The following is a 57,671-nucleotide window of genomic DNA, read 5'->3' as shown; positions in this document are numbered from 1 at the left end:
AAATAGCTTTCTGCTACACGGGAACCTCCGATTAAATAGGCCTCATCTGCCATTTTTACATGGGGAGCATCCGCATCAGCCTCTGAGTAAACTCCAATTGTGGTAATCCCTAATGCTTTGCATGTACGGATTACACGGACAGCAATTTCGCCACGATTAGCAATTAAAACTTTTTTGAACATGCCTTTCCACCCTTTCTATCTTCTATCTAAGAAGGTTCAAAACTCGTCATCATCATTACAAAGCTTAAACTTTGATGATTAAGGAGCTATGTAAAAGTCTAATTATTCATTTTGCAACATTCTTTACGTTTATCTTTAACTCTTAATCTAGTAATATGGAACCAGTCATTTGCCGGTGATTTTCCTGACAAATGACTGTCTCTAATTAATAACTATTTAACTGATGACTTTTCAGCAACTATTTTTTGGATTTGTGCAACCGTTGTCGGGTCTTCTAGTCCTGTAATGTCGCCGGAAACCTTTCCTGATACAACAATTTCCTTTAATAAGCGGCGCATGATTTTACCACTAACTGTTTTCGGCAACATATCTGTAAAAATAATTGATTTTGGGGTTGCAATCTTACCAATTTGTTGAATAATGCGATTATTTATTTGTTGTTTTAATTCCTCTGTTCCTTCATAGCCATCGGCCAAACGGACAAATGCGAGCGGAACTTCTCCTTTAATTTCATCTGGGATCCCAATGATTGCGCTTTCAGAAACACCCTCACATTCAAGTACAGCACTCTCCATCTCCATTGTACTTAAGCGGTGTCCGGCTACATTAAACGCGTCATCTGAACGGCCAACTACCCATAAATATCCATCATCATCTATTAATGCCAGGTCGCTGGCATAATAGCAACCATCCACTTGGCTATAATAGGATGCGTAATATCGTTCCGGTTCTTTCCAAAGTGTCCGGCATAGCATAGGAAATGGTTTTCTAATAACCAGATTTCCTAAGACACCATGTTTAACTGGATTGCCTTCTACATCAACGATATCCATAACCGCCCCTAAAAAGGCAGTACCTGAGGAACCCGGTTTCATTGGCGTCAGCCAAGCTGCTCCAGCTATAGGCGATCCCGCGGTTTCTGTTTGACCCCAAGTATTATTGATATATACCTTCTTCTTTCCTAAAACTTCATATGTCCAATGCCAGGTTTCCGGATCGAAAGGTTCTCCAACAAGGGAAATGACATCGAGGCACGATAAATCAAATTTCTCTAATGCCTTTTCTCCCATACTTTTTAACATTCTTAATGCTGTTGGGGCAGTAAACAGTTTATTCACCCTGTATTTTTCAATGATTTGATAAAAACGATCTTTTGTTGGATAATCAACAGCCCCTTCAAAGACAACGGTTGTTACACCATTCGCTAAGGCACCTGTAATTCCCCAAATATGCATGGTTAACCAGCCGATATCCGCGGTACACCAGAAAACATCGTCTTGATGGTGATCCATATGATACTTGGCATATGTGTAATTCTGTGTGACAAAAGCCATGCCGGAATGCACGACGCCTTTTGGTTTACCTGTCGTACCACTTGTATAAAACACAATACCGCTCTCATTAGCTTCAATTCTCTCTGGTTCACAAACGATACTTGCCGCTTTTGTCTGCTCATGCCACCAGTAATCCCGGCCATCTTTCATTTTAACCTCTGAACCTAATCGGTCAACAACAATGACTGCTTCAATCGATGGAATAAATGGTACAACATGATCAACTTTTTCTTTTAAAGGAATGAATTTACCCCGACGTTCAGTTGCATCCGCAGTGATTAATACTTTTGGCTCAAAATTGATGAGACGGTCTGTCAATGATTTTTCCGAATATCCTGAGAAAATTGTATTGTAAATAGCACCAATTCGAAAACAAGCTAAAACGGAAATAAAGGCTTCTGCCAGATTGGGAAGAAAAATAGCAACACAATCACCTTTTTTTACACCAAATGATTTAAGAACATTCGCAAAACGATTTACTTCAGCAAGAAGCATATTATACGTGTAAAATTTGGCGTCCCCGTTTTCACCCTCCCAAATGAGAGCGGTCCGGTTTCCTGCCCCATTTTCTATATGCCGATCAAGTAAATTTACACTTGGGTTACTAATGCCGCCGGCAAAAAAGCGAAAATCGGGGAGCTGTCCACTAATGGTTTCATCCCATGGTTCATACCAAACAAGTTCACGGGCTGCACGATCCCAAAATTTAGCAGGATCTTCATGGGATTGTTTAAGCAGTTCATTAAATGCTTCGCTGCTCCCAATGGAGGTTGAACGGACTTTTTCTTCTTCTGGATAAATGAGTTTGCTATTTGAAACTACTTGTAAAATTCCACTGATATCCATGTAATGGCTCCTTTAACAATTTTTATTTAATCACTATGTCTCTACTAGGCTGTTGATTTCCACTCCAGGCGCTTCGCTTTCCGCGGGCGTGCCGGGGAGCCTCCTCGTCGCTCGCTCCAATCAACGTAGTCTTTAAGATCAACCATCACCTTTAACACAGCCAATCCTATAAAAAATTCATTAACATCCAATTTGTTTGGCAATAACCATTCGTTGAACTTCAGATGTTCCTTCACCAATTTCCAAGAGTTTCGCATCACGGAAGAATCGCTCCACTTGATATTCCTTCATATATCCATATCCGCCATGAATTTGAACGGCTTGATCACATGCTCGCATGCATATTTCCGAAGCAAATAATTTCGCAAATGCCGCTTCCTTTTTAAAGGCTTTTCCTTGATCCTTTAACCAAGCTGCTTTAAAAACCATATTCCGGGCTAATTCAATATTCATTGCCATGTCAGCTAATTTAAATTGGATTGCCTGGAAGTTGGCTAAACTCTTTCCAAACTGTTTTCTTTCTTTTGCATATTGAAGAGCTTTTTCATAGGCTCCTTGAGCAATACCTACAGCCATGGCACCGATTCCAATTCTTCCGCCATCAAGGGTAGCTAAAAATTGCTTGTAACCGTTTCCATCTGTTCCCAGCAGATTTTCTTTTGGAACCCTTACATTCTCTAAGATAAGTTCTGTGGTATTTGAGGCATGCAGACCCATTTTTTCGTAGTTGTCGATTACAGTGAATCCTGGAGCATTTGTAGGAACAATAAATGCGCTGATTCCGTTGATTCCTTTTGAGCGGTCTGTTACCGCTGTCACTGCAAGGTGATTAGCATAGCTTGCATTTGTAATAAAACATTTTGAGCCGTTAATGACCCACTCATCTCCATCAAGAACTGCTGTTGTTTGGGTTCCCCCTGCATCGGAGCCTGCATTCGGCTCAGTCAATCCAAATGCTCCAAAAGACTCTCCCGTACAAATTGGTGTTAAGTATTTCTCTTTTTGCTCATGTGTACCAAATAAATTAAGAGGAGCTCCTCCCAATGAAATATGTGCTGAATATGTAATTCCTGTTGATGCACAAACACGACTAAGTTCTTCAACGACAATGGCAAAGCTGATCGTGTCAGCCTCACCTCCACCGTATTGTTCAGGAAAAGGCAGACCCATGATCCCTAACTCTGCTAATTTTGCAAAAATTTCCTTAGGGAATTCCCCCGTTCGATCACGTTCATCTGCACCAGGTGCAACTTCTGCATCAGCAAAATCTCGAATTAACTTGCGTATCATCTCTTGTTCTTTCGTTAAATCAAAATTCATTTATCTACAACCCCTTTCTAAATATTCTGATTGTTTTAAGCGAAAAAAATTAAGCCACCACTACATATCTTTACGCTGAACTCCTTTCATTATTTTCAAAACTTTCTTATAATAAGAATATAATCATTATGAATATTATGCTATGTACATTTTCATGAATATTATTATGAAAAATTTGTGTCTTTTACACAAAAACACGAAAATGGATGAAATGTAAAAAATCTTAGAGAAAGGATGATGACAGATGCAAGATACCTTAACTCATCGGCAACTAAAGTCCTTAATCCATGTGTCCAACGTTATCAATTCCAAATTAGATATTGATACGATCTTTGATTCAATCATGAATGAAACGATATCTGTCGTTGAAGCGGCAGGAGGAGGCTCTATATGGATTTTTGACAAAAGCCAGAATCGACTCATCGCAAAATCAGCTCAAGGATTATTTTATCCACATATATTTAGGCAAATTAAACTAGTTAGCGGTGAATCCATGACTGGGATGTCTTTTGCTGCAAAAAAATGTCTCATTTTTTGGGATGAGGTAGAAATTAAACAGGCGCTGTCAACATTAACGCCATATAACAGAGATTTATTGGATCAGTCTATTCCGAGTAATTTTCATTTTACATCTGTCATTTCTTCACCTATTTTACAAAACGGAAAATGTATTGGCGTGATTACATTGGACTCTTTTGAACAATCTTTGCAGTTTAAGCAAGAGGATATTAATCTATTGGAAGCGATTGGCCACCAAGCAGCAGTTGCCTTGGAAAAATCCAGTCTTTATTATGAGAAGGAAAAAATGGTTCAGAAGCTTTCCCATTCAATCGAAATACATAGGAACCTGGCCAATCTCGTTGTAAATGGAGAAGGAATTCAGTCGATTATGAATTTTATACATAAAACAATAGGACAACATATGTTTCTCTTTGATGAAATAGGTGAACTTAGGGCTTCTGCCTGCTATTCTTCCTTATCAATTGAAATGACCGAGTATATGAAAGCGTATGCAAAACAAATTATCCTAACACTTGAAAACTCACATACCGTTTCCGAAATAACATTAAATGATGAAACGTATCAATTAGTTGTATTGCCACTTGGGTCCAAATTAAAGTCTCTAGGCGGGCTAATCATCCTTTCAAAACAAAAAATGAATGAGGTGGATATCGCTGCTCTTGAACATGCTTGTACAGTCATTTCACTTGAACTGGGAAAAGAGCAAGCCGTTTTTGAAACACAGCAGCGTTTAAGAGGGGAATTCGTGACCAAGCTTTTTTCAGGACAAATCGATGAAGCACTTATTCAGAAAGCAAAAAATTTAAATTTTGACCCTAACCGAAACTATGTTGCCATACTTATTAATTTTGAGGATAAGTTAAACGAGCAAAAGGTAATCGGCGACCACTTCATAAGGAATTTACTCCATATGGCCAATACATTACTTGGGAGGAACTCGCAAGTAATGGCAGTAAGGGATGAAAATCAAATCGTTGCCCTTCTATCCTTGCATTCAAGAGTTTCTTCGTCCAATATTATTGCTGAATTAAAAGAACATGCAAAAATTTTACAGCATGAGATTAAAAATAAATATAGAGAGATAGACGTATCAATTGGGATTGGAAGAATTAAGCAAGGGCTTATTTTTGTCCACGAGTCATTTGTAGAAGCGACAAAGTGCATAAAGTTTCTCAAAAACTATCGTTTTGATCATAGAGTTCTTAGTTATACAGACCTTGGCGTTCAGAGGTTTATTTTACAAAATTCAAAGGAAGAATTGATTGATTTTATCCATGAAGTATTAGGTCCCCTCATTGAATATGAACAATCTAGAAAAGGCGAACTGTTAAGCACTCTGATTGTTTATTTAGACCAAAATCAAAACATAAAGAAAACGGCTGATTCTTTACATATTCACACAAATACCTTAAGCTATCGTTTAAAACGAATTGAGGAAATTCTATTAACGGACTTGAATGAAAGTCAACCATTATTTAATATTCATTTAGCAATCAATATATATCAATATATAAAAGATAACACTAGTGTTGCCTTAATTTAATTTCAAACTAAGGGTTAACTTACTGATAACGTAAAAAACCGATTTCCTAATGGAAGTCGTTTTTTTGTACTCACTGATTACTTAATTATCAAAACAGGACCATGCGAAAGCTGGGAAACTTTCTGACTAACACTACCGAGCATTAATGCTTTTATATTTCCCAACCCACTGCTTATCCTCTAATTCTTTTTGGGAGATTACTTCTTCTAAATTTTCAAAGCCTTATTATTAAATCTTTATAGAATAATTAGTCTGTATTTCCATCGGTAAGCCAACATAATTTTCTGAAAGACTGGCCGCCGCTGTTTGTGAGGAAGTCACATAATCTAACTCGGCTAGTTGAATGTGATATTCAAATGAGCTATGTTCATAGTTTCGGTGCAGCATTGTAGTCATCTAATAGGAGAATCTTTGGGCTTTCCAAATGCGGCGGAGACAAATTTGCGAATAGCGGTTAAGGATATCTTCCTCTCCCGAATGATAATATTCACTCAAGCCACGTAAAATAGACACAGAGAATCACCCCTACATCTATTTTACTTTTTATCAAAATTGTTTCTACCATAATTTTTGTACAATTTATTACATTTCTCTATATTTTTCCGATAACTGTTAGAACCACCATGCTCAGTCTTTTTCTATTTTTCAACCGGCTCCCCAGCTTTCCCCCAATGTGTTTTAGGAATCTCGGTTACGAGGACTCTTATATTCTCCTTCGGTGAATCCAATGTTTCGGATACGGTGGCCGTGACATTGCGAATTAATTCAGCCACTTTTTCTTTCGGTCTACCTTCCATCATTTGCACATGAATAATAGGCATGAAAATCCCTGCTCTCTACAATTATTAATCTGTCACGGTAAAAGACACTTCGCCAAAACCATCAAATTTCCCGCTTACAACATCGCCAAAGTTCAACTTAACGGCAGCAGTAATGCCGCCAGTTATAATCACGTCACCCTTACGAACCTTTTCACCCTTTCTTGCCAGCATATTGGCAAGCATCGCCACAGAGTGGGCTGGGTGGCCAAGGACAGCAGCCCCTGCACCCAATTCCTTGATTTCACCATTAATAGTAAGCGTAGCTCCGACAAGGTCCAGTTCAAATTGTTCCGGTTTTTTTACGGTGGTGCCCAACACAACACGTGACGTTGAGGCATTATCAGCAATCACATCCGGTAAAGTAAACTGGAAGTTTTCATAACGGCTGTCGATAATTTCCAACGCTGGAAGAACGTATTCCGTTTTTGCGAGAACCTGCGCGCCTGTTATGCCTGGGCCTTCAATATCTTCTCCTATCACAAATGCAATCTCTGCTTCCACTTTCGGATGGATCAAATCACTTAAACGGGCTTTACCGCCATTTTCTATCAACATATAATCAAACACATATCCATAAATAGGCTCTTCAATGCCCATTTGCTTCATTTTGGCAAAGCTTGTTAAGCCCATCTTAGGACCAACAATTCTTCTTCCTTCATTTAATTTACGGTTTACGATTTCTTGTTGAACAAAATACGCTTCCTCTACCGATAAATCTGGCTTCATGTTCACTGTTACCTTTGGAACTTCACGCCGATCCTCCTCCGCTGAAACAAGGTAATTAGCAATATCCTGGTATTGACTCATTTTGGTATCTCCTTTTCTCCGTTTTAAAAATGGACGCTTACCTGCCCAATGTGTGCGAATCTTGCCGTAAATGAATCCCCTGCCCGAGCTTCGACTGCTGCCGATAAGGCCCCAGAGAGAATCACTTCGCCAGCAAGCAGCGGTATATCAAATTCAGACAGCTTATTAGCTAACCATGCGACACAATTAGCAGGGTTTCCCAAGGCCGCAGCCCCTACACCGGTATTAACCAGTTCGCCATTTTTTGAAAAAGCCATCCCGATCAGTTCTAGATCAATGTCGTTTACCTTTGTTGGTTTGCCGCCAAGAACATAAAACCCTGATGAAGCATTATCAGCAATTGTATCCGCCAGTTTAATCTTCCAATCTTTAATTCGGCTATCGACAATCTCGAGTGCAGGAACAACATATTCTGTTGCCTGAAGAACATCAAGCGCTGTTACATTAGGTCCCCGTAATTCCTTTTTTAAAATAAAGGCAATTTCAGCCTCTACCTTTGGCTGGAGGACCTGTTCGACTGGAATACGTCCTCCGTTTTCAACAACCATCGTTTCCAGCAGGTGTCCATAATCGGGTTCATCTACGCCTAACAGCTTCTGCATAGCTAAGGAGGTTAAGCCGATCTTTTTCCCAACGATTTTCTGACCCTGCTGTACTTTGTTGTTGATATTTTCAAGCTGAATATAATAGGCTTCCTTAATGGTCAATTCAGAATCGGTGAACGTTAATGGAGTAATACCAACTCGAGTAGACTCTGCTTCGGCCAAGATGTCAGCATATTCTTTTACTTTATTCGTCACGAGTCTTCCTTCCTTTCTTAGAGTTTAATAGTAATATTCGATAATTCCGAGTAGAAATCGATGCTGTGCATGCCGCCGGTTCTGCCGATTCCGCTGTTTTTCATACCGCCGAATGGTGTGCGTAAATCCCTTAAGAACCAGGTATTGACCCAGATAATTCCTGCTTCAATTTGATGGGCGACACGATGGGCACGTCTTAAATCATTGGTCCAAATGGTTGCACTTAAACCAAAATGGGAATCGTTCGCCTGCATAATCACTTCTTCTTCCATATCAAATGGCATAACAGTCACAACAGGTCCAAATATTTCTTCACGGACACAACGGGAATTCCGGTCCAAACCAGTAATAATGGTTGGCTCTAAATAAAAACCTTTTTCAAGTCCTTCAGGGCGTTTCCCACCAGTTAGAATCATCGCCCCATCCTTTCTTGCGATCTCAATATAACTGTTAACTCGGTCATAGTGTTCCTTGCTAATTAAGGCTCCTACCTTAGTATCTTCGTTTTCCGGCTTGCCTACTTTTAACGTTTTTACTTTTTCAACAAATTTCTTCAAGAACTCTTCATAGGCCGGTCGTTCCACATAAATTCGTGAACCGCACAAGCAAACTTCCCCTTGGTTAATGAAACTTGATTTAATCGTCAAGTGTTCGGAAATTTTCTCCCGACTCCCTTTTTTTAATTATGACTTTTTATTTTTGGTTAATTCTTTATTTAGAGTGTACTTCATTTTTTCAGTGCACTGCTCTGGTGCCATGGAATTTATGCCCCAAGTACTTCTCGTAACTCGAAGACGAAGAAAGCGACTCCACAAAATGAAGTCGCCTTTAATAATTATTGAAATTTTTCAAGTAACTGTTTAGCACTTTTCTATACCGCCATATATCTTTATTATCAACCGGAAGCTCATTTATATCCCAAAAAGCTTGATACTTCCTATGAGCAGTAAGCGTGCCATCAGGATATCGCATAAATGTAACAGTGCCGTTGTTTTGATCATCTTGTAGGGCAATGTAGTGCTTCGAACCATCCCAGATGGCCAAATCACCAAACCTCTCACAAAAGAACTCAACATCGGCTTTACTTCGAATAACCATTTAATTCACTCCTTGATAAAATTATTTGATTACCGCTCTTATACCTTTGTTTCTTGTGAGGAAATGACTATTAGCTGCTTGGGTAATTAATTGAAAAGTGAATTTCAAAATATCTTTGCTAGAAATATATTAAGAAAAAAATTAAAATTCGAGCGCTTATCATTGATTTGATAGTATTATAACATAACTGAAATGGATTTGCCGAAATGAATGTTATGGTAATACTATGAACATGATCCTTTCAAACTTTAAGTATTAAATAGACCCTAGTGCCTCCGCAAACCTTTTAATTCCTTCATGTATTAATTCTTCATTTTCCCTAGCAAATGTAAAACGAACAAAACCTTTTTTGGACCCCATCGTGTAACCTGGGACATAAATAACTCCTCTGTTGATTGATTCCTCCAGTAATTGCATTTCATTAATCTCTTTTTTTATCCTGCACCAAATATGAATTCCTCCCTGAGGGATGGAGAAATCAACTTTATCCTTTAAATAAAATATAAGACTAGTAATAATTTGATCTCTTCTCTTTTCTAATTGTTTGTTTAAATTTTCGATATGAGAATGGAAATTTTCCGATTCTAAAAAATCATTTGCGATCCACTGAGTAAAACTTGCATGACCAAAATCAATTTGCTGCTTCGCATCGGATAATCTCTCAATAACAGGTGTGGGGCCTATAATCCAACCAATTCTTAATCCAGAAGCAACGATCTTTGTTAAAGAGCTAATATATAAGACATTTCCGTTAATATCCATTGATTTTAGAGTAGAAATCTTTTCCCCTGTAAACGAGGTTAAACTATAAGGATCATCCTCAACCACGGGTATACCATGTTCTGAAGAAATTTCTAAGATTGCTTTCCGTTGCTTTTCCTGAAGTAAAGCTCCTGTTGGATTTTGAAAAGCAGGATTCAAAAATATCATTCGGATTCGATGCTTTTTATGTAATGAAAGTAAGTCATCCGGGTTGATTCCATCTTGGTTTACAGGTATGAAATAAGGTCTTAGTCCTGCTGATTTAAAAATCGGAAGATTATAGTTATAAGAGGGATCTTCCAATGCAACTGCATCTCCCTGTTTTAATAGGCATTGAACCACTAAATGTAATGCTTGTTGTGCCCCAGATGTAATTAATATGGATGAAGGATTTGTTTCAATTTTTCTATATTGCTTAACATGTTTTGCAATCGTTTCTCTTAATATTGCGTTTCCTTGCGGATGATCATAACCTAAGCTTCCTATAAACGATCTAGAAGAAGTAATCTCACTTAAGTATTTCACCGGAAAAAGATCCTCTGACAGTTCGCCGCTAGCTAGATTGATTAACTTCTGTTCTACTGCTTCTTTTCTTATCCTCTGTGTTATAGGCAAGTTAGGTAAAAACGATCCTGCTTCAATATACCTGTTCCAGTTCGGTATACGTTTCTTGGTAATTCCCCAGATATCTTTACTTATGGTCGTCCCGCTTCCTCTATTCCTTTGTATTAGTCCATTTGACTCCAATTCATCATATGCTGCAACAACTGTACTTCTATTTATGTTAAGGTCCTTAGCTAAATTTCTTTCAGAAGGTAATGGTTTATCTGGAGGAAAAGTACCATCTGCAATTCCATTTTCGATATAATCAGCAAGTTGTTTGTATATAGCTTTTTTGGCTTGGCGATCTGGTTTCCAATCCATATATTTCAGTCCTTATTATGTAATGTAGTCTAACTATTATGTTTCTTTATTAATATTATTAATCGTTTGTTATGAACTTTTAAAAAAACCTAATGTTCATAATAATTAATTACCATCCAAATTATCATAAATTTAACCATCCACTTTTATTATAACTTACAGCGCGTTGTATTGCGAAAAAGCCATCCAGTCAATACTAGAAGCAGAGAAAAACGAGAAACAGCCTAAAAAGTCAAAAAAGGAATCCCTGTCTATTGGGTGGAACGGCTGATTCATGAAGGGAAAATTATGTTAGAGGAGGAATCGCATTGACCAAGGAAGAGGTAGTCAAACTTTTAATACTTATTGAATCGGTTTATCCCAACTGCATTTTTAAGGACGAGACGGTCCAGCAATGGTTCCAATTTTGTTCTGAAATGGATTATGAAAAGGTAATGGCGAAGGTGAAAAACCACATTCGAAAAAGTCCTTTTCCACCTGCGATTGCTGATATTGCTGTATTCCCTTTTGAAGAAAATGATTTTCCAGAAACATTACAAAAATGGATGAGGATAGGACGGGAGAGAATTGAACACGAACGCAAACCTCACCAACGAAATACATTACCTGAATGGCTTGCCGAATATTCAGCAAGAAAATCTGTTTGAAGCAGAAGGCATCCTAATAGGCGCGGTCTTTCTCGCTCCTGAACTGATTCATGAAACCACATTAGAGCCATGCCATTTTTCGCAAACGGTTGCCGACATTCGTGCTGCAATCCAAAAGACAAAACGAGAGCACCCGAATGGCGGGCACTTGGTGATGATTGATTATTTACAGTACATTATAATACTGATTAGTATCAAACAAATAGTTAAAATAAAAGTCAAGAAACTCTCATCTCAGGGAGAGTTTCATAAAGGCTTCCACTCATGATCTTCAAATACTGTCTCTATGTTTTGTTTATACTAACGATTTGCAGATCAGCTCGCTAAGGCTTTAGCCATCCATCATAATGATGCATAGTTTCTATTCCACCTGTCTCATTTGATTAAGATGATAGACCGCCATCTCCTAGAAAGTGGCGGTCTGAAGTTGAAGAGATTCTAACTTCACTGGATATGGAAAAATAAATATTTTATAGAAATATAGTTTGGCAAGAAAAGTAAATGAAAATAAAAATAACCCGATTAAGGCGTGCATAGCTTTAGTCGGGTTTATTCTTTCTAAAATAACGAACTGTTCTAAGAAAAAATGCCCAGATTACTTCTTCCGATATCTCCTTTCAGGGCGTCCTATGGTTCCGTAAATAACTTCTACTTCCATCTCATTAATTGCAACTAAATACTCAAGATATCTCCTGCCAGTAGAATGACTGGCTCCGATTATTTTTGAAAAATCATCTGCATTTATGTTTTCATTTATATCCTTTACTTGTTTCCTGACTTTTTTTAATGTATGTTTATCAATTCCCTTAGGCAGTATTTCAGGTGGTTCCTCCTGGGCTAAAACCGCTTCCCGTGGTTGTTTTACTCTAAAAAAATCGTTAACATCTTCCTGTTCAACAATTGTTAATTTGACTAGTTTTTCTCTAGTCTCTTTGAACTGTTCCAGCACTTCAAGAAACTTGTTTATCATAATGGGTTTAAGGATGTAACTGTATGCTCCTCCCCTGATTGCTTCGCTTACAGTGCCAACATCATTTGCTGCTGTAATCATAATTACGTCCATACTTCTCAGTTTTCTTCTAATCTCCCATAATAAATCTGTCCCATTCATATCAGGAAGAAAGACATCGAGCAAAATAAGATCGGGAGTAAATACATTCAACATATCCAGTGCCTGCTTCCCCGTATTTGCAATAGCGACTACTTGAAATCCTTCTGCTTTATCAGTAAATTTTTCATAAATTTTAGCCGCTGTTTCATCATCTTCTACAATCATTACTTTGATTAGTTCCTTGGTCATCCTTAATACCTCTCTCTTAGTTGCCTTTTGGTAAAACGATTGTAAATTGAGCTCCGCCTGAATCACTTGTAGAAATAAAAATCTCCCCATCCAGTTTTTTTAAAGCATTTTTAACAATGGCTAGTCCTAGTCCATGATTTTCTCCTTCTTTTGTCGTAAATCCTTGAATAAAAATCATCTCCTGCCATTCTTCAGGGATACCTTTACCGTTGTCTTCTATATCAAAAATGATATCGCTTCCAATATCTGTGAAGGAAACTTTTACATTGGCGCCATTAGAATGAGCCCGAACAGCTGCCTCCATGGCATTATCTATTAAATTACCAAGTATGGATACAAATAATTTAGTATTTAATGTAGAGGGGATATCTTCCAGGTTGCTGTCTTTATCGATTTCAAGTTCTACTTTTAATTCCTTTGATCGATTTATTTTTCCAAGCAGACAAGCCGCAATAAAAGGATCTTTAACTGAAGAAGTTAAAAAAACCACAATATCTTGACGTTCTTTGACTTCTTCTGAAATAAGTTCCCTTGCTTCGTCATACTGTTCAAGGGTAATCAATCCATAAATAGTGTTTAATCTATTTAAATATTCATGATTTTGCGCGCGGATATGGTCAGAAACGTTTTGTACTTTTGAAATCTCATCTATAATTTCCTCTATTTCAGAAACAGGCCGGATGGTTAATACGGCCCCTCGTGTTCGTTGCTTCTCCAGAATCGGTGATGCGTCAACCAAATTTAATTGGTCACCAAAAATTACTTTTTGATTAATAACATTTTGTTGACTGCCCATTACGGATTCTATTAGTGCGTATAGACGGCTATGCTTAATTCTCATCCCCTTCTCGATCTCATCGTGTTTCAACAACTCTCTTGCCCGTTTATTGATGGACGTTACTTCACCGTCTATGTTGACAGCAACGGTGGCATCTCTAATTGATTCTAAGGTAGCTTCTTTTTCTTTAAACAAAAAGGATATTTCTTCTGGCTCAAGGTTAAAAATTAGTTTCTTTACCCTCTTTGAAATAATAACTGCCCCAGTTATCCCAAATAACAAAATAAAAATAGAAAACTGAAGTAACTTAAGGCGGTAGCTATGTACTTTTCCCTCTACTTCAGAGGTTAAGAAACCAACGGACGATACACCAATTATTTCTCCGTCCTTATTATAAATAGGGGTTTTTGCCTTAATTGCCTTTCCTGAAATTCCAGTTCCTTCATATATAATCGAGGCATTATTTTCAAATACCTGTTTGTTGCTTGAACCCATCGGCTTTCCAATATATTTTGGTATCTGGTGAGAGTACCGAATATTTTCTTTATTGCCAATCACTACATAGCCGGCTCCTGTGGATTTCCGTATTCCTTCTGCAATGGGCTGTATAGTTAAAGAAGGATTGGGATCCTTAAATGCATTGATAATGTGTTCCTTTTGAGAAGTCATCTTCGCTACTGCCATAGCCTGGTTACCCAATGAAGTTTTAATCATATCGTCAATCATCATGGAAAAAAGAGCACTTACAGAAACAATAGTAATTAAAATAATAGTGGAAAAAAATACAACCATTTGTGTTAACAGTCGTGGTTTTTTAGTCCTTTTGCCCAATTGGTTTCCCCTCGCTAATATCTCAGAAGATGTGATTGTTCATATTATATATCAATAATAGCACTATTCTAATATTAGGTTCAATTCTATCAATTGTAATGTTAGTTATTATGTGAGTTTGCGGAAGATTAAGATTTTTACGTGAAAAAAATGAAAAAAATGATATTTATGGGGAATATTAAAAATATTTGTTTTATATATTCCTTTGAATATCATCATGTTAATCTTTCTTAGAAAGCGCTATCAATTAGTGAACAGTGGGTACACTCTTCTAGTCTTGTTATTAATTTACTTTACTCTATGAAAAAATTTAAGTAAAAATAATTTGTTATTTACTAAGATTTGTTGAACCCACTATTAATAACAAAGGAGGATTTAACGTATGCTATCTTTTTTGGGTTTTTCTATGGTCACAGTTTTTATGTATTTAATTATGTCTAAACGACTTACTCCCCTTGTCGCACTTATGCTAGTTCCCATTATATTTGGCCTAATTGGGGGGTTTGCTAATGATATGGGTACGATGATGTTTGAGGGTGTAAAAGATATTTCCCCTACAGCCATAATGATCTTTTTTGCAATTTTGTACTTTGGACTGATGATTGATTCAGGTTTATTCGATCCCCTTATTGCCCTAATATTAAAAATAGTCAAAGGTGATCCTTTAAAAATTGTTGTAGGTACAGCTGTTCTATCAATGATGGTTGCTTTAGATGGTGATGGCACGACAACCTATATGATTACGGTTTCTTCTTTACTTCCGCTTTATAAACGTTTAAGAATGAATCCTTTAATACTAGCAGGAGTAGCTATGTTATCGATGGGGGTAATGAATATGACTCCTTGGGGAGGAGCTTCTGCTATGGCCATGAGTTCATTGAATATTGATTCTTCTGAACTGTTTTTGCCACTAGTTCCTGTAATGGGATTTGGCCTTTTATGGGTTCTCGTTGTATCCTTTATTTTCGGAAAAAGAGAGCGTAAGAGACTTGGAGTTTTAGATATTACTGCATTTCAAGAAGTGGCCAGTGCCGCTGATATACATTCAGAAATAAAAGGATTTGAATATCGCCGTCCAAAACTAGTATGGTTTAACTTTACTTTAACCCTCATACTTATGGTTTGTTTAATTATGGATTTCATTCCGCTAATGATTTTATTTATGGTTGCATTTGCCATTGCTTTATTAATTAATTATCCACATATAAAAGAACAACAGGAACGAATCTCTTCCCATGCAAGCAACGCAGTTGCCGTAGTTTCAATCGTTATTGCAGCTGGTATTTTTACTGGTATTATGTCAGGAACTAAAATGATTGATGCGATGGCCAATACTTTAGTATTACTGATTCCAGACTCATTAGGTCCGTATTTACCAGTAATAGTCGCTTTTTTAAGCGCCCCTTTTACATTTTTCATGTCAAATAACGCATTTTATTTTGGTGTACTTCCCATTATTGCTCAAGCCGCTGAGTCTTACGGAATTAGTGCAGCTGATATAGGGCGTGCAGCCATCTTAGGGCAGCCTGTACACGTAATAAGTCCATTAGTGGCAGCCGCACATTTATTAATAGGTATGGTAGGAATTGAATTTAGTGATATACAGAGATTTTTAATTAAATGGGCACTAGGAACCACTACGGTGATGGTAATAGCCGCACTAGTTTTAGGTGTTATTTCTTTATAAAACAGAATTACATTACTGTCGTTGTTACTAGGATATTAATTAATAAGAGGATGCTTTGTATTGTGAACAAAATACGACGACATAGATGTACAAGGCTTAATCTAGGTGTTTATAAAAAATTCACTATTTTTTAATAGGTGAAAATTCATTTTTTAATTGGAGGTTATTTTATGTGGATTATTACTGTATTCAATACCAATTCCAAAGGTAATAAAATTACTATGTTTGAATTTGACACTGAAAAAGAAGCCAAAGAAAATTATGTAAGAATCCAAGGCTGCAAAATTCTTTCCGAGATTAAATATTATCAAGCCCCTTCTTTTTCTTTATCTTAAGAATGAGCTCTTACACAGCAAAAATTCTATAAACAAGCATAAAATCACGAAGGTAATGGAAACAAACCACTATAGGAATCCTTCTAAATTATTAAATTAAAACTTTTATCAAAGTGATAGGAGGTTAATTATTCTTGCTCGCTAGGATCGACGAGAACTGAATTATAACCATAATATGGACACAGCTTAACAAATGGGCCTATGCCGCTAACTGATGACCTCGGTATTACACCGTGGTCTTCTTATTTAATCCCACTGGTAAGGATGATTAATGTATTTTAAAATTGATTAAATATCCTTAATATTAATTTTATTATCCTTATTTTTTACACGTTTCCCTAGTACAAATAAAAATCCCACCTTCTATACAGAAAGTGAGATTTTTCCCCCTAATCCTCGATTCTATCATTGTGTTACCTTATTGAACGACTGCCTCTCCCTCATAAATCCGAAATGCTGGAACAATCGTGTCTGAAACAATTTCTTTTCCTTTTTCACGAATGAAGTCCAATTTATAATAGGCATCAAATCTTTGGCTGATTTCCGTTTTCACCAGTTCAGGCGGGGTGACGACGATGAATTGGAACTTCAGTTTTTCGGCCACGGCGAAGATTGGGTCAAGGACGTGTGCCGATGCAGCTTGTCCGAACGGATTATCACAAACTAAAGGCACCCAGCTTTGATCTGTTTCGCTTTTAACGGATAATAACATCATCATCATTACCATTCGGGCTGATAACTTCTGTCCGCCGCTGCCGTCGGATTTCGTCTTAGAACCTTGATTAATAGTCTGCCAGGTTGAATAATGCTCTCTTTGCGGTTTCCCATACATAAAGGCATTATCCGTTCGCATATTATAGACGAGCAGCTCAGGGTATCGATTTCGGAGTGATACAAATAAAATTTGCTCATCACTTATGAGTTGTTTTATTTCTTCGTCTAATAATCGATTATGGTCATCAATCATATCAAATTGTTTGGTAATTTTGTTAATGGCCGTTACAAAATGCTGCTTCAGAAGTGGTTCGATATCTTCAGCTTTTTTGGGCAAGATGTCTTCTTTGAGCTGAACGAGTGGGAAGGATCCTCGTTCATTTTTTAGCTTCATTTTCGAAACCATGGAACGAATGGCCTCTGAAATACTCATCACTTTCATGCTGGCTCGGCTGGCCCAGAAGTTTTGAGCCTTTTCTGCTCTTTCTTTGTCGCGCTCTAATTGTTCCAATCCACTTTGTGAAAAACGTTTCATATTTTTAACAATCGTCTGGATATGAGTATAATGCCTTGTATCCATATGGTCTAGTGTCGTTAATACTTCATTTTTAAAGCGAATCTCCCAATCTTTTCCTTCAATCGTGAGCTTTAAATTCCTTAATGATTGATCAATTTTCGCATGCTTCTCCTTGCCTTCTTCCTGAATCACTTGATGTCCTTCACACCAGGATAAGATACATGCTTTTCCATGACTCTTAATTTTTTCTAAATCATGATTCGTAAAGGCTGCCGCTTCCTCCTTTAGGATAACGGATAAGGTTAACAAATCCCCTTCGAAACCCGCAATATTCGTTTCTGTTTCTTTTTGGCGTTTCTCAGCCTGCTTTACTTCCTCTTTCGTTAATTTCGTTTGGTCTTTAATTTCTAAAGCCTTTACTTCTAAGTCAAAGCCTTCCCATTCTTCCGGCTGTTTTTCATGCTTTTCAACTTTCTTTCCTGACTTGTCACGCTGTTCGGTCGCATGCTTTAAGGAAGTTTCTGCTACTGTTACAGCCGTTCCTTGTTCCCGTTCTTCTTTTTCCGCTGTCTTCGCTTCCTTCTGTGCGGTTTGCAACATGGTTTCTAATATACTTATAGGTTCATCTGGTTCTGCGGCTTTATTCCAGTCTTGATCATGGTCATGGGCTGTTAGTTTTTTCTCTAATTTCTTTTGCTGCTTTTGTTCTGTTTCTTTTTTTGCTTGAAGAACGAGTAATTCTCTAGCCTGTTCTTCCTTTGATTTCTGGAGCTGTTTTAGCTCTCCAATACTTCCGTTTATCTTTTCTAATAAATGTGATGAAAGATGAGGGACCTCATCACATGGATCTGCTTTTTCATCAGTAGGAAAAACCGCTTCTTCTATAAAGAACCTGATCTCCTTTATAGTTTGTTCGGATGTCAGCTTCCATTCTAAATACGTTTGATTCCACTGGTTTTGCAGTTCAACTGTATTTTGGAGCTCTTTTCCTATTTCTTGCTGCTGAGAACCTAAGGCTTCCTTTTGTTTCTCTTTCTCTAATTTCACTCGTTTATTTTCTTGATGAAGAGTTTTTTCTTGATCAAAATCCTCTAATGTTTCCACATCTTTTGTAAGCTTTTCTATTTTACCTTTTGTATTCTCCAGCTGTTCTTTTAGCTGAAGTTGCAATTCTTTTTCTTTTTCTTCTTGTGCTTGGATTTCCTGTAAATTTTTTTTCTTAGAAAGACGCGCGTTTTGTTCCTGATTGAGAGCTTTTTCGATATCAATAGAAAGATCGCTTGATAAAAATCGATCGATTTCCTTTAAAACACGACGTAAGGAGGTTTCTGTTTTTTCAATTTCAAGGAGTGTATCTTTCTTTTCTTCTATTTGTTTAGCAATCTTTATTTTCCAGTTGGTGAATTGGTTTTTATCCGTTAATAGCTCTTGCTCGGTTCCGTTAATGATCACAAAGGAAGTTTGATGATATTCGCTGTTCATTTCCTCCCGCAAGAAAATCGGAACAGGACTTTTGAACATTCTTCCGGAAAGAACCTGCTGATTTATTTTTTGCCATTGCTGCCCGCTTACGACCAAACCGTATGGAAGGAGTGGATACTTCATAAGGTTATTCGCTAGGTCCTCTGCACGTAAGGATTGGAGAAATTGGGTACCATAAAACACATCAATGCCAGTCTTCTCATCGATCCATTCCTTTAATTCTTTTACATCTTTATTTGCTACCCAAAAGGGCTCATCGTTTAAGGAATGGTCGAGTTGTGTTTCCCATAGTTCTTTTTTAATTTGTTCAGCTTGTTGTCGGTTATTGCTTAGTATTTCTTCTATTTGTATAGAATACTTCGATAAGAGCGAGTGAGTAAACGGTGCTGTGGCATCATCTAATAAACCATGAAGTTTATCTAATAATTTTGCTTCTCTTTGCATTTGCTCTTCATTTGCTAGGTTTAATTCTTCACATTTTTCTTCTGAAAACTGAATCGATTGGACGAGGGTACCATGTGAAGTGGCAAGTTGGTTTTGCCGTTCACTAGATTCTTTATCTTTTGCTTGCACCTCTACTAATCTAGCCTTTTTGTCTTCAATTTGTTTAAAAAGACTTTCGATCAATCCCTTTAAGTCATAGCTTAAGCGGTCGCCAAATGCTTGGATTAGTGCCGCTTCCTTGGACTCAAAGGCATGCATCTGCGTGTAAAGAAAATCAATTTCAGTACTAAGCTGAGCAATCTTTTTTGTCTTTTGTTTATCCTGTTGCGACAGCTCCGTTCCTTTTTTCTTTAAGAACTTTTGATATCCCACATACTGCTTAATCGCTTCTTGTATGGATAAATAGGACTGCTCCCATTGCTTTTTAGCTTCTTGTTTGATTTCTTCCATTCTTTGATTCACTTGCTCTAAGCCACTATTTTGTTCCAATGTGGCTATCTGCTGGGAAAGAGAGCGAATGGTTTGTTCGTTTTCACTCCACTCTTTCAATAAAGCCTGAAATACTAACGCTTCTTTTCGCTCCTGTTTCTCTAGAACGATGGCTTGTAAGGAAGTATGTTTCTTCCTTTCTTCCACTAATTTCTTTTCCCAATCCATAACTTCACTGTGAGCTTTTGCATACTCCAGGTTGTCTTTTTGATAGCGTAGTTCTGCTTGCCTTATGATTAATTTCTCCATGTCTTTTTCTAAAGTAAGCAGCATTTCCTCTTCCGTTTGCTTCAAATGCTCTAAAGCACCAAGCAGTTGTCTTCCTGCCTGTATACTTGCTTGAACAATTTCTTTATGTTCTACACCTTTAGCTAGATGCTCTTCAAATGGGACAATGTCTTCTAAAAACTCTTTATGGGCTTGCTCTCTTTTTAATAGAACAGGCAGGTCCTTAGCGATACTTGCCTGACTCTTGAAAATCTCCACAAGATCGTTTTTTTGATGTTCCGTCCTGTGCAAGACTTGACTAACAGTGGGAACAATTCGTTTTTGGAACAGGGAATGATCATCTTCCGCTCCCTCAAAGTATTTCCCAACGCCGCCCTCATCCTTGTTAATATCCTTCATAATATCCCAGTCTTTACGGTTAATTCCGTATGTATCAAGGATGCGATAGTGCTTCTTAGTATCTCGGTAAACGTCATATCCATTCCATTTTAAATAGTCCTTTAAACTTTCGATTTCAGCAACCTCATCATTATCGTAGAGTGGAATATGCTCAAGCGCTGCCTCTTCTTTCCGTTCAAATTCTCTCGTATAAAAGGTAATAGTAGGGAGGATTTTTGCTTCCTGTTCCAATGTTTTACTTTCATATCCACTTTCTTCACTCATCGAGATCCGTTGTTCGGCTGAGAAGATTCCTCCAGTTATCAGATACCGACGGTCAGCACCATCCAATTCCCATTGAATGAGAACATGAAAGGTATAGGGAATAAATTGTTCTTTATTATTAAAGAAGAACTGTTGATAATAACGATTGTTTTGTTTCCCCCACGAAGTCCCAGGTTTGAGTATTTGGAAGATCGTTTGAAGGAACACACCTTTCCCGCCCCCATTCATCATCGCTATAAGGGCATTGGTTGATGTCTCTTCATTATGGAAATTAAAAGTGGTATCTTTATATTGCTTTTGCATGCCATCATACTTCAAGTTTACAATTCTAATTCGATGGATCTTCGGCATGCTCATCCTCCTCTGTTGTCATTAATTGCTTAAAAACTTCATAACGGTCATAATCGTGATACAGGTATTCAATTCGCTCAAAAAGCTCTTGTTTTGGTATCACCTTAGCTATATCGTCCCGATCAAGAATGACGATCAGCCCCTCCGTCTCTAATAAACGCATAGCTCCGGCAATTAAACCGATTCTTGTTCGTCTATTGCCTTTTTTTACTCCATAATCGTCCGTGTCAACCTCCATGTATTTCCAGGTAGTTACAACTTCCTTCATATCAATTCGTTCGTTTTCCCCGAAGGTCGGTTTAGCTTTAAGAATGCTATCCCATTGAATCATTAGGTCGTTGACTTTCCGTTCTAATGCGTAATAGCTAATCCCTTCCCGCTTCGTGCGAATTTTTGCAGCCTGTTTGCGATCGATGGCAGCTAAAAATGACATAATGACAACACTGATAAGATGAAAATGTTTCTTATTTTCGACTTGTCGATGCTTTTCTTTCATATGGGTAAAATTGGTAGCAAAGACGGAGCCAGTAGGCTGAACAACTAATTGGATGCGTTTTGGCGATTCAATGATATATGTACCAGATTCGTCTGCTAATAAAAGAACTGTCTGTCTCACTTCTGGATCGAAATAAGTCTGGAAGTGTTCACTATTCTCGTCGATTACTTTATCTTTTAATAAAGTAAAATAGACAGCGGATGCTCTTTTGATCGTGTCTGCATTCATCCTTTCTCCTCCTGTACACATAGTTTAAAAGGGGACATTTTCGTTTGATACCATAAAAAAGGCTCCGCTTTATGATCAAACTTGGTAAAGATTTTTGTACCCTCAAAAGTTTGAAATTGAGGATATTCCTTCATTAGTTTATAAAGAAGAATTTCCCTCTCATCACTTAATGTTTCTTCCTTTCGATACAGCACTTGAACCTTCAGTGGCTTTTTATCGAACATCATCCATAAATCAATCGTTTCAGATTCTTCAAACCATAAATCCTGCACTTCTAATGGCAATGTCGCTAAATCAGCTATCGAAAACTCTCCGTTGGTTTGTAAAAATTGAAAAACATAACTCCATGCCTTAATGACAGATTCCCAGTTCGTCACTCGCAGACGAGTAATGCTTTCTTCTGCCTCCTCTTCAATTACGGAATCGGTTAGTTGTTTTTCATCGAATTCTTGCTCACCCCAAATCCAATCGAGCGGCAAAATAAATTCATTCTTCGGTGAAAATAAAGGAGAAAGCACCGTTTCGATTTCCGTAAAAGTTTGAATTCCATTCTTCATGAACCAATTTTCATAAATATGCTCTCGAAAGGAGACCAAACTGTTTTCCCAAAACAAGGAAGGGTTTTCCACTTTTAATTTCATTTCATAGGAAATATTTTGAATAACCAGCTTAGCAAAACGATCGTGCAATTGCCTTGTATGGCCAATTTTTTCTTGGAGAAGAATCAATTCTTTCTGAATATAATCATCTTCTTCATTTCTTTTCGTTTTATCGATCATACTAGTGATGGTACGGAAGTGGTTTTTTTCTTCTTCAAATTGCTTTTCAATTTCCACACGATTGTCAGCCCTTTGCCATTCCTCTTCCATCAATAAGATTTTGGGATTGTTGATCATTTCCTTTTGAAAGGAGAATTCCTTTGCCATTAAGCGGTTTACTCGTGAAATGAGGTGATCGAGGTTTCGAGTAGCTTTTCTAAAATTTCCGTTTTTAATCAGCTGCATACTGTAGAGTTGTTCAATCGTTATCGAGAATTCTTCAGCCATTTCCCTGCTCATAAAAATCATTTCCTGAGCAACATCCGTGAGTTTATAAACAATGGATCCGCCCATCTCTAAATTCGTATATAATTCATCCATTGTGACATATCGGAAGACCTGAGTCTCCCAGGATTGTCTTATTTCATCGTAATATAAGGCTTCAAACGGTTTACTATACTCTTCTTTCCCCTGATACAGGAGCCCGCTTGTCACCCGTTCAATTTGCTTATCGTCTGCTAAAAGCTTCATTTGCTTAATGGAATCTTCTACCATATACTTGATATCTGACTTGCGTCTATGATCATCATCATTTAATTCTCTATAAAAGATGGTCAGTAGCACTTGCATGAGAATGGTTTGGATATGAGGTTTAAGCTCACCCACTTCCATTCCCTTCCCAAGCTCAAACAGTGGATTTAATCGTTGCATTCGCTGGGCGAATCCTTCCCATGATTCGTTCACATCCATCGCCTCCATGTTTCTATGTTTAAGACTTCTTGTGGGATCCGCTTATTTTCTTGCCATAATTGCATTAATAAGACTTGCTCCTCTTCCGTAAACCATTGAAAGAATGCATCACGGTATTTGCTGTTTTGTGTTTGCCCTTGTTTCTGGTCATTCCTTTGTTCTAGACATTGTATCATTTTGCGATAAATTTTTAATGCAGGCTGAATACAGCTATCCGAGTATTTTTCGATAAGCCGAATGAGGATCCCGTATCCTGCGGCATCAAGGTCTCCTGCGTAATAGAAAAGATAGGGTTTGGACGGAAATATTCTGAAGAAAAAGGAAAAGCTCCGTTCGATTTTAGTCCCCTCACCATATATGATTAGTTCAGGTTCATAATCGAGTTGACTGGCTTCCAATAACTTAATGGAAGTATGGAAGAATGATAGATTTTCGACGATCAGAACCCGCTGAATATCTTTAATTTCTTTCCCTTGTTTCATCCAAAATACAAAAGGCTCCCCGTAATTCACCATTTTAAGTTGCTCTTCAGATACTCCAATTCTAGCTAAAAACCCTTTTCCATCCGGAAAGCTATCGTTGTCTAGTAAGAATTTTTCATGACCAAAGAGCTCCAGACTTCTTTCTTCGAATGACACGTTTTCCCGTTCCTGACTGGATTGGAGAAAAGTATAAACATGTTGGATTCGATTCCATTCGTCTTTCGTTTGCCATTCGGGATGCCGTTCATAAAAGGAAAAATCAAACTGATCACCTAATTTCATCATTTCAAGACGATCCCATTTGAGTGTCTGAACTTTTATATTAACCCAGTAATATAAGGCAAGCGCTGGGCTTCTTCCATTATATTGATTATTTGGAATAGGAATCAGTTGTCCTTCCGCTTGCAATGTTTCAATGGCACGATAAAACAACGAATAGCCGTCCATTTCAAAATAATCATCCAAAAGCTTACGCAGCTGAAATTCCAAATCGTTTATATTTATTTTCTTTTTTTGTTTTGGGTGTTGAATATCAGCAATAAAACCTCTTACCCTAGTTTCAATGATATCGATAATAATTCACCTACTTTAATCTCTTAGTGTCATAGAAATAGACTCCTACTATCCAATTTGGACATCCTTTTATTATAAACTAGTTGAGTGATGGTTGGTAAATGAAATTTTCTTGATATAATGTTGTCTGCATAGAGATTTGGAGTCAGTCAACGACAAAAAGGGTCCGTCTCCCAAAGGAGTAATGCTTTACTCGATTGGGGGCCTGACCCTAAAGAACTATTGAATTATCATTGGTAATCTATTCACTTCATCAAAATCTAGATTATGGCTTAACTTATCCCATAGCACTTCAGGATCGGCTACGTTTGCATATTGACAACATTCGATAAATTTCTTCTTAACTTCATCAAAAGATGTTTCAGGGTGAATTAGTTCTATATGTCTTTTTGTACCTTTGGCGGTTACTATCTTAATATCACCTAAAGGAATTCCAGGCGTATCAGCCTGTGTTTGCTCAATTTTTATACGATTAGATAAATCTAACACTTCGGTATCCATAAGGGCCCTCTCCGTCAAATTATTCAAGTGAACACTCCCATGCACAAATGTAAATGCCACAATAAAGGGGATACTAAATTTAGCATCCTGTAATGTTTTAGGATGACAACGATCCTCAAGTGGTTGACATAATATATTCGCTGTTTCATTTACCCCTATCACAATTTGGTCAATTTCATCATGCCTACAATGGGTCCTAAGTACAAGGGCAGAGTTAATAAAGGGATGTGAGTAACGACAGCTAGGATAAAGTTTAATAGATGTATCGGAAAACGCCCATGTTTCAGAGTCCAATAATACGCTTCGTTGTTTTTCATTTAAATTCTTCCCAAAATAATTTAGAAAGAGGCCCGTCTTCCCATCCAGACAACTTGCAGGTGCTGTCACCCCTTCTCGGGCCAAAAATGCTGCTTGAACACCTCCCATTGATGAAAAGGCCGGATAAATGGATCTAGCTTGGGAACCAGTCCCAACACCTGGCTCTTTACCGCCAGCTACTTGCATATATGCCAGTCCCAAGGCATGAACTAACTCATTATCATCTAATCCAAGGACCAGTCCAGCAGTTATGGCGGCACCTAAATAACCAAACAGTTGACTTAAGAACCATTTGGAATCCGTACCAGTACCCCTGGGTTCGATTGCATATCCCAGTCGACACAATAACTCGTTTCCTAGGGCAACTGCAGTAATAAGATCCGTGCTCCTTGAATCCTCAGCGTCAGCAGCTGCTAATGCGGCAGCTAATGTAACAGGGGTTGGATGGATTCTAGCTAAATCATTGATATCATCATAGTCTAAAGCATGTGCTAAAGCCGTATTAGCAAATGCAGCATAGGCGGGAGGTAATCGATGCTCACTTCCTATTACTCGACCTGCCCCACCTTTTACACCAATAGAAAGACCCGCTATAGATTTTAAAGCGATAGGTGCTCCTTTATAAGAAGCTAAGGAAATGGCAATTGTATCGCATAAATGAAGAATCACCTTTTCACGAATTTCCTCTGGCAATCCTCGTTTCTGTCTTTGACGAATGGCATGTACAATCTCATGGCTTAATGACAAAATAGCTCCTCCTAGTGTTAATTGATGTTACTTTAAGTTAGGTCATATGATCATCTAGGTGCGAAAGTTTGGTTATTATCTACAGGTCCGATTAAATATTTATAATTTTCCGAAAATTGAATGTATATTTTTTCAATCCTATGACTATTATACGACAAGGAAGCCTACTTTCGGGTTGTTCTCTGAATTGTTTCAATCCTTAGAATTAAATAGAAAAAAAGCTTCAAGAATCAAGCTTTTTATTTTGGTAAGGCTCCTTGTTTAGAAACTCATATCATAATAAAATATTTTCCCACCATTACAGGTATATCGTTTCCGTTTTAATACCACTTAGATAGTCCCCCTATAAGAAATATCTCCTGTAAGTAGAGCAACAAAAATCATGACTACACAGGTTCCTATTGCCCACTTTAAAAGGAGAAGTACAAGCGCTTTATTAACGACAGATACTTTCTTGATAAAGAACATTCAAGCGAAACTTACATACCTCTAGGTATTCATTAGATTGATTAAATGAATATACATAAGGAAAACTTGGTAAATCAACATTTTGATTAGGCTGGTAAGTCTCTAACCCCCCAAAAAAAGCACCCTTGAAAAAAGGATGCAATCTTATTACTAACGTGCACTTTTAATTCAATGGTTACCCCCAGGGCTTTAAAGCTTTAAGGGCTGGGGGTCAGACCCCAATACCCTTGTTAAAATTTATTAAAAAATCCTCCGCTTGGTTTGCTGGTAAAGCTTGGCTAAAGTAATATCCTTGAACTTGGTCACATTGTTGTAACCGAAGGAAATCTAATTGCTCCTTCGTTTCAACGCCTTCTGCAATTACATATTTGTTTAAACTATGAGCCACTTGAATGATCGCCTTCACAATGTTTTTATTCTGTTCATATTCAGGTAAGACTCTAACAAATGATTGATCAATTTTAACAAAATCAAGGGGCAATTTACTTAAATAACTTAGCGAAGAAAAACCCGTTCCAAAGTCGTCTAATGTTAAATGAATACCCATTGATCTTAATTTATTCAATATTTCTATCGTTTTTTGGACATCAACCATTGCGATCGATTCTGTTATTTCAAGGTTCAAATATTTTGGTTCAAGGTTGGTCTCTTTTAAAATTGTTTTTACCGTATCCAAAAAATCTATATCTAAAAACTGTCGAATAGAGATATTTACACATATAACAACAGGTGGATATCCCGTCTCTTGCCAAAGTTTATTCTGCCTGCAAGCTTCCCAGAGGACCCAATTCCCAATAGGAACAATTAAACCTGTTTCCTCAGCTATCGGAATAAATTCACTAGGCGAAATGAAGCCTTCCTCTAAATCATTCCATCGAATCAAAGCTTCAAAGCCCGTAACTTTATGGATATGGATATTAATTTCAGGCTGGTAATACAACCGAAACGCCTGCTCCTGTAACGCTTTTCTTAACTTATTTTCTAATTGCACCTTTCTAATGTTGGTTTCCGCTTTATTAAGGCTATAAAACTGATAATTGTTTTTACCCTTACTTTTAGCATCATACATCGCCATATCTGCATTTTTAATTAGACCTTCCACCTCAAGTCCATCCGAAGGATAGAAGCTAATTCCAATACTTGGAGTAATAAACACTTCGTTGCCTGATAAAACAAAAGGAGAAGACAATGTTTCATGAATCTTATTTGCTGTTCGTTCTGTTTCCTCTTTAGTGGTGTTATTTAATAAGAGAATAAATTCATCTCCACCCTGACGGCAGATTAAATCATTTTTACTTACAGAACTCATAAGTTTTTCTGCTGTTTGTTTTAATAAAATATCACCTACACTATGCCCAAACGTATCATTGACCACTTTAAATCTGTCTAAATCAATAAATAAGACAGCTAACATTTGCTTAGCCTTTTCAGCACGAGCAATAGATTCTTTAAAACAATCGCGAAAATTATTTCTGTTTAGCAATCCTGTTAATGTATCATGATATGCCAGATGTTTTATTTTTTCTTCGTTCTTTTTTCGTTCTGTTATATCATGGGCCAGCAGCACTATTTGTTCCACTTCCCCATTTTTTTCAGTATTAGGGATACCTTTCGTCTCGACTACTACTATATGACCATCTTTATGTATCAACTTAATTTCAACTTGATCACTAATTTTATTTAGCACTCTAGTATGTAATGTTTTCAGTGTTTTAACGCGATCTTCCCTATGAATAAACTCAAAAACGAATTTCCCTTCGCATTCTTTGGAAGAATAACCAACGATTTTTTGAAAAGAGGGAGAGGCATACATTATTTTTCCATTCCTATCTAGGATAGTGATTAATTCGGATGCATTTTCAACAATCAGCCGATATTGCTGTTGATTTTCTATAGCCGCTTTAATCCCCTTTTGAATTAAGTAGTAATATAGAAATCCACTTAACAATATATAAAAAGAACCCTTTGCATTTTGCAGCCACTTTACTTCTGACTTAAAGAAATATATCAATACCCAATCGGATAACAAAACCCACAAAACGCTAATCGCCATATATATGATAACAATGCGAAATGCAGTTTTCTGGTAGTATGTCCAATTTCTCCACATTACGATTAACCAATTCCCTTCATGTGTCATACTTAAACGCAATCGGTCTTATTTAGAGTCCTTCATAAACTTATCCTCTATTCACCCTTACCATATTAAAAGAAACATACTTCAAAATAATTCAGAGACCGAATCAATGGTAAGTCCCCCCTTACAAGCGGTCTTCCTGCTGGTTCCGGCTTTGTCTTTTTTATATCTTTAATGATTTATGATTTAATTAGGGCTATTGCTCTTATTGATTCTTTAGATAATCTTCAATTAACTCAATAAATAAGTTCATAGTTTTCGTATGTAAGTCGACAGTTTCTGTAATAACGGAAAAATTTCTTTTTATCGGTGTCCCTTTAACATTTAATACTTGAATGGTACCAAGTAGCCTTTCTTTTTTAACCGTAAGTTCAGATAAATAACTAATACCAAGCCCCGCTTCGACTGCTTCTTTAATTAGTTGTGTGCTGCCGAACTCCATTAACCTAGTAGGACGTATTTGCAAAGTTTCAAATAATTTTTCTGTTGCATCTCTTGTTCCAGAACCTTCTTCACGAACAATCCAATTCTCTTGTTCTACCTGTCTTTGTGTAACTTCCTTATTGAAATAAATTGAAATTGGATATTTCCCTCCTGCTACGATATACATTTGGTCCGTTGAAACTGTTTTAATATATATATTTCGATGAGATATCTCACCTTCTACAATTCCTACATCAATCTCATGACTTAAGATTGCTTTTGCTATATCTCTTGTGTTGCCAATCTGTACCGAAGGAATGATATTAGGAAATCGATACTTCATTGTTGCAAGTATATGCGGTAAAACATATTCACCAAAAGTATAGCTGGCACCAATTTTTAATAGTCCTGTTGGCTCATTATTTAATTCATTCACTAACATAGACATTCTTTTATATAAAGCTGTTATTTCTTTAGCATGTAAATAGACAATTTCACCTGCTTTAGTGAGCTGTACATTTTTGTTTGTCCTTAATAGCAGCTTTGCACCTATATATTTTTCTAACTGTTGAATTTGCTGGCTAACGGCAGGCTGCGTCATATGAAGCTCTTCCGCTGCTCTAGAGAAGTTTCTTTTATCCGCTACAGATATAAATACTGATAATAGTTGATCCAATGTGTCCACCTACTCTATATCGTTTTTACTTATTATAACTATAATAATCATTTATTTTCCTTATTGTAAAACATTCGTTAGGATAAATTTAAATAATGCAAATGAGGGGATGAAAACCATTGGAACAGAAAGCATTAATATTCTCCAGTCCTAATGAGCAAAAAAAATCAGAAAAAAAGCTCAATGTTTCTTGGATATTTGGAATTGGTTTTACAATGATTATAGCCATGTGCGGGTTTCTTTTGGCGACATTGCCAGGTCTAAATCATATAGGAGCACTTGCATGTGCCATTTTACTTGCTTTGGTTTATAGACAAGTGTTTGGATACCCAGAGAGATTACGTACTGGTATTCAATTTTCATCCAAAAAACTGCTAAGATTGGCCATCATTCTTTATGGTTTAAAGCTTAACATGATCGGCATATTTCATCAGGGTTTTCCACTATTGCTAAGAGGAGCCGTAACAATCATTTTTTCAATCGTTGTTCTGATGATACTTGCCAAATGGCTCAAAGCAGATCTTAATCTTTCTTTATTATTAAGTGTTGGAACAGGCATATGTGGTGCCGCTGCGATCGCAGCCGTATCGCCAATTATAAAAGCAAAAGATGAAGATACAGCTATGGGGGTCGGCATCATCGCATTAGTAGGAACAGTTTTTTCAATTATCTATACTTTACTATTTCCTTTATTACCTATTAGTCCTATAGACTACGGGAATTGGGTTGGAATCAGCCTTCATGAGATCGGCCACGTTGCTTTAGCAGCTACGCCTGCTGGCCAGGATGCTCTAGCGAACGCTTTACTCGCCAAACTTGCACGTGTGTTTCTATTAATTCCACTTTGTTTTGTCCTAATGTTTTGGATGAAAAAGAAAAGAAAAATAGAGGGTGACGCAAAATTCGAGTTTCCATGGTTTTTAATTGGATTTATCGGTATGAGTTTTGTGGGGAGCTATATTATCGGTAATGAGGTTGTAGTATCAAAAAAACTTATGTCAGATATTGCAGTTTTTACTTCATTTTTATTAACGATGTCTATGACCGGCTTAGGATTAAATATTAGCTTTAAAGAATTACGTTCGAAAGCAATACGTCCACTTCTCGCCATAATCATTACATCTTTTCTTTTATCCTTGCTAACGTTTTATAGTTTTTAACTTAAAAATATGGGTCATTCATTGGACGCGTTCTCCAATCTGAGTACGCTCCCACCCGAGCTATTATTCTTCCGAGTTAAGGATCTGCACGTCGAAATTCGGTTCGATCGACATTTCCGGAAAGTCTTTGCGCCAATTTATAGACTTCCAAATGTTCGGATGGTATGCCTTTATTTGCCTTCCGATGCCCAGAACGTCGCAATTCGCTTTTTGCAAGCTATGAAGAAAAATAAAAAAATCCCACAAATTGTATGGGATAAATTTTATTACCAACTATATACACTAGGAAATTCTTTCGGTTCATAATAAAAATGCTTTTTATATTGCCCTGCAATTGGTTGACTACTAGGAAACCGATGAAAATTTCATTGTGAAAAAGCGATGCCTTCTTTCAGCATCGCATCCTTTATTTAGTTTAAATTAACTGACTGATTTAAATAACTTTCCACTCTTTTATTTGAAACATAGCTATGCAAAACCATACCAAAGATAACGATCAAAATCCCGCCCCAGGATAATGTAGAAGGAAGAGGTATAGATAGAAATATTAGTTCCCCCACTAATGCAAAAACCACTTCCATTGATTGCGTTGCTTCAACAGCAGCTAACTTTTGCATATTTCCTCTTACCATATCTGTAGCCATGAAAAATAAGACAGTCGCAATGACTCCTGAAAAAAGTCCTACCATTAACGATTGAAGACTTTGCCCTCCACTTGGTACTCCAACGGTAAACAAGCCATACAAGGAAAGTAAAAACCAGAATGGAAGACTTGCTAATGTCATACCTAAGACTCGTTGATATGCATCTAAACGCCCTTCACAAACATCCATCATTTTCCGATTCCCTAAAGGATAGGCAAATGATGCGATTAGAATCGGGACAACTCCCAATAATAGATTTTCTAAAGAAAGTAGCTTTGCATGTTCCATTTGCATGAGAACAATGCCTAACAGAATGATCATTGACATGATTAGACCTCTAAAGGAAATCTTCCCTCTTACTTGTAATGGACCATTCTTTGTGTGTTTCGTTTCAAAAAATAACGGTGCAAGTAATGCACCAGAAATAATCGTAATTTGCCATGTACCAGCGATCAGCCAACCAGGTGAATAAGCAGAGGCAAAACATAATGGAGCATAGAATAACCCGAAACCAACAAAGCTCCATAACATCCATTTTCCTGGTTTTTTTCTCATTTCCTTTAAGAGTGACCCTAGATTTTTTCTCACGATTACAATACACAATAGGAATGGAACCATACAAATATATCGGAGCGAGGCACTCCAAATCCAACTACCACCAGACAGCTCCATAGATGCATTAAGAACAAATGTAAATGCAAAAAAGAAAGCTGCACATATACCTATTAATATTGATTTCAACTGAACTCACCTCGGCTCCGTTTGGTGTGTTAATAGTTCGCCAAGACTTAGCCAGTTTTCTTCAACAAGACGGACTACTCTTTCATGTTCTTGATTTTTACAAGATGATATAATTTGATCGTGCTGTTCTACCGATTTTAACCCTTTGAGCGAAATAAATTGTGAGATTTCTAATCGTTGAATTTTAGGTATGATACGTTCCAATGCCAAGGCAATTTCAGGGTTAGCAGCCGCATCTAGGAAAACCTTATGAAAAGCTCGATCTGCTTCAATGGCCTTAATCACATCACCTTTTTCAATGGCTACTCTCAAAGTCTTATTGCTAAATTCTAATTCTTCAATATCCGTTTCCTTCAATAAAGGATTTGCAAGTCGAGCAGCTAAAGCATGTAAAGCTGCTACAACCGTAAAAGCATGTTTCGCCTCCTCTAACTTTAATGGTGCTACGCGAGTAGAAGATCCTGGTAGTGACTCAACAAGTCCTTCGTCTTCAAGTCGTTTTAATGCTTCCCTAACTGGAGTACGACTAATTCCAAACTTCTCTGCTAATTCTTTGTCATTTAGGCGTTCTTCTGGTTGTAATTCCAAGGTAATAATCGACCTTTTTAAAGTTTGATATACTTCATCTCTAAACGACAAACGTTTAATTGGTTTTATCATGTCTTTTTCCATAAAACCAATATATCGCATAATGGTTTTTATTACAATCAATTTGGCATATTTCTGACCAACTAATATAGATTTCTTCAAACCCTTAAATACTCATTTTTTCACATTTTGAATCCCCTTAACATTACTATACAGAACATTTTCTTAACATTATGGTGTCATATAGGTATTAACCTGCATATGGTACACCAAGTAATTGCCAAATGTTTATTGTGGGGAGTTATTTGTACAGGCAATTCCAAGAACAATCATATGGTAACTATACTTATTCTGGAAACGAAGTGTTGCTTGACATGAAGCAAGGTGACGTTACAGGTGACGGTATAATTGATTACATCTATTTATATGGAAGAAAAAACGTTGAAACCGAAATCTTCGCAGATCATATTACACTTGTAATTCAAGATGGGCGTTCTAACCAGATTTCAACAATTAATCTTCAAAATAATGCTGGATACAATGCTAAGCTCTTCCTTGGGGATTTTTCTAAAGATAATATATTGGAAATTCTGGTAAGTATTGAATAAAGGAGGAAGCGGGGGGTACGGTATTTTCTATATTTACTCCTTCAGAAATAATATTCCACTCCTATTGTTTGATTTTGAAAAATATAATAATAGCTATACATTCAAAGTCAATTATGAAGATCTTTATAAAGTAAGTGTAGGAAGTCCTTCGTTAGACCTTCTTTTCACTCTAGACATTAGCTATAAAGGCTATGATTACCTATCTCAGCTTTACCATGGAAATGGAAAATTAAAACAACAAGTTCAAGGCGAGGTCCTTTCTGCTGGTGCTTTAAATCCAATTGTTACGGATCAAAAAGTCACGAGTTATGATTTACTTGTTTTTCAAAGAATTATTGGTATTTCTAATTCGGATACATTAGGATATGTCGAAAACCTTTTAACATGGAATGGCACTCAATTTATATCCACAAGATTGGCAACAGCCATACTTGGAACAAAGTTAATTAGCCTCTACTAATGGTTCGCTTTATGCATTATCTTTTTAAAGTAATGGAGGTATTGGGCAACTCTTTTCAAGAACCCCTGCGAACAGAGATCTAATTGTTATATACGGACCTGCCACAAAAAGTATCCCCGCCCAAACCACACCCTATAGAATTATAGTTTTGTGTTAGGGGGGGGTATAATAGAAAATTCCTGTCTAACTTTTTGGGTAAAACAAAAAAATTTCTCTTATTTAATAGAATTAATAGCAGAACGAAATACAGTCTTTACCTTCCAAAATAAAGCATTATTCTAGTTCTTATCCATGATAACTATTTACGCCTTCATTTTTTTTTCAATAACATGAACCAAGTCTTGAATAATATCATTTAACTTCATCTGACTAGTATCTTTTCCCAGAATGATAGAAGTATTAAATATTCCAAAATATGAGAGCAAGATAAGGATATTTGGAGGCCAGCATTGAAAAAAATCAAATTGTTGAATTATATTTTAATTACGTTCCACAATGGTGGCTACTCCTTGGCCTCCGCCAATACAAAGTGTTGCTAATCCCATGCGGCTATCACGTTTTAGCATTTCGTGAATGAGAGTAACTAAAATGCGTGCTCCGCTGGCACCAATTGGATGACCTAACGCAATTGCGCCGCCATTTACATTTAATTTTTCTTTATCAAAGTGAAGTTCGCGATCCACTGCAATTGATTGAGCGGCAAAAGCTTCGTTCGCTTCAATTAAATCCATATCTTGTAATGTTAAAGAAGCCTTTTTTAAAACCTTTTTTACAGCTGTAACCGGGCCGATTCCCATAATGCTTGGATCCACGCCCCCACCTGCATTCGCTTTTACGGTAACTAACGGTTTAATTCCTAATTCATCTGCTTTTTTACGACTCATGATAACAAATGCTGCTGCCCCATCGTTTATTCCAGAAGCATTTCCAGCTGTGACGGATCCTTCTTTGTTAAAGGCTGGGCGAAGCTTTCCCAACCCTTCTGCAGTTGTTCCAGCACGAGGAAATTCGTCTTGAGCGAATACTGTTACTTGTCCTTTACGGCCCGGCACTTCAACAGGAACAATTTCATCTGCAAAGCGATTAGATTCGATCGCAACTTGAGCCTTTTGCTGGCTCCATGAAGAGAATTCATCTTGTTCTTCACGAGAAATTTCATATTTTGCAGAAAGGTTTTCAGCTGTAATACCCATATGATAATTATTGAAGGCACACCATAGTCCATCGTGAATCATGCTGTCCACCAATTTCTGATCTCCCAACTTGAATCCATCGCGAGCCCCTCTAAGCAAGAAAGGAGACTGGCTCATATTTTCCATTCCTCCGGCAACAACCACTTCGGCATCCCCTGCAAGAATAGCTTGTGTTGCTAGATGAACCGCTTTCAGTCCTGAACCGCATACCTTATTAATCGTTAGGGCGGATACCTCATGAGGCAAACCAGCAGCAATGGCAGCTTGTCTTGCTGGGTTTTGCCCAAGTCCTGCTTGTAAGACATTCCCCATAATGACTTCATCCACTTGAGTAACATTGATCCCAGCTTTTTCAATGGCTCCTTTGATAACTATTCCACCTAATGTTGTTGCCGGAACACTTTTTAAACTTCCACTAAAGCTTCCAATTGCTGTTCTTACAGCACTGACGATAACCACTTCGGTTTGATTCATGTTGAGTTCTCTCCTTAAATATTTCAATTTTACGGAAATATCTGTTAAATTCTTAAAAGTAATTAAGAGTACAGGGTAACCAGAAATTTTTTCTTTCCAATTGATATCCTTGCTTTATCCTAAACGAAATATGCAAAAGGCAATTAAAAAAGTTGTTGGAATTTGGAAAATACTGTGGTTGTGGGGAAAACATTAGATGAGCTTTTTAGGAAACCGTTTTCGTTACAGATTGTCCCTTTAGTGGTAGGATATAATATATTATATGTACATTGTAAAAAAAACAGCGAAAATTCGCTGTTCTACTTAAACAAATTAAATGCCATTTTTGTGTTGGATTCAAATAAATCCATAAATCCTTTTTGTGCAGTTTTAAATTGATTTACAGCCTCTTCACGAATCTTTCTTTGCTGTTCGATACTATTTTTAATCGATTGTTGGAACTGCTCTTGTGACTGATTTAATAAATTTAAACTTTCTTTGTATGGAGTGGAGGTTAACTGTTGAACACGGTTATTTATTTCATCTAGTTGAGCATACCACTTTTCGAAAGTTTGGCTTGCTTGTTCACCGTAAACTGTATCAACATTTTGCTTTACATAATCACGAACATCAGCAATTAATTTTTTCTGTTGTTCTTGGATAAAGTCCATTCCTTCAGCAATTTTCTCCAATGATTCTTTTTGTGTTGTAAATGCTTGAAGCAAAAGATTTTCTATTTCTTTTTGAGAATCGGTCACCTTGTCCAAACTGTTTGTCCAAATGTTTAATAGAGATTCACCAAAATTAGTAACGAACTCATTGTTTAATTCCATTATAAAAAACCTCCTAATTAATAAATAACACTATATGTAATTTACACCTATATGAGAAGCTTGTCAAATAGTTATTGTTTAAAGTATATACTTTTTCTTCACATATTTACCCTAACTTTATTTAGAATTAATTGGGTACCATAAGTGTTAGCAAAAATGGAAATAGTGGAGGAGACAAAGTAAATGACTCAAAACTTAGACATGTTTGAAATGTGGAAAAACTATTTTAACCACTCCAGTACCCTAATCGATGAAAAAATGAAAGAACAATTTCCATCTCAGGCCATGGGGCAGCTTTTGGATATGAATCTTCTGTTCCAGAAAATGTTAAATGAAACAACAGAACGATATTTGGAGCAGATGAATGTCCCAACCCGTACGGACATTGCAAAAATCTCGTCCCTTATCGTCAATGTGGATACAAAAGTTGATGACTTAGAAGATCTTTTGGAAGAAACGAGAGCTAAACAACTAAACCATGCAGAACTGCAATCCGAAATTAAAGATTTTGGAAAAGAACTAAAAAGTCTAGACGCTAAACTTAACCAAATCCTTACTCAAGTAAATTCTCTAATTGAAGGAAATAATAAAAAAGCTGCAAAGGTCAACGCGGCTGACGATAACAAGAAAGCAGCAATGATTACCACGGCTGCCAATAACAAAGAAATGACAAAGAGCACCGCGGATGCAAAAAACAAGAGAACAGCAAAGAACAAATTAGGTGCCAATAACAAAAGAGCAGCAAGTAACAAGGATGAGCAAAACAGCCTGTAAAATTCTTCAACATTTAATACAACAACTTATATAAAGGGGTTGGTGTAAATGGCAGATTTAAATAACAAAGTTGCGATTGTCACTGGTGGGAGCAGAGGAATCGGTGCAGCGATTTCCATGGAATTAGCAAGGAACGGCGTAAAAGTAGTCATCAACTATAACAGCCGCAATGAGCTGGCAGAAAAGGTGGTCGCAGAAATAAACGAAATCGGCAGCGAAGCTTATGCTGTGCAGGCAGATGTTTCAAAGTTAGCAGAAGCTGAAAAATTAATAAAAGAAGCTGTTAACCATTTTGGCAGACTAGATATCCTTGTTAATAATGCAGGGATCACAAGAGACAAGTCCTTTAAAAAACTTAGTGAAGAAGACTGGAGAACAGTTATTGACGTGAATTTAAACAGCGTTTACAATACAACCTCCTTTGCTTTGCAGCATTTGCTTGAATCAGATGCGGGCCGCATCATCAACATATCGTCTATTATCGGCCAGGCTGGCGGCTTTGGGCAGACCAATTATGCTGCAGCAAAAGCCGGAATGATTGGTTACACAAAATCTCTTGCTCTGGAGCTTGCAAAAAGCGGTGTAACGGTTAATGCGATAGCCCCGGGTTTTATAGACACAGAGATGGTTAAAGCCATTCCGGAAAATATTCGCGAATCAATAGTCGCTAAGGTTCCGCAACGCCGATTTGGTCAGCCAGATGAAATCGCAAAAGGAGTTATTTACCTATGTAAAGATGGTGATTATATCACTGGGCAGCAGTTAAATATTAACGGCGGGCTGTATATGTAGCGAGATCATTCCCTATCGTTAGGATACACCATACGATTCGCATTACTTTGAAAGGTGTGAGGAATCATGAGGATCCCAACTATAGAAGAACAGATTTCTGCTGCAATGCCGGAGCAATACCAAAATTATTATGCAAAAATAAAAAGAGCAGCTGAAGTATTAACGAAGGATGCCGAACCAGAAGTGGGGCCAACACCAAAAGAAGTCATTTGGACAAAAAACAAAGCGACATTATACCGCTACACATCCGATCAGCCAATAAAACATAAAATTCCACTTCTAATGGTTTATGCATTAATTAATAAACCGTATATCCTGGATTTAACAAGAGGATTCAGTTTGGTTGAATATTTAGTTAACCGCGGTTTTGATGTGTATCTTCTTGACTGGGGAACACCTGGCAAGGAAGATAGAAATATGAAACTGGAAGACTACATTATGGACTACATTCCACGTGCGGTTCGTAAAGTATTACGGACTTCCCAGGCGGATGAAGTTTCACTCCTAGGTTACTGTATGGGAGGCACTATGACTTCCATTTTTACTGCTCTTCATCCTGAATTGCCAATTCGCAACGTCATCTTTATGACAAGCCCATTTGATTTTGAAGACACAGGCTTAATTGGTTCTTTCCTTGATAAGCGGTATTTTGACATCGACAAGGTTGTCGATACATTGGGTGTTATTCCACCCGAAATGATCGATTTTGGAAACAAAATGTTAAAGCCAATGACCAATTTTTACGGACCGTATGTTAGTCTGGTGGATCGCGCCAACAACGAAGAATTTATTAAAAGCTGGAAACTAATGCAAAAATGGGTAGGTGACGGAATTGCCTTTCCTGGTGAAGCCTTCCGTCAGTGGATCCGGGATTTTTACCAGCAAAATAAGCTGATTAAAGGGGAACTCGAAATTCGCGGACGAAAGGTCAACTTAAGCAACATCACCGCTAATGTACTCAACCTGTCTGCTGAAAGAGATCATATTGCCCTGCCGCACCAGGTGGAAGCGTTAATGAAAGTAATATCCAGCAAAGATAAAACGTATATTTCTCTTCCAACCGGACACGTATCTGTAGCATTTGGCTCTAAAGCAACAAAAGTCACTTATCCAACAATAGGAGATTGGCTGGAACAACGGTCAGATTAACAAAGATTTTAGGATTTGTAAACTAATTAGTGGAGTACAGAAATTGAAATTGGTTCCTTCTTCTGTTTACGCCAAAAGTCCAAGAGAAATCTCTTGGACTTTTTTATAATATGATCAGTGAGCCTATTTAAAAATCCATATCTATGACTTCTTTAATAGTCCCTTTTACTTGATCACTTTCGAGCATTTGTCCTTCTTTAATATCTTTTACTTCTTCCGCAGGTTCCAAAGCAGGATTATACTTATTTAGATTGGCATGAATAACCGGACGGAAGGGAAGTTCCTTTTTAAGTGAGTTAATCTCGTCTAAAAACTCGCTGCGGAGGGAGTTTAACATCGTTTGGAATTCTTCCTTGTCTAATTTTTGCTCACCCAGTTTCGCAACAAAATCCCGCAACTCGGTTTCTTGGCCGGACCCCATCTCATTAGGATCTTCAACAAGACGGGATGCGAATTTTTGTTTAAGTAAGTTAATCTCACCTAAAATCTCTTCACGAAGTGTATCAAATAAGGTTATTGCCTCTTCTTCTTTTTCCAATTTATCTAAATCATGCTCAACAAGATTTGTAATATATTCCTCCAGCTCATTTGCTTGTGCTTTTTGCTCAAGTATTGAATACACCTTTGGAGAGATTTTCAAAGTTTCTAAAGTAAGCAATACACGTTCGTATTTACTTCCTGATTCCTTATTCATTAATCTGACCTCATCCGTTTGGTGATTAACAGCAGTTAGAAAAAAGTTCGATAGTACGTAAAATGGTGAAACCATCTGTGCACCTAGATGTGAATACATATTGTTTAATCCGCCAATGAACTTTTCACCAAGAAGATGATCTTTGTTGTTCATACATTCTCCTCCTCTTCTTAAGCGAAAACTAAGTTTGTTTCATGCCTGCTTATTATTTCTAGACCATATAAATTTAACTTTCTTGTATCTTGAAGGAATAGATGATTTTGCTCTCTAATTTCGTCTCCATACCTTATATTGATCGATTCTTGGATGAATCGTTTAAGGATGCTGGCTATTCCACCAATATAAACATATTTATAGACCTTATCTTTAGGTGATGGGAATGTGTTTTCAATTTTCGTTATTAAAATTTGCGTGTACTCCCTTAATGACTCATGGATTTGCTCTGTGAGATCAACCTTTTTACCGCTATTTCCATCCCTTTGCTCCATTTTGGTTTTTTCAATGTTATTGATAATGAATTCTTCTAGTGAACGAACATTATCAAAGTACTCGAGTAACTTTTCACTTCTTAATTTCTCAATGTGTTTTAGATACGAAATGTCAGCGAAGCAATTCAATGATTCCCTGCTTTTAGGAGCTTGAAGTCCTGATTGAAGCAATGCAAGATCAACAGTCCCTCCGCCTAAATCCACAATTAGAGTTTCAAAGTTTTGAAATGAATTTGCTTCCTCACGATCTTGTAAATCAAAATCTTTTTTAATTGCCCAACGAGCAACTTCACTTTCAATCCGGCATTTGCTTGTTTCGACGTGAATGGATACAACTCTTTCAAATCCCGGTGTTAAAATCGTTACTTTGTGCTCCCCTTCAAATCGGCTTGCCATTTTATTTTGCATATCACTGAACTTGTTCGTTTTCTTAAGCAACCAAATTGGAAGCATGGTTGAAAAATAATTAATGTTCACTCGTTTATCTTCAATGCCGTTTCCTTTTAATACATTGTAATAAGCTGCTGACGCTAGGAACATCACATAGGGAATCTCAGATTCCGTTTTATCATGAAGTTTGTTGATATGACTGTTTCCTAATACTTGTTTTTCCGCTGATTCGCCCACCAGATAATATTTCTCTACACCGTCTATCGTAGTTGAAATGAGTAAACTTTGAAGAAGGGATTGGGGATCATGGAAAGTAGACGGAAAGTGGCCGTCTGCCTTTTCCCTCGTTATTTCTACTACATTTGTAGGAATCTCAAAATAATAACCGTCCACAAGGGTTTGAAAGACCGAATTACCAAAATCGACATTTTGACGCTTTATATCCATTATTTCTCCTCTTTTCATGTTTTTTCCTCATAATGATTATATATTCTTCTCTTTTATTTGTCTAAAGTTGTTTATAAATTTAGATTAGTGAATAAATGCATTAGTGTTCTTTATGTAATTCTCCTCTATTAATCAATTTTCTATTTATTTCAGCAGTAAATTTCGACATTGACAATAAAAAAGAAAGCTTGATTAGGGCTTAATTAATTCGTGATTGCTCGATTTAAGTTCCTGGGAACATGTTCGTATTGCCCACTAATTAAATACCTTATGATTGCTTTTATAACGTGTTTTTAATATGTGTTCAATACTATTACTGAATATTAGCCTATTCTTCATATTTAGAGAAATAAATAAGCTCAGATATTTGAGCAAGTGCTCCAAGGTATTCGTATTTTTCTGCCATCTGATTTCACCAGGACTTGGATACGGACTGTTAAGGCAGATGCCTTTGATAAGACTCGGTGATGATGTAGAACTGATTGTGCAGATAAACCTTCCAGTTATTCTTTATAGGTAACTAGTACCATTGGGTAACAAGCAATAAAGATATAAAACTTGGTGAAGGGGATGTGTATCATCCTGGAGGAATTACTTTTGATGGTAAATCAACTTGGGTTCCTGTTGCAGAATATCGCCCAAATAGCAGGTCGATGATTTATAAGGTGAATCCGAACACGATGGAGTCCCAAGAAGTATTTCGCACGAATGACCACATTGGAGGTATACTTCGTGATGGAAAAGAAGGAATTTTAAAAGCTGTGAGCTGGGGTTCGAGAACATTTTATCAGTTTAATGAAAAGGCTGTGTTAAAGGTCATTGTTGATATTGTAACCTTGTTGATTGGAGCGGAAATCAACAAACTAGTTTAACACAGCCAATGAAAAAGGAAAAGTTCTTAGAAAAACAAGTAATTCTAGCCACTTTATTGATTATCAAGACTGCGAGAATGCTGAAAAAAACAATATCATATGTAGTGGTATTACTGAATTGACACAATTAAATAATTTCGGTAAATTATTTACCGATTATCATAAAATTAACACACATTGTTTTTTTGCCATAAAAAAATCCCCTCCAATTAAAAGTGTAACACCCAAGCACTTTGCATGGTTTTTACACTGTCAACTTAAAAGGGGGTAATATCACTATGGATTTATATTAAAATTTTTTAACTACACATTAACTCTTCCTGATTGTGTTCCGTAATCAACACTAATAGAATACTTTACCTTCTGAGTCATCCTATCACTAAATAATCAGTATATGAGTATATATAATTATTAAAGTTATTAAACCCTGTAATTTTACAGAATCCTTCCTACTAATTGTTAAAACCTGACTACTGGTACTTTGGGTATATTTATTGAATTTTTTTGAAAAAACAGAATTTCTTTATCTAACTTTTGACTTATAGATAATACATGCGGATCATTTAGTCCACTTACTTTTGCTAAGTCATACATCGCCTGCTGGTATTCCATTATTTTCTTTTCGGTTTGTACCAATTTAAACAGTAACACGTACCGTACCTCCTTTTTCTCCTTTCATTATGTCTTGATTTAATTTGGTTTTCCTGTTTATGGGTACTCGGAAACATTAATTCATAACGTATTTAACTACATGTTCACTATAAAAAAATTCCTAACTGATGTATTTTCATTTAAATATGAGATTATCCGTCAAATCAATCAAAATATTTGCCTGTTGTTCAGTAATTGCTTTCCCGCTTTGGGCTGACAATTCATTTACGTACGCCTTAAGTTTACCGTCTACGGCCTGTTTGTGAACTTTAGCGGCCGCTTCTTTTGCCGACTGGAGTTTTGCAACAAGTGAATGCGACACCCCATCCTTACTTACAAAAGATTGGGTCAATCGGCTTAAACTATCAAAATCAACAGTTACGGTAAACTTATTTTCAGCTACTGCTGTATTCCCCGCCTTGTCAGTAGCCGAAGCCGAGATTGTATGAACACCAATGCCGAAGTTATACGCATATCCTTCAGTACTAGGGCAATTAGCGGAATCAACCCCTGACACTTCATCCGATGTACTGCAGGAAATCGCTATCTTCGCATCAACAGGATACGTACCTTCATTACCGATAAATTGAATCAAAGGAGCAGTCGTATCAAGTATTATTTTTTGTTGATACGTTTCACTTACATTTCCAGCATGGTCGTTAAATTCAACATATACTGTTTTCTCCCCATCTCCTGAAGGCAAGGTGAATTCTTTTGCTGTCTTATACGCTTCCCACTCTGTCCAGTCCTTAGCATTCGTGGAAAAGCGAACCTGGTTCACTCCGCTTAAATCATCTTTTGCTTCAAGCAATAGAGTAACATTCGGATCTTTTGTAAATTCCGCACCAGTATTAATCGTAAAATGTCCTTCTGGACGTGTTAAGTCCTTCTGTTTCTCTACGATGACCTCACTAACAGCCATATTACCACCATCGACTGTTGTTACACTAATCTTTGCAGTACCTTCTTTTTTCGCAGTAACTTTACCCGTTCCATCCACTACTGCTACTTCTTCATTATTACTGGACCATAGAACATCTTTATTGACAACACTCTCAGGTGTTACTGTTGCAGTCAACTGTGCAGCTTTTCCTTCTGCTAACTCCAATTTTTCCTTATCCACAGTAACGCGTGGTACTTGTTGAACGGGCTCTTGCTTCTTGACTGTTGGAACATTTGCAAGTAATGCTTCATGTTCCCGTTTTGTAATCGGCATTACGGTCCCATGGCGAGGGCGTGCTGGTAAACTATAGTTTGTTGACATCTTCCACTCACCTGACTGTAAATTGGTTGTTTCAAAAGGAACATACCCTCTACCGCCAAATTCATCAATAAACATGTACCACTTTTCTTCCGTATTCGATTTAAAGATGGTAGGTCCTTCACCTGCACCGATTGATCCTTTTCCAATCCCTTCTTTAATAAGATCAAAAGTAGGATCAAGAACCGAATCCCCAACTTCTCCAAAAACAAATTTACCGTTTGGTGAAGATGTCGTGTTGTTTCTTTCATCTTTTGTAAAACGATAGATTTTTCCGTCATCCTTAATGATGGTGGTATCAATAACTGAATATCCATAATCCATATAAACTTTTGGTTCCGTAAACGTATGGAAATCTCTTGTTTTGCTATACATCATTTTGTTGTAAGTAGAGCCGCTATGCGCTTCATTGTCATACAATTTGGAAGCCCATAACACAATATACTCACCAGTCATGTCATCATACGTAACTTCCGGAGCCCATGTATTTCCAGCCTCTTTTGGAGATACTTCTACCATTCTTTGCTCTGACCAATTAATTAAATCAGTAGATTCCCACACCATTATAGAGCGGCTGCCTGTCCTTTGGGATCTGTCCCAATTCCAATCTCCATTAATTTTTAAATCTGTGGAAATTAAATAGAACTTATCTCCTTCAGGGGAACGAATGATAAATGGATCTCTAAGTCCTTTTTCACCCAAATTAGAAGTGATTGCTGGCGCCCCATTGTTTAACTCCTTCCATTTAAGTGGATTGTTTCCTTCACTTAAGGCAAAATAAATTTGTTCACCATTCGAATAACCTTCTCCTGTAAAATAACTGAAGACGTATCCTTCATAGTTCTCCTTTTTCGGCATTTCTTTCACTTTAGCTAAAAATGCTTTTGTGATTGATTCCTTGTGTAATGTGAGAGTTGCTGTCAATTTAACCATTTTATCTCCTACACCATTTCCAGGACGTTTCACTTCTCCAGTTGGTGTAATGATGGAAGGGTCAGTTGATTTCCATGTGATCGTAGAACCATTAGCTCCCGATTTCGGTAAAGTTAGATTGCCGCGAACATCATTAATGTTATGAACTTTCAAATCTTCTGCATCCATTCGAACGGTCACTGAATCTTGAGGTTTCTTTAATACAGTAACGGTAAATTCTTTTGTCAAAGTCTTTGTACCTTCCAATATAGTAGCTATAATTCCTACCGATTGGTCACCATTTTCATAAGAAGGTCTATTAACTTTACCATCATTTGTAATAATGTTTTGATTTTGAGATTCCCAAGTGATGGATGTTCCAAATGCCCCATTTTTAGGGAAAGATAAATCCGAATTAATTTCGTCTTTGTTTTGGTTCTGATTGATAAAAATGGAGTAATCTAATTTTTCAGCAGCGTGATTTAGCAGTAGTCCATCCATGGCAGCAATTTTTTTATCAGCTTCTTCTTTTAGTTTACTTATTTCTGTTGCTGTCAAAGCTCCATCAAACACTTTAAAATCTGCGATCATTCCTCCAAAATACGGGTCAGAAGAATAAAATGAACGCCCGATAAAACCACTTCTTCCATTAACATTGTTGATTTGTGCTAATGTATAACCGTTCGTAGAACCAGTACCCACTTCAACCCCATCAATGTACAGCTTTATCGTTTTTTCTACACCTGACATAACAGTAGTTATCAACTTCCATTCACTTGACTTTAATGGCCCATTTGTCGCATTTACACCTGCTTCATTCATCCAGCTTGTTATCCCGAGTCCTGCTCTTGAAGAGCGGTCACCCGAGTTACGCTTCGGCGTCGTAAACAAATATTTGTTACTGTCCTGACCTAACGCATATAACCATTCGGCTTCATTAACACCCTTCCAATTCACCAAAGAAGAAACGGTGATACTATCCAAATTATTTAAGACACCTTTAGGCATTTCAATATATGAACTAGTAGAACCGCCTTTAAAGCTTATAACTCCTGCATCTGTCCCCTTAATAAGGTCAGCGTTTTGGAAATTCACCAGCTTTCCATCAAAATTCCCAGTGCTATCTTTCACTGTTGTATCTTCAATATTGTTCATATCATAATCAAGAATTAACTTTACTTCTTTTGGTTCCTCAGCAAATGTGGATTTCGGAACTATTCCTGATACGGTATTAAAGAGCATAAAGGTTAATAAAAAAGTTGAAAGCCTTTTCCTCTTGTTCATGTTTCCCCTCCTGATCAAAATGGTTTAATTATAGTAAATTCACTTCAGATTTCCCTCTATCGTTGATTCAGGTAGCGAGTGCTTTTCTTTCTTTTCTTTCTTTTCTTTTAATAATCGTTTTGTTTCTTTCACTCTGAATGACGATTATGCGTTGAAGTACGATAAAAACAAACAATAAAACTCCAATTACAATTCTTGTCCACCATGAACTGAGTGTACCTTCAAACATGATAATGGTTTGAATTACTCCCATACTCAGCACGCCAAACATTGGACCAACAACATATCCATACCCGCCGGTTAAAAGGATTCCACCTATGACACATGCTGCAATGGCATCCATTTCTAGACCTAATGCGTGAAGCCCATATCCAGACAACATGTAGAAGGTGAAAACCAAGCCTCCGAGGGCAGAACTAAAGCCACTGATAGCGTATATGAGAATTTTCGTTCTTACAACAGGCAGTCCCATAAGCATAGCCGATTGTTCGTTTCCACCAATGGCGTAAACAGTCCGACCAAACTCTGTATATTTAGCCACATACATGGCTGCCAATACAAACACAATACTAATCAATACACTAATGGAAATAAAATATTGGCCACCCAGCATAATCTTATAGTGAGATATCTTGGTAAATAATGGATCTGTGATAGTAATAGATTCGATGCTAATAAAATAACAAAGTCCTCTGGCCAAAAACAAACCTGCTAATGTAACAATCCATGGATGCAATTGAAAACGCTGAATGATGTATCCTTGTGCAAATCCAAATATGATTCCCATTAAAAGAACTACAACCATAACAATAACCGGGTTTGCACCTTTCTGAAGCATACTTGCGGACACCATAGTGGTTAGCGCAACAACCGATCCTACTGACAAATCGATTCCACCAGATAATATTACAAACACTAATCCTGTAGCAATGATGATTAAAAAAGCATTGTCGATAAATAGATTCAGAAAGACTTGCGATGATAAAAAGCCCGTATAACGAAAAGAACCTACACTAAATAAGGAAAGAAATAGAATGATGGTCGAAATTAACGTGATATTTAATTGACTAACTCGCAGCATGTTTCTCATTAGATTGAATTACTCCCTTCTTACGCTTGCTGCCTATTTTTAAGATAAATAAGCTTCTGAATTTTTCCGATTGTACAAGCGATACAATAATTACTACAATTGCTTCCACCACGAGTATACTTTCAGGAGGAACTCCAGTGGAATAAATAGTTGTTTTTAACATTTGAAGGAAAAGAGCACCGATAATGGTACCTGATAGGAAAAACCTTCCACCGTTCATTGAAGTACCACCAATGACGACAGCTAATATTGCATCTAACTCCATCCATAATCCAGCGTTATTTCCATCTGCACTCTTCACATTCGAACTAATCAAGATTCCTGCGATCCCTGCGCACAAACCACAGATTACATAAGCCCAGAAGATGATCTTCTTCGAATTAATCCCAGTAAATCGGCTGGATTCCATGTTTCCTCCTACCGACTCTAAAAACAATCCCATTGCGGTTTTTCTCATAAGCAAGTAAACTAGTAACCCCAATACAGCGGCAACAAAAATAGCAAACGGTATTCCTAAAAAGTATCCACCACCAAAAAAGCTAAACGGTTTATAGTAGACAGTGATAATTTGTCCTTCACTGAACAGCTGCGCAATTCCCCGTCCAACTGTCATAAGGATAAGGGTGGCTACCATTGGTTGAACACCTATTTTAGATACCAATGCGCCATTCCACATTCCGCAAAGGACGGAAGCACCAAGGGCAGCAAGGATGGCTAGCGCCATAGGCGTATCACTTACATACTCTTGAACTCCATTGTTAACAACCAGAGTTCCTCCGATCAGGTAAGCTGCCATTGCACCTGATATCGCCACAACAGCTCCAACCGAGATATCCACACCAGCTGTTGCAATAACTAAAGTCATACCAATAGATACAATAATAAGCGGAGCCGCCCGATTTAATATGTCAATTATGGTTCCAAATAAATGACCATTCTTGATTTCGATGTTAAAAAAACCTGGTATATAAAAATAATTAAATATAAGTAATGCTAAGAGGGCCATTAAAGGCCAAAATACCTTTGAATGCCTCAGTTTATTCCATTGATTAAGAAACATTTGCGCCAGCTCCTGCTATAGTTTTCATAATAATACTTTCTGATATATTCTCTCCGCGAAGCTGTCCAATCGGAGAACGGTCACGCAAAACAATTACCCGATCGCAACAAGCTACTAATTCTTCCATTTCGGAGGAAATAAGCAAAACCGTCATACCATCATTAGCAAGTGTTCGTATTAATTTTTGAATTTCCGTCCGAGTTCCTACATCAATTCCACGAGTAGGTTCATCTAGTATAAGCAATTTCGGATTGGTTGCCAGCCATCTGCCAAGAATCACTTTTTGTTGATTACCTCCACTTAGATTTCTGATTTGTTGTTCCATAGATGGGGTAGCTATTCGCAGCATTTTAATATATTTATTACCGATTTCCTCTTGTTCTTTTCTAGAGATATAATTGAATATGCCTCTTTTAGCCTGAAGAGCAAGAATCATGTTTTCCCTGATAGTTAATTCTCCAATGATGCCCTCTTTTTTACGATCTTCCGGACAAAATCCCATCCCTTGTTGTATAGCTTTTTTAGGATACATGGCCGAAATCTTTTTTTCATCTATATAAATGACACCATCGTCCGCTTTATCAATTCCAAATATCAATCTAGCAATTTCAGACCTGCCGGAACCAAGTAAACCAGCAAGACCAAGTACTTCCCCTTTTTTCATTTCCAGATCAAATGGCTCTATCGTACCTTTTTTTCCTAGACTGACAGCTTTTAAGAAATGTTCTTCCTTTTTCTTTAATGAAGAAACTATACTTTTGTTTTGTTTGCTGTGTTCCTTTTCATCGATTTCTCTACCAACCATTTTAGTTACTAATTCTATCCTAGATAATTCACTTGTTTTGTACTCGCCAATGAGTTTACCGTTCCGAAGGACTGTGATACGATCCGTAATTTCATAGACTTGATCTAAGAAATGTGTGACAAATACGATTCCCATTCCTTCATCACGCAGCTTACGCATGATCTTAAACAACTGTTTTACTTCGTTTTCATCCAAACTCGCGGTCGGTTCATCCAAGATTAATACCCCTGCTGAAATATCAACTGCGCGAGCAATCGCAATCATTTGTTGAATGGCAACAGAGTAAGAAGAGAGTAATTTAGTCGGATCAATATCGAGATTTACTCGCTTCAGGATTTCTTGTGATTCTTGATTCATTAACTTCCAATCGATTCTGCCGCCTTTTTTCGGTGGTCTGCCAATAAATATATTTTCTGCTACTGTCAAATTAGGGCATAAATTCACTTCCTGGTAAACCGTGCTGATTCCAATATTTTGGGCATCTAGGGGAGATTTCGGCTCAATGTTCTGTCCGTCGAAAAGGATGGTACCTCCATCTAAATTGTGGACTCCGGTTAGCACTTTAATTAACGTCGATTTACCTGCACCGTTTTCACCCATGAGAGCATGAACTTCTCCTTTACGAAGAGTAAAGTTAACGTCAGACAAAGCCTTCACTCCAGGAAAGGACTTTGTGACACCTTCCATGTATAGAATTGGTTTCTCTTGTATGAACATTGTTTTAATGCTCCTTTTGTTTATTTTATGAGTAATATAGGAGTTCCCTAATAAGAGAGCTCCTATATCTAAAAAAGCTTTTAATATTGTCGATTAGGGAATTCCTTTGCTGCATTAGTTGTATCAAAGATGCCTTCTTCTGTCTTAATCCACTTTGGTAATTCTTTACCTGCTTTAACATCCTTAATGGCTTGCATCAACTGTTCTCCTAATAATGGGTTACATTCAATAGAGGCATTTAACTTGCCAGCCATCATCGCCTCAAAAGCACCTTTTACACCATCAACAGAAATGATTTTGATATCTTTCCCTGGAGTTAAGCCATATTCTTCGATCGCTTGAATTGCACCGATTGCCATATCGTCATTGTGAGAATATACAACATTGATATTTTTTCCATTAGACTTTAAGAATGCTTCCATTACTTCTTTACCCTTAGTACGGGTAAAGTCACCTGTTTGAGATTTAATAATTTTATAATTGGTATGATCTTTGATTACTTCTTCAAAACCAGCTTTTCGGTCAATGGCAGGAGCAGAACCTACCGTCCCTTGGAGCTCAACGATATTTACCGGCTTATCCGTTTTTACATTGTCCAACATCCATTGTGCCGCTTTCTTGCCTTCCTCAACGAAATCTGATCCAATCATCGTTTTATAAAGGGATGGATCGGCATCTACAGCACGGTCAGTTAATATAACAGGAATACCTGCTGTTTTCGCTTCTTGAAGAACTGTATCAAAACCTGTTTGAACAACAGGCGAGAAAGCGATTACATCCACCTTCTGAGCAATAAAAGAACGGATTGCTTTAATTTGGTTTTCCTGTTTTTGCTGGGCATCTGAGAACTTTAATTCAATTTGCGGGTCTTTTTCTGCACTTTCTTTGACTGACTTAGTATTAGCTGTTCTCCACTCGCTTTCAGCTCCTACTTGTGAAAAACCAACGACAATCTTCCCATCTTTCCCACCACTTGAACCACTACTCGCCTGTTGGTTGTTCCCGGCAGCACATCCTGTCATTAATGAGATCGCAGTTGCTGTTGAAATTAATGCAGTAAATAATTTTTTAAATTTTTTCATGTGACTTCCCCCTTAATTAATTTGAATCTATGTTTATTATAAATAATTACTCTAGTGATGTATTTTCAATGAAATGCGTTTTTTTATAATATTCCGCTTTCTTTTTTACATTAGAAAATATAATATTTAAGTGATTATTTTTTTAAAAATAAAAAAATAGACCCTAAAACCTACTATTTAGTAGTTTTTGGGGTCTATTTAATGATCATTCTGGCTTATTTTAAGTAGAGCATATCCGACAAAGAAATAAAAATATTTGCCTGTTCTTCAGTAATAGTTTTCCCTATTTGGGCAGACAGCTCATTTTCATACGCCTTCAATTTACCGTCCACGGTCTGTTTGTTACCTTTAACGGCTCCTTCTTTTGCTGATTGGAGTTTCGCTACAAGTGAATGCGCCACCCCATCCTTACTTACAAAAGATTGGGTCAATCGGCTTAAACTATCAAAATCAACAGTTATAGTAAATTCGATGTCGACTTTGGCGGTATTTCCTGCTTTATCAGTGGCTGGGGCAGTGATTTTATGAGCCCCTAACTCGAAGGTATAGGCTGGTCCTTCAACACTTGGGCATTCTTTAGAAGCAATACCAGACAAATCATCGATGGCATTGCAAGTTATATTAATAAGCGTATCGACAGAATAAGTATCCTGAAGTCCAATATCCCGTCCTTGTACATGGCCATACTTGTAGGTGTAATGACAAGTTTGATATTGAACCACTTGCTCTTAATAAAAAAACAAAAGCTGTATTTATAAAAAACATGGATTGTTTATAATAATTGGCTATTTTTTGATGAAGCATAATGTTCAAAGGTAATTTGGATCCTTATTATCTGTGATCGCCCGGGGAGAGGATACATGCAAAGAAGCCAAGGCTTTTTAATAAAACACTTGGCTGACTTGGCATTTCTTTTTTTATTAATATATTTTTAGATTACTAATGTTTTGTTTAATATCATCCATTAAGATTAACCCGTTAACCTTTCGATCTTCAGAAACATAAGCGATTCCATGTTCGATTGCCTGAAAATCAGGACTAGCTTAGCTTAGCCCTGAGCTTTTTATTATTGCAAAACTTTTGGTAACGATACAGGCTTTAGTGAAGAGGATTCAATTTCTTTTCCTTCCCACACAAAGACCTTCACTTTGTGACCATCCACTTTGGAAGGCATCTTCATGCTCAAAGAGAAAGATGACTTAGAACCAGCTGCGATGCTTTGGGTCTGAGACTGGATGTCCACCAGTTGATAATCACTGTCGTACAGAGCCATTGTCACTAAAATAGACTGAGCAGTGCTCTTGTTGCTCGTAACCTGAACTTTAGCACTTAATTTTTCCTTCGGTTGTAGTTGTTTTGAACTAAAATCAGTGACGACCGAAAATTCCGCATTGTCATCGACAGTCACATTCGCCTTTACTGAAATAGCAGGTCCAGGTACGGCTCCATCTACAGGAACACTTGAGAAATTCGGTGTACCATCAGCATTCCAAGTTATTCTCTTCACCCTAGTATGCCGGTTTGGATCATACAGGGGATCCCCTTGAATATCCTTGTAGGAGCGGGCATGATAAACCAGGATATCCGTTTTCCCATCTTCCGCTAAAGTAAAGGCATTATGTCCCGGTCCGTAAAGGCCCGTTGTTTCATCGCTTTTTAACACTGGTTCTGGCGATTTCTTCCATGACTTAGGATCTAATAAATCACTAGTATCCGAAGCGGTCAATAACCCCAAGCAATAGTTAGCATCGGTGGCGCTTGCAGAAAAAGTCATGAATATTTTTCCATTCCGCTTTAATACACTCGGTGCCTCATTTACCCAAAATCCCTGTCTTTCCCAAGCGTAATCCGGAGTTGAGATCATAACCGGTTTCCCTGTAATTGTCCATGGATTACTCATTTCCGCGATATAAAGATTCGAATTTCCGCCATCCTTCTGTGCCCAGGCGAAATAACGTTTGCCATTGTTCTCGAATGTGGTGGAATCTAAGGAAAAATTGGTGAAGGCCGTACTGCCTGCTGGTTTTTGCATCATGCCTTTTTCTGTCCATGTTCCTGTAAGTGGGTTCGCATCTCCGCACTCGAGAACATATGGACGGATTTTCCAAATATCTTCCGCTGCTCCTGCTGCAAAGTAAATGTACCATTTTCCATCGATAAAATGGATTTCAGGGGCCCAAATATGCGCTCCCATATCCCCTGTAGCGTGTTTGGTCCAAATTACTTTTTCCTCTGCTGTGGCAAGGCCCTGAAGAGTTTTTGCTCTCCGCAAAACAATGCGGTTATATTCAGGAACCGATGCTGTGAAATAATAATAGCCATCAGTATGTTTAAAAATGTGAGGATCTGCTCTTTGCTCAATCAATGGGTCAGTATATTCATAGGTTGTTGCCTCCCCTTTAACGGTAAAGGTTCCGGTTTTGGTATAATCTTGTTTGTTCACTTCTGCCCAATCCACATTAAGTGTTCCAGTAGATCCGTCACTATAATGTACATCTACAGTAGATGGAAGCTGTGGCGCGGTGCCCTGTTTTGTCTTAACGTTTACCTCGTCAACTTTAGCAATCTTAGTAATACTTATATTGGCAACAGGCTGAATTTTGGTACCATAGACAGAGCCCTTGACTTCAAGTTTCCCAGTCTGTGAGAAATCATCATTTGAAATAGAGTTCCAATCTACATCAAGTTGCTCGGTATGACCATCGTAATGGTGTACTGTTACCTTCCTAGGAAGCTTAGGTGGGAAATCTACCAATGTTCTAAGATTTACCGCCTCTATAGACACGATGCTGTCAGCCAGCACAGTGACCGTAAAGTTTTTCGTTTCTGAGTATCCATTCCGGCTAATTGTTGCTGTTAAGGATACATTTGCATCCTTTTGGTCTTTTGCAGGTCTTGTCACTACACCGGTATCGGAAATAACAGAAGGAGAATCCGATTTCCAAGAGATCGATACCCCATTGTCAGCAGTCACAGGTAATTTTAAATCTTGAATTACTTTTGAAGTATCACCGACGCTCAATGTTCCTGCAATTTTCCCAACGGCTTCTTGATCCGTCATAGATTCAGAGACAACCTGCTGGATTTCTTCTCCACTCAATCCTCTATTATAGATGCGGAAATCACTCACTTTACCGTCTAAATAAGGATCAGGCCAATTCGATTTTCCAATATAGTTATAGGCGGTTTCTCCAAAATCAGATGGTTTCTTGGTTGTAGTTCCTGTCGCACCAACCTTGCCATTAACATAGATTGTGTAAGCTGTTCCTGATTTGCTGATAGCGATATGCGTCCATTCACCGACCTTCGGGGCACTCGGAGTGGCATCTGCTACTCGTCCAACTAAATCCAAATACAGGTTTTCTGTAAGGAAAATTTTCCCTGCATTAGCTCCGGTTCCAAAATCAAAAATTCGAGTCCAATTTCCTGTTTTTGAATCCAGATATACCCATGTGGAGATGGTGAAATCATCCAGAGTACTCATAATACCTTTTGGCAACTGGACATATTGGCTTTTCGTATGCTCAAGATCAATACCGGTCCTGCCTGCCACTGTAGCCAAGGAAGCCCCGTTCATAACGGTGGCATCTTTGCCATGACCAGAGGCATCAGTTATGGATGTCCCGTTTAATTGATCGAATTTATACCTAGTTGTGAGACCTTCCTCCGTTAGTGAAGCACTCCCAGTTGCCTGGTCAATAGCACTTGTTGTTTCTGGTGTTATTGTAGCAGCCCACGAAGGAATCGTTGTTGGAACCGACAAAAGTGTGACTGCAAGTGCACAATGAATTGTTTTTTTTAACTTCATATTTAATCCCTCCTTATGATTCTTACATAAGATTGACTTTTTAGATTATTAGATTGTTTCTCCTAAACTAGTGCTTAGATACCTAGTTAAGTATTTCAAGATATTCATTGATTTTGTGGTCCGGGCTTATATTGGAAGCTGGTATTCACTATTTCACTTAAGTCTGCAGCACCGAGACTGACATCATATTTACCTTCTGCATGATTCGAAAGTGTAAAGACATAACTGAATTCACCGTCGTCTTCCGTGGTAATTTGATCAAGATAATCCAATTTACCATTTGGGGCTGTAACTCTAACGGCTACATCCGTCCCTTTTTTCTGGGTCAAATAGCCTTCGATTAGAACTTTTCTATTATTCACAGATATTTTTAAATCCTTTATAGTTGTAGGCATCTGTTTTTCTACAGTAATTGTAGCCGAATCAGCGAATTGTCCTTCGTCGGTTGTGGCAATAATATCAGCCTTACCCGGAGATTTCGCAGCAATTGTAACGGTTGTCTTTCCATCTTCAGGATTATAAGTAGAATTAGAAATGGATATGACATTAGGATCACTGGATGTAAAAGTCACTTTTTGATTAAGTACACTACTTGGTAATACAACAGCAGACAAACTGCTTTCATTATTTTGTTGCAGTGTAAGACTATCAATATTCAGTTGGACATCCTTTACATTTGCTTCTGACATCTTAAAAGTTGCATTCTCTTTATCCCCTTCGGTATTCACTTGCTCTAATTTCAATAAGTAATCCTTTTGCTTAATATATAAATTCGGGAAGTTATATGACTGAAAGGAAGCCCAGTTTGGATCCGATAAACCAGGCACCTTTTTAAATGTGGCATCAGCTTTGAATAAATCTGTACCGTCATTTTTTACAAGTGCGAGGTCATTATTACTATGTCTTAAATAGAATCCTGGCTTATTCACAGACTGAATGGAAACATACTCCTCTCCTGAATTCGCTAGTCCAGGGACTATCTGCCATCTGGCATCAAAATTTGAAATATTTAATACGTCTAAAGGATCAATCCGTGCATCATTGTTATAGTGCCTAATATAGCGGTCTAGGAAACTGTACGACTGCAGCTTTTGTCCTTCACCATCCAAGCCTGTGGAAGTAGGGACAACTTTTTTTATTGTGCCGTCGGGATTGTAGTATAATCGATCGATTGAGACTGAGCGTCTGTATGAACTTCCAGTTGGCAAAGCAGCGGTATGATAAATAATGTACGACTTTCCTTTGAAATCAATAATGGATTGATGACTAGTATTACTATTGTTTTTATCATTAGGGTCTGAGGTGAACGGATCCATAAGCATTCCCTTATATTCCCATGGACCGGTAGGGCTCTCACTCATTGCGTAAGCTAGTCCTTCTGGCCAATTATGAGCAAATGATAAATAATATTTGCCATTCCGTTTATGAATCCACGGAGCTTCTGTGAAACCACCTTTCAAGTTATTGATGGCAACCTTTTGAATATCCCCGTCTAGCTCGATCATGTTCGGTTTGAGCTTTGCATAGTATGGATACGAATTTCCCCAGTATAGGTACCCCTGTCCGTCATCATCCACCAATACTGTAGGATCAATATCATCCCATGAAATGTTGGAGGTCGTCATTTGATTGGTAATCAATGGCTTTCCAAGTACGTCCTTAAACCCTTCAGTTGGACTTTGAGAGGTAGCTACACCAATACAATATCCACTACCGTCCTTATTATTAGTGGCTACATACCAATAAAAGGTACCGTCTCTCTCGATTACTTGACTCGCCCATGCGGCATCTTCCCTTGCCCATGAGAAGGTATCCTTGACGCTAAGTGATCCTTCTTGTTTCCAATTCTCCATATCAGTTGAAGAATAAATTACCCATTCTGGCATAAAATAAAAATTTCCACCCGCACTCGCTTCATCGTGTCCTGCATAGAGATAAACCTTGTCACCCTGAACGAGCGCAGCCGGGTCTCCGGTGAACTTATCCTTAATGATAGGGTTATCCGCATAGGCTGCAGTTGAAAAGGATGATAATAGTAGTGTTGATAACATAATTTTCGAAACTACTTTTTTCATAGGGTTGTGTAATACCTCCTTAAAAAATAATATTTAAACGCTTTCATATGTGAGAGTATATCAAATCAGTTGTAGACAATCTTTATAAAAATCTACGATATTTTATAAAATACAACACATTATTTTTATAGCAAAATTTTATCAATAGAAACTTTGCTTACTAGTTTAACTAAGTATACAAAAAAGAAAAATAGACCTTAAAACCACTTTTAACGTGGTTTCAAGGTCTATTCACTAGATGCTTTAATGAAGCTTATTATTGTTCATGTAAGTAATAAACATGATCAATTCTTCTTTCTGCGCTTGATTTACATGGTTGGATGGTAACTTTTGAATAAACTTAATAAGCGTTTGCATAATTGTGTTATTGTATACCTAACAAAATATCTACTCAGCTCTCATTGGAGATCAAACATCCGCCTAATGATATCTAATCTACGTTCCCTCTTCCGTTAAATTAATTCTAATTAGAAAAGTTGTAACTGTATTTATAGAAAACTTTAAAAATTTATAATCTTCTGTACTATTTTACCCCTGTTTTTGATTTATATCTTTTTTTGTTATTTTTCGAGTTCTTTGTTTAGTTCAAGAATTAATATGCCCGATTAATGAATTCCCGTTTGGCGTTGTCTTGACTAAAAATCCCTTCCTTTGTAAC

The 57,671-nt window shown here is 37.4% G+C and carries 47 protein-coding genes and 2 pseudogenes (2 of these 49 cut by a window edge); 13 read left to right on the top strand and 36 right to left on the bottom strand.

Features of this window, described 5'->3' with window-relative positions; translation table 11 throughout:
- The 3 genes from accC to J7E77_RS19095 form a co-directional block, all read right to left on the bottom strand.
- Positions 1 to 182 carry the beginning of an acetyl-CoA carboxylase biotin carboxylase subunit gene (gene accC, locus J7E77_RS19105; protein ID WP_214716449.1) on the bottom strand. 1,180 nt of this gene lie to the left of the window's left edge, so 182 of the gene's 1,362 nt are visible here — the first part of the coding sequence; its start codon is at positions 180 to 182; the stop codon falls past the left edge of the window.
- Positions 183 to 394: 212 nt separating this feature from the next.
- On the bottom strand, positions 395 to 2,362 hold the full coding sequence (locus J7E77_RS19100; protein ID WP_214716447.1) for an acetate--CoA ligase: 1,968 nt from the start codon (positions 2,360 to 2,362) through the stop codon (positions 395 to 397).
- Positions 2,363 to 2,542: 180 nt separating this feature from the next.
- Positions 2,543 to 3,682 carry an acyl-CoA dehydrogenase gene (locus J7E77_RS19095; protein WP_214716445.1) on the bottom strand — a complete coding sequence of 380 codons (1,140 nt, stop codon included), beginning with the start codon at positions 3,680 to 3,682 and terminating at the stop codon, positions 2,543 to 2,545.
- A 244-nt stretch (positions 3,683 to 3,926) separates the two neighbouring features.
- Between J7E77_RS19095 and J7E77_RS19090 the strand changes: the two genes are divergently transcribed.
- A complete protein-coding gene (locus tag J7E77_RS19090) occupies positions 3,927 to 5,747 on the top strand; it encodes a helix-turn-helix domain-containing protein (protein ID WP_214716443.1) in 1,821 nt (606 codons plus the stop codon).
- Positions 5,748 to 5,824: 77 nt separating this feature from the next.
- On the opposite strand, the pseudogene J7E77_RS30785 reads toward J7E77_RS19090, so the two are convergent.
- The 7 genes and pseudogenes from J7E77_RS30785 to pdxR form a co-directional block, all read right to left on the bottom strand.
- A pseudogene (locus J7E77_RS30785) lies at positions 5,825 to 5,920 on the bottom strand (universal stress protein); the annotation flags it as partial.
- A gap of 465 nt (positions 5,921 to 6,385) precedes the next feature.
- Complete coding sequence (locus J7E77_RS19085; RefSeq protein ID WP_214716441.1) at positions 6,386 to 6,568, bottom strand: 4-oxalocrotonate tautomerase; 183 nt, start codon at positions 6,566 to 6,568, stop codon at positions 6,386 to 6,388.
- A gap of 24 nt (positions 6,569 to 6,592) precedes the next feature.
- Positions 6,593 to 7,375 carry a 2-keto-4-pentenoate hydratase gene (locus J7E77_RS19080; RefSeq protein WP_214716440.1) on the bottom strand — a complete coding sequence of 261 codons (783 nt, stop codon included), beginning with the start codon at positions 7,373 to 7,375 and terminating at the stop codon, positions 6,593 to 6,595.
- Between the two features lie 23 nt (positions 7,376 to 7,398).
- Complete coding sequence (locus J7E77_RS19075) at positions 7,399 to 8,175, bottom strand: 2-keto-4-pentenoate hydratase (protein WP_214716439.1); 777 nt, start codon at positions 8,173 to 8,175, stop codon at positions 7,399 to 7,401.
- Positions 8,176 to 8,192: 17 nt separating this feature from the next.
- A pseudogene (locus tag J7E77_RS19070) lies at positions 8,193 to 8,819 on the bottom strand (aldehyde dehydrogenase family protein); the annotation flags it as partial.
- Positions 8,820 to 9,003: 184 nt separating this feature from the next.
- Complete coding sequence (locus tag J7E77_RS19065) at positions 9,004 to 9,273, bottom strand: hypothetical protein (RefSeq protein WP_214716438.1); 270 nt, start codon at positions 9,271 to 9,273, stop codon at positions 9,004 to 9,006.
- Between the two features lie 255 nt (positions 9,274 to 9,528).
- A complete protein-coding gene (pdxR, locus tag J7E77_RS19060; RefSeq protein ID WP_214716437.1) occupies positions 9,529 to 10,959 on the bottom strand; it encodes a MocR-like pyridoxine biosynthesis transcription factor PdxR in 1,431 nt (476 codons plus the stop codon).
- A gap of 308 nt (positions 10,960 to 11,267) precedes the next feature.
- On the opposite strand from pdxR, the gene J7E77_RS19055 reads away from it, so the two are divergent.
- Both J7E77_RS19055 and J7E77_RS19050 read left to right on the top strand, forming a co-directional pair.
- Positions 11,268 to 11,606 carry a replicative helicase loader/inhibitor gene (locus J7E77_RS19055; RefSeq protein WP_214716435.1) on the top strand — a complete coding sequence of 113 codons (339 nt, stop codon included), beginning with the start codon at positions 11,268 to 11,270 and terminating at the stop codon, positions 11,604 to 11,606.
- Entirely contained in the window at positions 11,527 to 11,874 is a 348-nt protein-coding gene (locus J7E77_RS19050; RefSeq protein ID WP_214716495.1) for a hypothetical protein, read from the top strand. Before J7E77_RS19055 ends, J7E77_RS19050 begins: the two co-directional genes overlap by 80 nt.
- A gap of 327 nt (positions 11,875 to 12,201) precedes the next feature.
- Here the strand turns inward: J7E77_RS19050 and J7E77_RS19045 are convergent, their stop codons facing one another.
- Positions 12,202 to 12,906, bottom strand: coding sequence for a response regulator (locus J7E77_RS19045; protein WP_214716433.1), 705 nt, complete (start codon positions 12,904 to 12,906; stop codon positions 12,202 to 12,204).
- 16 nt (positions 12,907 to 12,922) lie between these two features.
- A complete protein-coding gene (locus J7E77_RS19040; protein ID WP_251028119.1) occupies positions 12,923 to 14,515 on the bottom strand; it encodes an ATP-binding protein in 1,593 nt (530 codons plus the stop codon).
- Positions 14,516 to 14,897: 382 nt separating this feature from the next.
- On the opposite strand from J7E77_RS19040, the gene J7E77_RS19035 reads away from it, so the two are divergent.
- The gene (locus tag J7E77_RS19035) at positions 14,898 to 16,202 is read left to right on the top strand and encodes a CitMHS family transporter (RefSeq protein WP_214716431.1); all 1,305 of its coding nucleotides are present in this window, start codon (positions 14,898 to 14,900) and stop codon (positions 16,200 to 16,202) included.
- Positions 16,203 to 16,372: 170 nt separating this feature from the next.
- Positions 16,373 to 16,537, top strand: a complete 165-nt coding sequence (locus J7E77_RS19030) for a hypothetical protein (protein WP_214716429.1) — start codon at positions 16,373 to 16,375, stop codon at positions 16,535 to 16,537.
- Between the two features lie 418 nt (positions 16,538 to 16,955).
- Here J7E77_RS19030 and J7E77_RS19025 read toward each other — a convergent pair whose 3' ends face one another.
- The 7 genes from J7E77_RS19025 to J7E77_RS18995 form a co-directional block, all read right to left on the bottom strand.
- Entirely contained in the window at positions 16,956 to 21,425 is a 4,470-nt protein-coding gene (locus J7E77_RS19025) for a coiled-coil domain-containing protein (RefSeq protein WP_214716427.1), read from the bottom strand.
- A complete protein-coding gene (locus tag J7E77_RS19020) occupies positions 21,403 to 22,149 on the bottom strand; it encodes a DUF6063 family protein (RefSeq protein ID WP_214716426.1) in 747 nt (248 codons plus the stop codon). Before J7E77_RS19020 ends, J7E77_RS19025 begins: the two co-directional genes overlap by 23 nt.
- Positions 22,146 to 23,657 (bottom strand): hypothetical protein, encoded by a 1,512-nt coding sequence (locus tag J7E77_RS19015; protein ID WP_251026654.1) that lies wholly within the window; start codon positions 23,655 to 23,657, stop codon positions 22,146 to 22,148. Before J7E77_RS19015 ends, J7E77_RS19020 begins: the two co-directional genes overlap by 4 nt.
- The gene (locus J7E77_RS19010) at positions 23,648 to 24,604 is read right to left on the bottom strand and encodes a Wadjet anti-phage system protein JetD domain-containing protein (RefSeq protein WP_251028118.1); all 957 of its coding nucleotides are present in this window, start codon (positions 24,602 to 24,604) and stop codon (positions 23,648 to 23,650) included. The genes J7E77_RS19015 and J7E77_RS19010 overlap by 10 nt, the downstream gene beginning before the upstream one ends.
- A 327-nt stretch (positions 24,605 to 24,931) precedes the next feature.
- Positions 24,932 to 26,278, bottom strand: a complete 1,347-nt coding sequence (locus tag J7E77_RS19005) for an MmgE/PrpD family protein (protein WP_214716424.1) — start codon at positions 26,276 to 26,278, stop codon at positions 24,932 to 24,934.
- Between the two features lie 679 nt (positions 26,279 to 26,957).
- Complete coding sequence (locus J7E77_RS19000; RefSeq protein WP_214716423.1) at positions 26,958 to 28,784, bottom strand: sensor domain-containing protein; 1,827 nt, start codon at positions 28,782 to 28,784, stop codon at positions 26,958 to 26,960.
- 304 nt (positions 28,785 to 29,088) lie between these two features.
- Positions 29,089 to 29,982: a LysR family transcriptional regulator gene (locus J7E77_RS18995; protein WP_214716422.1), complete on the bottom strand. Its 894-nt coding sequence runs from the start codon at positions 29,980 to 29,982 to the stop codon at positions 29,089 to 29,091.
- A 119-nt stretch (positions 29,983 to 30,101) separates the two neighbouring features.
- Between J7E77_RS18995 and J7E77_RS18990 the strand changes: the two genes are divergently transcribed.
- Positions 30,102 to 31,142, top strand: coding sequence for a YeiH family protein (locus J7E77_RS18990; protein ID WP_285290614.1), 1,041 nt, complete (start codon positions 30,102 to 30,104; stop codon positions 31,140 to 31,142).
- Between the two features lie 63 nt (positions 31,143 to 31,205).
- Here the strand turns inward: J7E77_RS18990 and J7E77_RS18985 are convergent, their stop codons facing one another.
- From J7E77_RS18985 to J7E77_RS18975, 3 genes are all read right to left on the bottom strand, one after another.
- Complete coding sequence (locus J7E77_RS18985; protein WP_251028122.1) at positions 31,206 to 31,358, bottom strand: Ger(x)C family spore germination C-terminal domain-containing protein; 153 nt, start codon at positions 31,356 to 31,358, stop codon at positions 31,206 to 31,208.
- A gap of 194 nt (positions 31,359 to 31,552) precedes the next feature.
- Positions 31,553 to 32,527 carry a DMT family transporter gene (locus J7E77_RS18980; RefSeq protein ID WP_214716418.1) on the bottom strand — a complete coding sequence of 325 codons (975 nt, stop codon included), beginning with the start codon at positions 32,525 to 32,527 and terminating at the stop codon, positions 31,553 to 31,555.
- A 6-nt stretch (positions 32,528 to 32,533) separates the two neighbouring features.
- A complete protein-coding gene (locus J7E77_RS18975) occupies positions 32,534 to 33,199 on the bottom strand; it encodes a GntR family transcriptional regulator (protein WP_214716485.1) in 666 nt (221 codons plus the stop codon).
- A gap of 290 nt (positions 33,200 to 33,489) precedes the next feature.
- On the opposite strand from J7E77_RS18975, the gene J7E77_RS30775 reads away from it, so the two are divergent.
- Positions 33,490 to 33,723 carry a hypothetical protein gene (locus tag J7E77_RS30775; protein ID WP_251028117.1) on the top strand — a complete coding sequence of 78 codons (234 nt, stop codon included), beginning with the start codon at positions 33,490 to 33,492 and terminating at the stop codon, positions 33,721 to 33,723.
- The gene (locus J7E77_RS30770) at positions 33,716 to 34,183 is read left to right on the top strand and encodes a hypothetical protein (protein ID WP_251026651.1); all 468 of its coding nucleotides are present in this window, start codon (positions 33,716 to 33,718) and stop codon (positions 34,181 to 34,183) included. The genes J7E77_RS30775 and J7E77_RS30770 overlap by 8 nt, the downstream gene beginning before the upstream one ends.
- Before the next feature lie 479 nt (positions 34,184 to 34,662).
- Here J7E77_RS30770 and J7E77_RS18965 read toward each other — a convergent pair whose 3' ends face one another.
- Together J7E77_RS18965 and J7E77_RS18960 are read right to left on the bottom strand one after the other, a co-directional pair.
- Entirely contained in the window at positions 34,663 to 35,850 is a 1,188-nt protein-coding gene (locus tag J7E77_RS18965; protein ID WP_214716416.1) for an acetyl-CoA C-acetyltransferase, read from the bottom strand.
- Positions 35,851 to 36,149: 299 nt separating this feature from the next.
- Positions 36,150 to 36,662 carry a hypothetical protein gene (locus tag J7E77_RS18960; protein WP_214716414.1) on the bottom strand — a complete coding sequence of 171 codons (513 nt, stop codon included), beginning with the start codon at positions 36,660 to 36,662 and terminating at the stop codon, positions 36,150 to 36,152.
- A 183-nt stretch (positions 36,663 to 36,845) separates the two neighbouring features.
- Here J7E77_RS18960 and J7E77_RS18955 point away from each other — a divergent pair, with 183 nt between their 5' ends.
- From J7E77_RS18955 to phaC, 3 genes are all read left to right on the top strand, one after another.
- Positions 36,846 to 37,436: a hypothetical protein gene (locus J7E77_RS18955; RefSeq protein WP_214716412.1), complete on the top strand. Its 591-nt coding sequence runs from the start codon at positions 36,846 to 36,848 to the stop codon at positions 37,434 to 37,436.
- Between the two features lie 48 nt (positions 37,437 to 37,484).
- Positions 37,485 to 38,228: a 3-oxoacyl-ACP reductase gene (locus J7E77_RS18950; RefSeq protein ID WP_214716410.1), complete on the top strand. Its 744-nt coding sequence runs from the start codon at positions 37,485 to 37,487 to the stop codon at positions 38,226 to 38,228.
- 66 nt (positions 38,229 to 38,294) lie between these two features.
- Complete coding sequence (gene phaC, locus J7E77_RS18945) at positions 38,295 to 39,377, top strand: class III poly(R)-hydroxyalkanoic acid synthase subunit PhaC (protein WP_214716409.1); 1,083 nt, start codon at positions 38,295 to 38,297, stop codon at positions 39,375 to 39,377.
- Between the two features lie 127 nt (positions 39,378 to 39,504).
- Here phaC and J7E77_RS18940 read toward each other — a convergent pair whose 3' ends face one another.
- Positions 39,505 to 40,224: a hypothetical protein gene (locus J7E77_RS18940; protein WP_214716408.1), complete on the bottom strand. Its 720-nt coding sequence runs from the start codon at positions 40,222 to 40,224 to the stop codon at positions 39,505 to 39,507.
- A 17-nt stretch (positions 40,225 to 40,241) separates the two neighbouring features.
- Positions 40,242 to 41,396: a ParM/StbA family protein gene (locus J7E77_RS18935; protein WP_214716484.1), complete on the bottom strand. Its 1,155-nt coding sequence runs from the start codon at positions 41,394 to 41,396 to the stop codon at positions 40,242 to 40,244.
- Between the two features lie 572 nt (positions 41,397 to 41,968).
- On the opposite strand from J7E77_RS18935, the gene J7E77_RS18930 reads away from it, so the two are divergent.
- Positions 41,969 to 42,268, top strand: a complete 300-nt coding sequence (locus J7E77_RS18930; RefSeq protein ID WP_214716407.1) for a DUF6454 family protein — start codon at positions 41,969 to 41,971, stop codon at positions 42,266 to 42,268.
- Positions 42,269 to 42,323: 55 nt separating this feature from the next.
- On the top strand, positions 42,324 to 42,539 hold the full coding sequence (locus J7E77_RS31805) for a hypothetical protein (protein WP_308167084.1): 216 nt from the start codon (positions 42,324 to 42,326) through the stop codon (positions 42,537 to 42,539).
- Between the two features lie 188 nt (positions 42,540 to 42,727).
- On the opposite strand, the gene J7E77_RS18925 is transcribed toward J7E77_RS31805, so the two are convergent.
- The 10 genes from J7E77_RS18925 to J7E77_RS30755 form a co-directional block, all read right to left on the bottom strand.
- The gene (locus J7E77_RS18925) at positions 42,728 to 42,919 is read right to left on the bottom strand and encodes an aspartyl-phosphate phosphatase Spo0E family protein (RefSeq protein ID WP_214716406.1); all 192 of its coding nucleotides are present in this window, start codon (positions 42,917 to 42,919) and stop codon (positions 42,728 to 42,730) included.
- Positions 42,920 to 43,055: 136 nt separating this feature from the next.
- A complete protein-coding gene (locus J7E77_RS18920) occupies positions 43,056 to 46,376 on the bottom strand; it encodes an immunoglobulin-like domain-containing protein (RefSeq protein WP_214716405.1) in 3,321 nt (1,106 codons plus the stop codon).
- A gap of 67 nt (positions 46,377 to 46,443) precedes the next feature.
- A complete protein-coding gene (yjfF, locus tag J7E77_RS18915; RefSeq protein ID WP_251028116.1) occupies positions 46,444 to 47,466 on the bottom strand; it encodes a galactofuranose ABC transporter, permease protein YjfF in 1,023 nt (340 codons plus the stop codon).
- Entirely contained in the window at positions 47,444 to 48,526 is a 1,083-nt protein-coding gene (locus J7E77_RS18910) for an ABC transporter permease (RefSeq protein WP_214716402.1), read from the bottom strand. Before J7E77_RS18910 ends, yjfF begins: the two co-directional genes overlap by 23 nt.
- The gene (locus tag J7E77_RS18905; protein WP_214716400.1) at positions 48,516 to 50,048 is read right to left on the bottom strand and encodes a sugar ABC transporter ATP-binding protein; all 1,533 of its coding nucleotides are present in this window, start codon (positions 50,046 to 50,048) and stop codon (positions 48,516 to 48,518) included. Before J7E77_RS18905 ends, J7E77_RS18910 begins: the two co-directional genes overlap by 11 nt.
- Before the next feature lie 80 nt (positions 50,049 to 50,128).
- Positions 50,129 to 51,130: an ABC transporter substrate-binding protein gene (locus tag J7E77_RS18900; RefSeq protein WP_168243013.1), complete on the bottom strand. Its 1,002-nt coding sequence runs from the start codon at positions 51,128 to 51,130 to the stop codon at positions 50,129 to 50,131.
- 215 nt (positions 51,131 to 51,345) lie between these two features.
- A complete protein-coding gene (locus tag J7E77_RS18895) occupies positions 51,346 to 51,852 on the bottom strand; it encodes a hypothetical protein (protein ID WP_214716398.1) in 507 nt (168 codons plus the stop codon).
- 344 nt (positions 51,853 to 52,196) lie between these two features.
- Complete coding sequence (locus J7E77_RS31465; protein ID WP_308160701.1) at positions 52,197 to 54,938, bottom strand: family 43 glycosylhydrolase; 2,742 nt, start codon at positions 54,936 to 54,938, stop codon at positions 52,197 to 52,199.
- 104 nt (positions 54,939 to 55,042) lie between these two features.
- Positions 55,043 to 57,013 carry a family 43 glycosylhydrolase gene (locus J7E77_RS18885; RefSeq protein WP_214716396.1) on the bottom strand — a complete coding sequence of 657 codons (1,971 nt, stop codon included), beginning with the start codon at positions 57,011 to 57,013 and terminating at the stop codon, positions 55,043 to 55,045.
- 592 nt (positions 57,014 to 57,605) lie between these two features.
- Positions 57,606 to 57,671: the end of a substrate-binding domain-containing protein gene (locus J7E77_RS30755; RefSeq protein WP_308160700.1), read on the bottom strand. It continues 1,818 nt past the right edge of the window; the window shows 66 of its 1,884 coding nt (coding positions 1,819–1,884); its start codon lies beyond the right edge, outside the window — the gene reads right to left on this strand; its stop codon occupies positions 57,606 to 57,608.

The sequence above is a fragment of the Bacillus sp. ISL-77 genome (assembly GCF_018613105.1).
This window is presented reverse-complemented; position numbering and strand designations above follow the sequence as displayed.

Coding starts and splice junctions, on each gene's coding strand:
- J7E77_RS19100 (WP_214716447.1), bottom strand. CDS start 2,362: ATGGATATCAGTGGAATTTTACAAGTAGTTTCAAATAGCAAACTCATT.
- J7E77_RS19095 (WP_214716445.1), bottom strand. CDS start 3,682: ATGAATTTTGATTTAACGAAAGAACAAGAGATGATACGCAAGTTAATT.
- J7E77_RS19090 (WP_214716443.1), top strand. CDS start 3,927: ATGCAAGATACCTTAACTCATCGGCAACTAAAGTCCTTAATCCATGTG.
- J7E77_RS19085 (WP_214716441.1), bottom strand. CDS start 6,568: ATGCCTATTATTCATGTGCAAATGATGGAAGGTAGACCGAAAGAAAAA.
- J7E77_RS19080 (WP_214716440.1), bottom strand. CDS start 7,375: ATGAGTCAATACCAGGATATTGCTAATTACCTTGTTTCAGCGGAGGAG.
- J7E77_RS19065 (WP_214716438.1), bottom strand. CDS start 9,273: ATGGTTATTCGAAGTAAAGCCGATGTTGAGTTCTTTTGTGAGAGGTTT.
- pdxR (WP_214716437.1), bottom strand. CDS start 10,959: ATGGATTGGAAACCAGATCGCCAAGCCAAAAAAGCTATATACAAACAA.
- J7E77_RS19045 (WP_214716433.1), bottom strand. CDS start 12,906: ATGACCAAGGAACTAATCAAAGTAATGATTGTAGAAGATGATGAAACA.
- J7E77_RS19035 (WP_214716431.1), top strand. CDS start 14,898: ATGCTATCTTTTTTGGGTTTTTCTATGGTCACAGTTTTTATGTATTTA.
- J7E77_RS19030 (WP_214716429.1), top strand. CDS start 16,373: ATGTGGATTATTACTGTATTCAATACCAATTCCAAAGGTAATAAAATT.
- J7E77_RS19025 (WP_214716427.1), bottom strand. CDS start 21,425: ATGCCGAAGATCCATCGAATTAGAATTGTAAACTTGAAGTATGATGGC.
- J7E77_RS19020 (WP_214716426.1), bottom strand. CDS start 22,149: ATGAATGCAGACACGATCAAAAGAGCATCCGCTGTCTATTTTACTTTA.
- J7E77_RS19015 (WP_251026654.1), bottom strand. CDS start 23,657: ATGGATGTGAACGAATCATGGGAAGGATTCGCCCAGCGAATGCAACGA.
- J7E77_RS18975 (WP_214716485.1), bottom strand. CDS start 33,199: ATGGAAAAAGACATGATAAAACCAATTAAACGTTTGTCGTTTAGAGAT.
- J7E77_RS30775 (WP_251028117.1), top strand. CDS start 33,490: ATGAAGCAAGGTGACGTTACAGGTGACGGTATAATTGATTACATCTAT.
- J7E77_RS18965 (WP_214716416.1), bottom strand. CDS start 35,850: ATGAATCAAACCGAAGTGGTTATCGTCAGTGCTGTAAGAACAGCAATT.
- J7E77_RS18960 (WP_214716414.1), bottom strand. CDS start 36,662: ATGGAATTAAACAATGAGTTCGTTACTAATTTTGGTGAATCTCTATTA.
- J7E77_RS18955 (WP_214716412.1), top strand. CDS start 36,846: ATGACTCAAAACTTAGACATGTTTGAAATGTGGAAAAACTATTTTAAC.
- J7E77_RS18950 (WP_214716410.1), top strand. CDS start 37,485: ATGGCAGATTTAAATAACAAAGTTGCGATTGTCACTGGTGGGAGCAGA.
- phaC (WP_214716409.1), top strand. CDS start 38,295: ATGAGGATCCCAACTATAGAAGAACAGATTTCTGCTGCAATGCCGGAG.
- J7E77_RS18940 (WP_214716408.1), bottom strand. CDS start 40,224: ATGAACAACAAAGATCATCTTCTTGGTGAAAAGTTCATTGGCGGATTA.
- J7E77_RS18935 (WP_214716484.1), bottom strand. CDS start 41,396: ATGGATATAAAGCGTCAAAATGTCGATTTTGGTAATTCGGTCTTTCAA.
- J7E77_RS18920 (WP_214716405.1), bottom strand. CDS start 46,376: ATGAACAAGAGGAAAAGGCTTTCAACTTTTTTATTAACCTTTATGCTC.
- yjfF (WP_251028116.1), bottom strand. CDS start 47,466: ATGAGAAACATGCTGCGAGTTAGTCAATTAAATATCACGTTAATTTCG.
- J7E77_RS18910 (WP_214716402.1), bottom strand. CDS start 48,526: ATGTTTCTTAATCAATGGAATAAACTGAGGCATTCAAAGGTATTTTGG.
- J7E77_RS18905 (WP_214716400.1), bottom strand. CDS start 50,048: ATGTTCATACAAGAGAAACCAATTCTATACATGGAAGGTGTCACAAAG.
- J7E77_RS18900 (WP_168243013.1), bottom strand. CDS start 51,130: ATGAAAAAATTTAAAAAATTATTTACTGCATTAATTTCAACAGCAACT.
- J7E77_RS31465 (WP_308160701.1), bottom strand. CDS start 54,938: ATGAAGTTAAAAAAAACAATTCATTGTGCACTTGCAGTCACACTTTTG.
- J7E77_RS18885 (WP_214716396.1), bottom strand. CDS start 57,013: ATGAAAAAAGTAGTTTCGAAAATTATGTTATCAACACTACTATTATCA.